The organism is Micromonospora sp. DT41, from assembly GCF_049841715.1.
Classification (GTDB): domain Bacteria; phylum Actinomycetota; class Actinomycetes; order Mycobacteriales; family Micromonosporaceae; genus Micromonospora; species Micromonospora profundi.
In genome coordinates, this window is record NZ_JBNCKU010000010.1 from 57,672 (window position 1) to 113,197 (window position 55,526).

Annotated in this window: 54 protein-coding genes and 1 riboswitch (2 of these 55 cut by a window edge); of the genes, 23 read left to right on the plus strand and 31 right to left on the minus strand. The window is 71.9% G+C overall.

Annotated elements, in window-relative coordinates; all coding sequences use genetic code 11:
- Nucleotides 1-43: the beginning of a sensor histidine kinase gene (locus ACLQ23_RS19625; RefSeq protein WP_355589342.1), read on the minus strand. Its footprint begins 683 nt before the window's first position; 43 of the gene's 726 nt are visible here — the first part of the coding sequence; the start codon lies at nt 41-43; its stop codon lies off the left edge, out of view.
- A gap of 98 nt (nt 44-141) precedes the next feature.
- On the opposite strand from ACLQ23_RS19625, the gene ACLQ23_RS19630 reads away from it, so the two are divergent.
- On the plus strand, nt 142-750 hold the full coding sequence (locus tag ACLQ23_RS19630) for a response regulator transcription factor (RefSeq protein ID WP_355589340.1): 609 nt from the start codon (nt 142-144) through the stop codon (nt 748-750).
- 156 nt (nt 751-906) lie between these two features.
- Nucleotides 907-1,254 (plus strand): histone-like nucleoid-structuring protein Lsr2, encoded by a 348-nt coding sequence (locus ACLQ23_RS19635; protein ID WP_355589338.1) that lies wholly within the window; start codon nt 907-909, stop codon nt 1,252-1,254.
- A gap of 116 nt (nt 1,255-1,370) precedes the next feature.
- Here the strand turns inward: ACLQ23_RS19635 and ACLQ23_RS19640 are convergent, their stop codons facing one another.
- Both ACLQ23_RS19640 and ACLQ23_RS19645 read right to left on the minus strand, forming a co-directional pair.
- Nucleotides 1,371-2,732: a hypothetical protein gene (locus ACLQ23_RS19640; RefSeq protein WP_425880905.1), complete on the minus strand. Its 1,362-nt coding sequence runs from the start codon at nt 2,730-2,732 to the stop codon at nt 1,371-1,373.
- Between the two features lie 289 nt (nt 2,733-3,021).
- Nucleotides 3,022-3,900: a hypothetical protein gene (locus ACLQ23_RS19645; RefSeq protein WP_425735173.1), complete on the minus strand. Its 879-nt coding sequence runs from the start codon at nt 3,898-3,900 to the stop codon at nt 3,022-3,024.
- A gap of 156 nt (nt 3,901-4,056) precedes the next feature.
- On the opposite strand from ACLQ23_RS19645, the gene ACLQ23_RS19650 reads away from it, so the two are divergent.
- The 4 genes from ACLQ23_RS19650 to ACLQ23_RS19665 are packed head-to-tail and all read left to right on the plus strand — an operon-like array spanning nt 4,057 to nt 5,633.
- Complete coding sequence (locus tag ACLQ23_RS19650; RefSeq protein WP_425735174.1) at nt 4,057-4,245, plus strand: hypothetical protein; 189 nt, start codon at nt 4,057-4,059, stop codon at nt 4,243-4,245.
- Nucleotides 4,242-4,565, plus strand: coding sequence for an Asp23/Gls24 family envelope stress response protein (locus ACLQ23_RS19655; protein WP_355589330.1), 324 nt, complete (start codon nt 4,242-4,244; stop codon nt 4,563-4,565). Before ACLQ23_RS19650 ends, ACLQ23_RS19655 begins: the two co-directional genes overlap by 4 nt.
- Nucleotide 4,566: 1 nt before the next feature.
- Nucleotides 4,567-5,091: a DUF6286 domain-containing protein gene (locus tag ACLQ23_RS19660; RefSeq protein WP_355632812.1), complete on the plus strand. Its 525-nt coding sequence runs from the start codon at nt 4,567-4,569 to the stop codon at nt 5,089-5,091.
- Nucleotides 5,088-5,633 carry a hypothetical protein gene (locus ACLQ23_RS19665; protein WP_355589326.1) on the plus strand — a complete coding sequence of 182 codons (546 nt, stop codon included), beginning with the start codon at nt 5,088-5,090 and terminating at the stop codon, nt 5,631-5,633. The genes ACLQ23_RS19660 and ACLQ23_RS19665 overlap by 4 nt, the downstream gene beginning before the upstream one ends.
- A 13-nt stretch (nt 5,634-5,646) precedes the next feature.
- Here the strand turns inward: ACLQ23_RS19665 and ACLQ23_RS19670 are convergent, their stop codons facing one another.
- Together ACLQ23_RS19670 and ACLQ23_RS19675 are read right to left on the minus strand one after the other, a co-directional pair.
- Nucleotides 5,647-6,573 carry a TerC/Alx family metal homeostasis membrane protein gene (locus ACLQ23_RS19670; protein WP_355589452.1) on the minus strand — a complete coding sequence of 309 codons (927 nt, stop codon included), beginning with the start codon at nt 6,571-6,573 and terminating at the stop codon, nt 5,647-5,649.
- Nucleotides 6,574-6,749: 176 nt separating this feature from the next.
- Nucleotides 6,750-7,439 carry a CBS domain-containing protein gene (locus ACLQ23_RS19675; protein WP_355589324.1) on the minus strand — a complete coding sequence of 230 codons (690 nt, stop codon included), beginning with the start codon at nt 7,437-7,439 and terminating at the stop codon, nt 6,750-6,752.
- A gap of 191 nt (nt 7,440-7,630) precedes the next feature.
- Here ACLQ23_RS19675 and ACLQ23_RS19680 point away from each other — a divergent pair, with 191 nt between their 5' ends.
- Both ACLQ23_RS19680 and ACLQ23_RS19685 read left to right on the plus strand, forming a co-directional pair.
- The gene (locus ACLQ23_RS19680; protein WP_355589322.1) at nt 7,631-8,188 is read left to right on the plus strand and encodes a hypothetical protein; all 558 of its coding nucleotides are present in this window, start codon (nt 7,631-7,633) and stop codon (nt 8,186-8,188) included.
- Nucleotides 8,189-8,426: 238 nt separating this feature from the next.
- Nucleotides 8,427-8,819 carry an FKBP-type peptidyl-prolyl cis-trans isomerase gene (locus ACLQ23_RS19685; RefSeq protein ID WP_355589320.1) on the plus strand — a complete coding sequence of 131 codons (393 nt, stop codon included), beginning with the start codon at nt 8,427-8,429 and terminating at the stop codon, nt 8,817-8,819.
- A gap of 121 nt (nt 8,820-8,940) precedes the next feature.
- Here ACLQ23_RS19685 and ACLQ23_RS19690 read toward each other — a convergent pair whose 3' ends face one another.
- A complete protein-coding gene (locus tag ACLQ23_RS19690; RefSeq protein ID WP_355589318.1) occupies nt 8,941-9,393 on the minus strand; it encodes an STAS domain-containing protein in 453 nt (150 codons plus the stop codon).
- A gap of 160 nt (nt 9,394-9,553) precedes the next feature.
- On the opposite strand from ACLQ23_RS19690, the gene ACLQ23_RS19695 reads away from it, so the two are divergent.
- Nucleotides 9,554-10,570, plus strand: coding sequence for an SMP-30/gluconolactonase/LRE family protein (locus ACLQ23_RS19695; RefSeq protein WP_355589316.1), 1,017 nt, complete (start codon nt 9,554-9,556; stop codon nt 10,568-10,570).
- A 95-nt stretch (nt 10,571-10,665) separates the two neighbouring features.
- Here the strand turns inward: ACLQ23_RS19695 and ACLQ23_RS19700 are convergent, their stop codons facing one another.
- Complete coding sequence (locus tag ACLQ23_RS19700; protein ID WP_355589314.1) at nt 10,666-11,934, minus strand: L,D-transpeptidase; 1,269 nt, start codon at nt 11,932-11,934, stop codon at nt 10,666-10,668.
- A 662-nt stretch (nt 11,935-12,596) separates the two neighbouring features.
- On the opposite strand from ACLQ23_RS19700, the gene ACLQ23_RS19705 reads away from it, so the two are divergent.
- Nucleotides 12,597-13,553, plus strand: coding sequence for a sugar phosphate isomerase/epimerase family protein (locus ACLQ23_RS19705; RefSeq protein WP_355589312.1), 957 nt, complete (start codon nt 12,597-12,599; stop codon nt 13,551-13,553).
- A 24-nt stretch (nt 13,554-13,577) separates the two neighbouring features.
- Nucleotides 13,578-15,674 carry a PQQ-dependent sugar dehydrogenase gene (locus ACLQ23_RS19710; protein ID WP_355589310.1) on the plus strand — a complete coding sequence of 699 codons (2,097 nt, stop codon included), beginning with the start codon at nt 13,578-13,580 and terminating at the stop codon, nt 15,672-15,674.
- Between the two features lie 139 nt (nt 15,675-15,813).
- Here ACLQ23_RS19710 and ACLQ23_RS19715 read toward each other — a convergent pair whose 3' ends face one another.
- The 4 genes from ACLQ23_RS19715 to pdhA all read right to left on the minus strand — a co-directional run bounded on the left by ACLQ23_RS19715 (nt 15,814) and on the right by pdhA (nt 21,248).
- Complete coding sequence (locus ACLQ23_RS19715) at nt 15,814-17,493, minus strand: right-handed parallel beta-helix repeat-containing protein (protein ID WP_355589308.1); 1,680 nt, start codon at nt 17,491-17,493, stop codon at nt 15,814-15,816.
- A gap of 130 nt (nt 17,494-17,623) precedes the next feature.
- Nucleotides 17,624-19,063: a dihydrolipoamide acetyltransferase family protein gene (locus ACLQ23_RS19720; RefSeq protein WP_355589450.1), complete on the minus strand. Its 1,440-nt coding sequence runs from the start codon at nt 19,061-19,063 to the stop codon at nt 17,624-17,626.
- Entirely contained in the window at nt 19,048-20,052 is a 1,005-nt protein-coding gene (locus tag ACLQ23_RS19725; protein ID WP_355589448.1) for an alpha-ketoacid dehydrogenase subunit beta, read from the minus strand. The genes ACLQ23_RS19720 and ACLQ23_RS19725 overlap by 16 nt, the downstream gene beginning before the upstream one ends.
- Nucleotides 20,049-21,248: a pyruvate dehydrogenase (acetyl-transferring) E1 component subunit alpha gene (gene pdhA, locus ACLQ23_RS19730; protein WP_425735293.1), complete on the minus strand. Its 1,200-nt coding sequence runs from the start codon at nt 21,246-21,248 to the stop codon at nt 20,049-20,051. The genes ACLQ23_RS19725 and pdhA overlap by 4 nt, the downstream gene beginning before the upstream one ends.
- Nucleotides 21,249-21,393: 145 nt before the next feature.
- Here pdhA and ACLQ23_RS19735 point away from each other — a divergent pair, with 145 nt between their 5' ends.
- Nucleotides 21,394-21,828 (plus strand): Lrp/AsnC family transcriptional regulator, encoded by a 435-nt coding sequence (locus ACLQ23_RS19735; RefSeq protein WP_425735294.1) that lies wholly within the window; start codon nt 21,394-21,396, stop codon nt 21,826-21,828.
- Nucleotides 21,829-21,881: 53 nt separating this feature from the next.
- Here ACLQ23_RS19735 and ACLQ23_RS19740 read toward each other — a convergent pair whose 3' ends face one another.
- Genes ACLQ23_RS19740 through ACLQ23_RS19755 form a run of 4 tightly spaced genes read right to left on the minus strand, consistent with a single transcriptional unit; the run spans nt 21,882 to nt 26,105 of the window.
- Nucleotides 21,882-22,853, minus strand: a complete 972-nt coding sequence (locus ACLQ23_RS19740) for a DNA polymerase domain-containing protein (protein WP_355589302.1) — start codon at nt 22,851-22,853, stop codon at nt 21,882-21,884.
- A gap of 36 nt (nt 22,854-22,889) precedes the next feature.
- Nucleotides 22,890-24,194 carry an acyltransferase family protein gene (locus tag ACLQ23_RS19745; protein WP_355589300.1) on the minus strand — a complete coding sequence of 435 codons (1,305 nt, stop codon included), beginning with the start codon at nt 24,192-24,194 and terminating at the stop codon, nt 22,890-22,892.
- A 22-nt stretch (nt 24,195-24,216) separates the two neighbouring features.
- The gene (locus ACLQ23_RS19750; protein ID WP_355589298.1) at nt 24,217-25,218 is read right to left on the minus strand and encodes an NAD-dependent epimerase/dehydratase family protein; all 1,002 of its coding nucleotides are present in this window, start codon (nt 25,216-25,218) and stop codon (nt 24,217-24,219) included.
- On the minus strand, nt 25,215-26,105 hold the full coding sequence (locus tag ACLQ23_RS19755) for a glycosyltransferase family 2 protein (RefSeq protein WP_355589296.1): 891 nt from the start codon (nt 26,103-26,105) through the stop codon (nt 25,215-25,217). The genes ACLQ23_RS19750 and ACLQ23_RS19755 overlap by 4 nt, the downstream gene beginning before the upstream one ends.
- 207 nt (nt 26,106-26,312) lie before the next feature.
- Here ACLQ23_RS19755 and ACLQ23_RS19760 point away from each other — a divergent pair, with 207 nt between their 5' ends.
- The 4 genes from ACLQ23_RS19760 (at nt 26,313) to ACLQ23_RS19775 (ending at nt 30,117) form a co-directional block, all read left to right on the plus strand.
- On the plus strand, nt 26,313-27,866 hold the full coding sequence (locus tag ACLQ23_RS19760; protein WP_355589294.1) for a glycosyltransferase family 39 protein: 1,554 nt from the start codon (nt 26,313-26,315) through the stop codon (nt 27,864-27,866).
- Nucleotides 27,867-27,938: 72 nt separating this feature from the next.
- Nucleotides 27,939-28,670 (plus strand): histidine phosphatase family protein, encoded by a 732-nt coding sequence (locus ACLQ23_RS19765; protein WP_355589292.1) that lies wholly within the window; start codon nt 27,939-27,941, stop codon nt 28,668-28,670.
- Nucleotides 28,654-29,526 (plus strand): NAD(P)H-hydrate dehydratase, encoded by an 873-nt coding sequence (locus ACLQ23_RS19770; protein WP_355589290.1) that lies wholly within the window; start codon nt 28,654-28,656, stop codon nt 29,524-29,526. The genes ACLQ23_RS19765 and ACLQ23_RS19770 overlap by 17 nt, the downstream gene beginning before the upstream one ends.
- 90 nt (nt 29,527-29,616) lie before the next feature.
- A complete protein-coding gene (locus ACLQ23_RS19775) occupies nt 29,617-30,117 on the plus strand; it encodes a hemerythrin domain-containing protein (RefSeq protein WP_355632024.1) in 501 nt (166 codons plus the stop codon).
- A 66-nt stretch (nt 30,118-30,183) separates the two neighbouring features.
- On the opposite strand, the gene ACLQ23_RS19780 is transcribed toward ACLQ23_RS19775, so the two are convergent.
- A complete protein-coding gene (locus tag ACLQ23_RS19780) occupies nt 30,184-30,990 on the minus strand; it encodes an SDR family NAD(P)-dependent oxidoreductase (RefSeq protein WP_355589286.1) in 807 nt (268 codons plus the stop codon).
- A gap of 148 nt (nt 30,991-31,138) precedes the next feature.
- Nucleotides 31,139-31,230: riboswitch (ZMP/ZTP riboswitch) on the plus strand.
- An 18-nt stretch (nt 31,231-31,248) separates the two neighbouring features.
- Between ACLQ23_RS19780 and ACLQ23_RS19785 the strand changes: the two genes are divergently transcribed.
- Nucleotides 31,249-32,685, plus strand: coding sequence for a glycine hydroxymethyltransferase (locus ACLQ23_RS19785; RefSeq protein ID WP_355632021.1), 1,437 nt, complete (start codon nt 31,249-31,251; stop codon nt 32,683-32,685).
- A gap of 109 nt (nt 32,686-32,794) precedes the next feature.
- Here the strand turns inward: ACLQ23_RS19785 and ACLQ23_RS19790 are convergent, their stop codons facing one another.
- From ACLQ23_RS19790 to ACLQ23_RS19835, 10 genes are all read right to left on the minus strand, one after another.
- Nucleotides 32,795-33,055, minus strand: coding sequence for a hypothetical protein (locus tag ACLQ23_RS19790; RefSeq protein WP_355589282.1), 261 nt, complete (start codon nt 33,053-33,055; stop codon nt 32,795-32,797).
- 183 nt (nt 33,056-33,238) lie between these two features.
- Nucleotides 33,239-33,562 (minus strand): antibiotic biosynthesis monooxygenase family protein, encoded by a 324-nt coding sequence (locus ACLQ23_RS19795; protein WP_355589280.1) that lies wholly within the window; start codon nt 33,560-33,562, stop codon nt 33,239-33,241.
- Nucleotides 33,559-34,806: a beta-ketoacyl synthase N-terminal-like domain-containing protein gene (locus ACLQ23_RS19800; protein WP_355589278.1), complete on the minus strand. Its 1,248-nt coding sequence runs from the start codon at nt 34,804-34,806 to the stop codon at nt 33,559-33,561. The genes ACLQ23_RS19795 and ACLQ23_RS19800 overlap by 4 nt, the downstream gene beginning before the upstream one ends.
- Nucleotides 34,803-36,074, minus strand: coding sequence for a beta-ketoacyl-[acyl-carrier-protein] synthase family protein (locus tag ACLQ23_RS19805; protein ID WP_355589277.1), 1,272 nt, complete (start codon nt 36,072-36,074; stop codon nt 34,803-34,805). The genes ACLQ23_RS19800 and ACLQ23_RS19805 overlap by 4 nt, the downstream gene beginning before the upstream one ends.
- On the minus strand, nt 36,071-36,466 hold the full coding sequence (locus ACLQ23_RS19810; RefSeq protein ID WP_355632019.1) for a cupin domain-containing protein: 396 nt from the start codon (nt 36,464-36,466) through the stop codon (nt 36,071-36,073). The genes ACLQ23_RS19805 and ACLQ23_RS19810 overlap by 4 nt, the downstream gene beginning before the upstream one ends.
- The gene (locus tag ACLQ23_RS19815) at nt 36,459-37,211 is read right to left on the minus strand and encodes an SRPBCC family protein (protein ID WP_355632017.1); all 753 of its coding nucleotides are present in this window, start codon (nt 37,209-37,211) and stop codon (nt 36,459-36,461) included. The genes ACLQ23_RS19810 and ACLQ23_RS19815 overlap by 8 nt, the downstream gene beginning before the upstream one ends.
- The gene (locus ACLQ23_RS19820; RefSeq protein WP_355589271.1) at nt 37,208-38,650 is read right to left on the minus strand and encodes an acetyl-CoA carboxylase biotin carboxylase subunit; all 1,443 of its coding nucleotides are present in this window, start codon (nt 38,648-38,650) and stop codon (nt 37,208-37,210) included. Before ACLQ23_RS19820 ends, ACLQ23_RS19815 begins: the two co-directional genes overlap by 4 nt.
- Nucleotides 38,651-38,669: 19 nt before the next feature.
- Nucleotides 38,670-39,251, minus strand: a complete 582-nt coding sequence (gene accB, locus ACLQ23_RS19825; protein ID WP_425735295.1) for an acetyl-CoA carboxylase biotin carboxyl carrier protein — start codon at nt 39,249-39,251, stop codon at nt 38,670-38,672.
- A 26-nt stretch (nt 39,252-39,277) separates the two neighbouring features.
- Nucleotides 39,278-41,026, minus strand: a complete 1,749-nt coding sequence (locus ACLQ23_RS19830) for an acetyl-CoA carboxylase carboxyltransferase subunit alpha (RefSeq protein WP_355632014.1) — start codon at nt 41,024-41,026, stop codon at nt 39,278-39,280.
- Nucleotides 41,023-41,361, minus strand: coding sequence for a TcmI family type II polyketide cyclase (locus ACLQ23_RS19835; protein ID WP_355589267.1), 339 nt, complete (start codon nt 41,359-41,361; stop codon nt 41,023-41,025). The genes ACLQ23_RS19830 and ACLQ23_RS19835 overlap by 4 nt, the downstream gene beginning before the upstream one ends.
- 427 nt (nt 41,362-41,788) lie before the next feature.
- On the opposite strand from ACLQ23_RS19835, the gene ACLQ23_RS19840 reads away from it, so the two are divergent.
- The 5 genes from ACLQ23_RS19840 (at nt 41,789) to ACLQ23_RS19860 (ending at nt 47,177) form a co-directional block, all read left to right on the plus strand.
- Nucleotides 41,789-42,604 carry an AfsR/SARP family transcriptional regulator gene (locus tag ACLQ23_RS19840; RefSeq protein ID WP_355589265.1) on the plus strand — a complete coding sequence of 272 codons (816 nt, stop codon included), beginning with the start codon at nt 41,789-41,791 and terminating at the stop codon, nt 42,602-42,604.
- Between the two features lie 93 nt (nt 42,605-42,697).
- Nucleotides 42,698-43,045, plus strand: a complete 348-nt coding sequence (locus ACLQ23_RS19845; RefSeq protein ID WP_355589263.1) for a TcmI family type II polyketide cyclase — start codon at nt 42,698-42,700, stop codon at nt 43,043-43,045.
- Between the two features lies 1 nt (nt 43,046).
- The gene (locus tag ACLQ23_RS19850; RefSeq protein WP_355589261.1) at nt 43,047-44,396 is read left to right on the plus strand and encodes an FAD-dependent oxidoreductase; all 1,350 of its coding nucleotides are present in this window, start codon (nt 43,047-43,049) and stop codon (nt 44,394-44,396) included.
- Nucleotides 44,397-44,652: 256 nt separating this feature from the next.
- Nucleotides 44,653-45,720, plus strand: a complete 1,068-nt coding sequence (locus tag ACLQ23_RS19855; protein WP_355589259.1) for a hypothetical protein — start codon at nt 44,653-44,655, stop codon at nt 45,718-45,720.
- 209 nt (nt 45,721-45,929) lie between these two features.
- Nucleotides 45,930-47,177, plus strand: coding sequence for a low temperature requirement protein A (locus tag ACLQ23_RS19860; RefSeq protein WP_355589257.1), 1,248 nt, complete (start codon nt 45,930-45,932; stop codon nt 47,175-47,177).
- A gap of 36 nt (nt 47,178-47,213) precedes the next feature.
- Here the strand turns inward: ACLQ23_RS19860 and ACLQ23_RS19865 are convergent, their stop codons facing one another.
- Entirely contained in the window at nt 47,214-48,041 is an 828-nt protein-coding gene (locus tag ACLQ23_RS19865; RefSeq protein ID WP_355589255.1) for a hypothetical protein, read from the minus strand.
- A gap of 251 nt (nt 48,042-48,292) precedes the next feature.
- On the opposite strand from ACLQ23_RS19865, the gene ACLQ23_RS19870 reads away from it, so the two are divergent.
- Entirely contained in the window at nt 48,293-48,499 is a 207-nt protein-coding gene (locus ACLQ23_RS19870) for a hypothetical protein (protein ID WP_053660102.1), read from the plus strand.
- A gap of 123 nt (nt 48,500-48,622) precedes the next feature.
- Here the strand turns inward: ACLQ23_RS19870 and ACLQ23_RS19875 are convergent, their stop codons facing one another.
- The 4 genes from ACLQ23_RS19875 to ACLQ23_RS19890 all read right to left on the minus strand — a co-directional run.
- The gene (locus ACLQ23_RS19875) at nt 48,623-50,128 is read right to left on the minus strand and encodes a hypothetical protein (protein WP_355589253.1); all 1,506 of its coding nucleotides are present in this window, start codon (nt 50,126-50,128) and stop codon (nt 48,623-48,625) included.
- A gap of 173 nt (nt 50,129-50,301) precedes the next feature.
- Nucleotides 50,302-52,398: an amino acid transporter gene (locus ACLQ23_RS19880; protein WP_355589251.1), complete on the minus strand. Its 2,097-nt coding sequence runs from the start codon at nt 52,396-52,398 to the stop codon at nt 50,302-50,304.
- 536 nt (nt 52,399-52,934) lie between these two features.
- Complete coding sequence (locus tag ACLQ23_RS19885; protein ID WP_053659900.1) at nt 52,935-53,705, minus strand: DUF5995 family protein; 771 nt, start codon at nt 53,703-53,705, stop codon at nt 52,935-52,937.
- Nucleotides 53,706-53,835: 130 nt separating this feature from the next.
- Nucleotides 53,836-55,526, minus strand: the 3' portion of a protein-coding gene (locus ACLQ23_RS19890; RefSeq protein ID WP_355589249.1) for a helix-turn-helix transcriptional regulator. The gene runs 1,207 nt beyond the window's last position; 1,691 of the gene's 2,898 nt are visible here — the last part of the coding sequence; its start codon lies beyond the right edge, outside the window — the gene reads right to left on this strand; its stop codon occupies nt 53,836-53,838.

Below are 55,526 nucleotides of genomic sequence, written 5' to 3' on the forward strand. Positions count from 1 at the left end.
GCAACTCTCGCAGCAGGCCCCGCAAGCCGTGCCGTGCGTGCATCCACCCGACTCCCCTCTTTTGGTGCATACCCGCATGATTGGTACCCGCTGGGGAACGGCGCAGACATGCCGGACGCACCCACCCTCAGACTCGCCGTCGTGGACGACCACTCCCTCTTCGTCCGTGGCCTTGAGCTGCTGCTCCCGGCGACGACCGACGGCCGCGCCGAGGTGATCGCGTCGACCGGTGACGCCGCCGGTGCCGCCGCCCTGGTCCGCTGCTGCCGCCCCGACCTGGCGCTCGTCGACCTGCACATGCCGCCGCCCGGCGGCATCCGGGCGATCGCCGCGATCCGCCGGACCACCCCCCGGGTACGGGTGGTCGCGATGTCCGGTTCCACCGACCCCGCGCCCGCGCTGGAGGCGCTGCGGGCCGGCGCCGAGGGGTTCCTGCCGAAGACCAGCGAGCCGGAGGAACTACTGCCCCCGCTGCTGGCCATCCTCGACGGATGGGCGGTGCTACCGGCCGAACTGCTGCGCACGCTGCTGCGCCCCAACCGGCCCGCGCCCGTCGACCTGGACAGCGAGGAATGCCGACTGCTGCGGGCGATCGCCGCCGGCCGCAACACCCTCGACGTCGCCGAGGAACTGCACGTGTCGGAGCGGACGGTGAAACGGATGACCGCCGCGCTGCTGCGTAAGCTGCGGGTGTCCAACCGCGCGGAGGCCGCTGCCGTCGCCGGTCAGAGCGGTCTCCTCACCGAATGACATTGCGCCAGCGCCGCTGATTCAGCAGCTGTTCCCGGTTTTGCTCGTCACCCAATCGCGACCCGCCGAAATGAATGGGACGCATATTGTTGCGGTTTCCCCGGATGATAGGTCAGACTTTGGGCACATCCCGCCACACACAGGGAGTAATTGGCAATGGCGAGAAAAGTAATCACGGTGCTGACGGACGACCTCGACGGCGGGAAGGCCGACCGGACCGTCGAGTTCAGCCTCGACGGCGCGGCCTACACGATCGACGTCTCGGACGAGAATGCCGGCGTGCTGCGCAAGGCTCTGGATCCGTACATCAATGCCGGCCGGCGCATCGGTCGGGGCCCGGCGGAGAGCACGCGGACCGTTCGGCGCCCTGGACGGCCCAGCGGCGCGGGAATGGACCGGGAGCAGAACCGGGCCATCCGGGAATGGGCCGTCAAGAACGGCTACAAGATTTCCGAGCGGGGTCGGATCCCGGTCGAGGTCGTCGAGGCGTACAAGAACCGCTGATCGGGCGACACAACGACGGGGTCCCGCCGGCAACGGCGTGACCCCGTCAGTTTGTGTGCGGCCGGCCACCCGGGGCTACCACCCCGGGTGGCCGGCCGCCGCCGGTCCACTCCGAATCAGTTGACCTCGATACGCACCGCGTCGAACGCCGGGGTCTGGTTGGCCCGCTCCATCATCGGCAGACGGTGCGACCCGTCGCCGGCCCAGACGGAGCACTGCGCCGTACCCGATTCCGGCAGGCCAGGGACCTGGATGGTCACCTCGTCGGGCTGTGCACCGCCGCGACCGTCCTCGGTGGCGACGAAGAACGCCGGCACCTCCTGCGGCTCGGGCGGCGCGGTCAGGCTGTCCAGCATCCGGCAGGCGGTGTGGAAGTGACCCCGCACCAGGCCCTGGGCGTTGAGCAGCGAACTCTCCACGTAGTACCCGCCCTGACCGGCCGCGAGGAAGCGGTCCCGGACCAGGTTGCGGGTGCTGATCCGCAGGGTGAAGGTCTGGTTGCGGTCGACCTGCTGCGGGAACTGGGTGATCAGCAGCGACGGGTTGTTGGCGGCGGCGCCGACCTCACCGAACGCGGTGCTCACGCAGCGGTTGCCGTTCTGGAAGCCGTCGTGCGCCTGCAACTGGCTCTCGTCGCAGTTGTTGGCCAGCACGCCGAGGCCGGCACCCGGGGCGTTACCGCCACCGTTGTTGCCGCCACCGTTGTTCCCGCCGCCATTGTTGCCGCCACCGTTGTTGCCACCGCCATTGTTGCCGCCACCGGTGTTCCCACCGCCGGTGTTCCCACCGCCGTTGTTTCCGCCACCGTTGTTCCCACCGCCGGTGTTCCCACCGCCGGTGTTCCCACCGCCGGTGTTGCCGCCCGTGTTGCCGGTCGGCTGCACCTGGCAATCGGCGAGCTGCGCCAGACCCTGCGGGCGCGGCCCCACCCGGTCGATGGCGAGCGTGATCCGGTCCAACACCGCCTTCCGCTTGGCGGCCAACGGCTGCAGGATCGCGTTGCGGATGAACGTCTCGCCCTTGTTGCCCTCGGCGGCCAGCCGGCGGTCGGCATCCGCGATCTGGGTCTGCAACTGCGCCAGATTGCGGTCGACCTCTGCGCGCGCCCGGTCCGGCACCTGCGGCAGCCGCGCCGCCACATCCGGGCAGGCGATTGCCGAACCGGTGCCGACAGTGCCGTCCTTACCGTCCTCGCATTCCGCGACCGACTGCTGACCGTCACCCCAGTGATTGCGTACCCACCGGCCGTTCTGCCAGGTTCGGCTTGTCGAGTTGCCGCTCGGCGCGGTCGATCCGGGGCTCGGCTCCACGCATTGTCCGGCGGCCGGCCGGGGCTTGTTCGTCCGCCGGTCCTGGGCCGACGAAATCTGGGTGACGGCGACTACTCCGCCGAAGACCACGAGCGTGCCGACAACGGCCAGCAGACGCTTGCTCCGCGCGATGCCGGATGGCCGGCGCGCCCGAGTGGACCTGCGCATCGAATTGCTCTCCTTCTCGATCCGGTAGTGGATTCCTGCCCTCGGCGGACCGACGGATGTGAGATGGCACGCCACGGCGGCGACCACCGCGACCTACCCGGTAACGTGTCGATGGCCGACGATGCCCTTTCCGCACCGTCTCCCGCGTCCGGTCGACGCGGATGGGGAGATCCTCTTCATTCGCGCAGGAGTACGGGACCGCGTCCGGGAAGGTTCAACCCGGCGCACAAAAAATTGCTCCGACCCGGCACTGACCGAAGGCGCAGCAGGTCAGAGGGGAAACGGCCGATCAGTCGACGCAGAGATGGTCGAACGCGAAACCGCCGACCAACTCGTGGCGGCGCCGGCTCAACGCGACGATCTCCGCGGTGAGATCGGCCCGCGCCCGCAGTGCCGGGTCGTCCGGCTCCAGCCCTCGCAGCCGCACACCGACGGCGACCGCCGCGAGATCCTCGGCCAGCCGGGCCGCGTCGACTCCACAGGAGAACCTCTGCTCGGTCACCGAGACCCGCTCCACCAGACACACGTCCGGGCGGACCTGCACCCAGCTCCACCCCTGCGCCGGGCCGTCCGCCCAGCGCACGTGCAGCGCGCGCACGATCGGGTCGGCCAGCCGCCCCGCCACGTACGCGTCGACCGCCGCCGCGCGACTCAACGCGCCGAGGTCGTTGACCGGGCCGGTACGCCCGTCCGGGAGCCGCCCGAGGATGTCCCGGAAACCCACCGGGGCCGGCTCGTCCTCGGCACCGCCCATCCCGGCGTCTGACGCGTAGGCGCGCGCGTCGATGACGTACTCGACCAGGCGCCGGCCGGAGTCGACGGCCCGCAGCGTCGGCGAGCCGACCCGCAGCACGGGCAGCCCGACGGCCGCGCTGACGGCGTCCTTCAGTCGCTCGGCGCGCTGCTCGGCCGAACCGGGAAGCGCGACGGGGCCGATCTCCACCGCGACGACCGGCCGGCCGGAGTCGGCGGCGCAGACCACGAGGTCGAAGGCCGCCCGGCTGGCCGAACTCCACTGGCTGCCGGTGACGCCCGGCGGACGCCCCGGGACCAGCTCACTGAGCCGGCAGTCGGCGTACACCCGGTGACCGGCGCGGGTGAACAGCGCGTCGCGCCCACCGTCGGCGGACAGGGGCCGCAGCCAGCCGCGCTCGTCGCTGCTCGTCATCTGCCATCCCCCGGTCGCTCGAACCGGGCCGAGTCTAGGTGGTCGATCATGGCGAGCCGAGGCACCGTGTGATGCAGATCACATCTCGCTGACGTTCCAGGGATGGCCTCCCTGTGTATCCAGCGGGATCGCCGGTACCGCCGGTCGGGAGGTGACATGTCGCGTCAGCAGTTCGGCTTCCTCGCCGGCTTCCTCGGGGTGGCGGTCTGGGCGCTCGCCGGCGTCGAGGTGACCGTCGGCGCCGTGCTGGCCGGCCTGCTCGGCTGGCTCGTGGTCCGGGTGCTCGACGGCGACCTCGCGGTCACCGGACTGGGCGACCGCGCCGACTCCCGGCGTCGCCGATGACCGCGCACCCGCCCACCGCGCCCGGCGTCGCCCTGCCCGAGCCGATCATCGACGCGGCGACAGTCGCGCGGATCGCGACGGAGGCCGCCCGGCAGGTGGACGGCGTCTGCGCGGTCAACCCGGCCTCCGTACGCCTGCACGACCAATCCGTGGGCCTCGACCTGCACCTCATCACCTGGTACGGGCACAACGTGGCCGCCGTCGCCGAGACGGTACGGGCAGCGGTGGCCGACCGGATCACCACGAGCACCGGCCTGACCGTGGCGACAGTGACCGTCACCGTTGACGACCTGCTCGTCCCCGGCGTGGACGGCAGCTGACGTGCGTACGGTCAACCGGGTCGCCTCGCTGCTGCTGGCCGCCGCCCTGCTGCTCGGTGGCGCCCTGCTGGCCGTGCAGGCGCTGCTTGTCAGCCTGCACCGGCCGGCGTCGGTGCTGGACCGTACCGGCTGGTACGACACGCTGACCGCCACCCGGTTGCGGGACCCGACGGTCCGGGCGGTAGCCGGTGCGGCAGTACTCCTGGGCCTGGCCATCCTCGTCGCCCAACTACGCCGGTGGACGCCGGTACGGCTGCGCCTCGACGACGCCGACAGCTGGCACCTGCACCGCCGCAGCGTGGAGCGGCGACTCGCCGACGTGGCCGGCGCCGTTCCGGGCGTACGCCGGGCCCGCGTCCAGGTCCGGCGGCGCGACGGCCGGTGGCGTCCCCGAGTACGCGCCACCGGCGATCCCGCAGCCCGCACGGAGGTCGAGTACGCCGTGCGTCAGGAACTACGCCGGCTGGCCGCGCCACCCACAGACCGGATCGAGGTCCGGTTGCCACCCCGTGGACGGCCCGCATGACGAACGCCGCGCACCGGCTGCTCTGGACCATCGTCGCGCTGCTGCTGGTGGCCGTCGGTACGGCGACGCTCGCCCTCACGTACGGCGGAAACCCGGACGCGACGGTGCTCAGTACCGCGCTGCTGGACCGGTGGCGGCTGGCTACCCCGTGGAGCACCCTGGCCGCGGCGGTCGCGGGCGTGCTGCTCGCCCTGGCCGGGCAACGACTGCTCGCCCGGGAGCTGCGGCAGCCCGGCACCGCACTGCGCGGAACGCTCAGCCACCCCGGTCGACGCCCGGGCCGGACCCGACTGGCCGCCGACGTGCTCGCCCACGCGCTGGAACGCGACCTCACCGGCGGCCCCGGCGTACGCCGGGCACGGGTCGTGCTGACCGGCGCGCCGCCGCACCCCGACGTGTGGATCAGCGTGGACCTGGCCGCCGACACCTGCGGCGGCGCCCGCGAACACGTCGACGCCGCGGTCCGCCGCTTCGCAGTGACCGCCGGCTGCCAACCGGCGCACCTCGACGTGACAGCCCGCATCGAACCGGGTCGTCCCTGATCCGCGCACGCCCTCAGCGGGCGGTTCGGTCGCTGTGGACGATGCTCGCCCCGACGGCGACCGTCAGGGTCACCACCACCACTGCGAGCGTCAACCAGATCGGCAGCTCGCCCACCGGTGTCCCGGCGAGGATCAGCTTCGCTCCGGCGAACGCGAGCAGCAGCGCCAGCCCGTAACGCAGGTAGCCGAAGTGCCGCAGCAGGCCGGCGAGGCAGAAGTAGAGGCTGCGAAGTCCCAGCACGGCGAACGCGGTCGCCGTCCAGACCAGGAAGATGTTCGTGGTGATGGCCAGGATCGCCGCCACCGAGTCGATCGCGAAGACCACGTCGGTGGCCTCGATGGCCACAAGCGCCACCAGCAGCAGCGTCGCCACCCGGCGACCCCCGACCCGGGCGGTGAAACGGTCGCCGTGATAGCGGGCGTCGGTGGGCACCACCCGGCGGAACACCCGGACCACCACGTTGCGGTCCGGGTCGACGTCGGGCTTCCCGCGTACGGCAAGCCGCCAGCCGGTCCAGACCAGGAAGGCGCCCAGCACGTACCCGGCCCAGGCCAGCCGCTCCAGCAGTTGCGCGCCCGCCACGACGAACAGCAGGCGGAAGGCGAGCGCCCCGACAACCCCCCAGAACAGCACCTTGTGCTGGTAGCCCGCCGGCACCCGGAAGTAGCCGAAGAGCAGGGCGAAGACGAACACGTTGTCCACCGAGAGCGCCTTTTCCAGCAGGTAGCCGGAGAAGTAGGCGATGGCCGCGTCGCCGCCGAGGCCCCACCAGACGCCCACCCCGAACAGCAGGCCCGCGGCGATCCAGGCGGCGCTCCACAGCAGCGCCTCACGTAGCTCGATGACGTGGCTGTCGCGGTGCGACACGAGGTCGACCGCGAGCAGCGCGGTGATCACCACACCGACCACCAGCCACGCCCACAGCGGCACCGCGACCACATCAGTCACCAGTGCTCCACCGCCTCGCCCACGGCGAACCGCCCCGCTGCCTCGCTCGTACGCCGCCGCTGACAGGTGAACCGGCCCGCCGGCCCGGCCGTTACCGAGCCTAGGCGAAACGGCCCGCCTGTCGTCGGTGCTCCGGCCGAAGCTCACGGCCGGAGCACCGGCGACACTCAGGCGACAGGCATCACCTGAGCGGGGTCGGCGACAGTGTCGTCGGCGTCGTAGGCGATGGCGTTGACCACCCGCACGACACCACTGACCTGGCCCGCGAGTCGCCCGGCGAGGTCAACTGCGGAACGGCGGTCCAGACGACCGGCCAGGGTCACCTCACCGTGGCGTACGGTGACCGTCACCAGGCCGTCCCGCACTGCCAGCACCCGGCGCAGCACCTCCTGGACCACGTCCTCGCGGATCTCGGCGTCCGAACGCAGGTGCACCCGCAGCAGGTCCGCGCGACTGACGATGCCTACCAGCCGGCCCAGGTCGTCCAGGACCGGCAGCCGCTTGACCTGCTCGCGGTCCATCAGCCGTGCGGCTGCCGACAACGGCGCCTCCGGGTGGGTGCTCACCGCCGGCGCTGTCATCAGGCCGCCCGCCAGCAACGCCTCGCTCTTGCCGCGCGCGCCGCGCCGACGGCGGCTCTCGAAGACCCGCCGCTGCGCCGGCTCACCGGCGCGCTCGACCCGGTGCAACAGGTCCGCCTCGGACACCACGCCCAACACCCGGCGGGACCCGTCGACCACCGGCACCGCGCTGACCCCGCGGCGCAACACCACATCGACGATCTCCCGGTACGGCGTCGCGGCCTCCACGGTCACGACCTCCCGGGTCATCACATCGCCCACCTGCCAGGTCCTCATCACGGCCTCCCTCCTACGCCTGCACCTCGCACGTTAGTGACAGACAGTGACGGCGGTCAGTGCCGACGGACCGGGTCGGGAGGGGTCGAAGGTCCCGGGCCATCGCGGTCCGGTCGGCCCTGCCAGGGGCGACGCCGCAAGTGTCCAATAGAGATGCCACCGGGAAGCGCGGTGCGAGGCAGAGAAGGGACGTGGACATCATGACCGCGACGATCGAGCGGAACACCGCGAAGACCACCGCTCCGGCGGCCGACACCACCCGGGAGAGGGCCACCCGCTACATCCTGGCCGGCACCCGGATGGCACTCGGCTGGATCTTCCTCTGGGCGTTCATCGACAAACTGTTCGGCCTCGGGTTCGCCACCGAGTCGAAGAACGCCTGGATCAACGGGGGCAGCCCCACCAAGGGTTTCCTCACCTTCGGCGTGAGCGGGCCGTTCAAGGACCTCTACACCGGGATCGCCGGCGCCGCCTGGGCGGACTGGCTCTTCATGATCGGCCTGGCGGGTATCGGCGTCGCTCTCCTGCTCGGCATCGGAATGCGTATCGCCGCCGTCGCCGGTGGGCTGCTGCTGGTTCTCATGTGGACCGCCGTCCTGCCTCCGGAGAACAACCCCTTCATGGACGACCACCTGATCTACGCCGCGGTGCTCGCAGTCCTGGCGCTTGTCAACGCCGGCGACACCTGGGGCCTCGGCCGGATCTGGGCGAAGCTGCCGATCGTCCGACAGCTGCCCTGGCTGCGATGACCGAACACCGCACCACCCCCACAGCGGGCGTCACCATCGGTGACGCCCGCCAGCTCGTGCGCCCAAACTTCATCCCCGCCGGGCGTGTTTCGAGGGCTTCACACCGCCGGTTGGGACCGGCTCCCCTGCGGCCCCGGGGCGGGACCCGCAGGTGACGGGTCCGCCGGACATTCGCCACGGACGATCCGGCAGGATCGACGGTGACCGGACACATCACCCAAACGGCAGGAGTTCCCGCATGAACCAGGCAGCAGACGCCCGTTCGGGCAAGCCCGAGGTGGGGCCGATCGAAGGTGCGCCGCCGGCCGACCTCGTGATCGAGGACATCACCGTGGGCGAGGGCCCGCAGGCCGAGCCGGGTCAGTTGGCCAGCGTGCACTACGTCGGAGTGGCCCACTCCACCGGCGGCGAGTTCGACTCGTCCTGGAACCGGGGCGAGGCGTTCGAGTTCCCGCTCGGCGGCGGTCAGGTCATCGCCGGCTGGGACCAGGGCGTGGTCGGCATGCGCGTCGGCGGTCGCCGCCGGCTCACCATCCCGCCGCACCTGGGGTACGGCGACCGTGGCGCGGCCGGCGTCATCAAGCCGGGCGAGACGCTCGTCTTCGTCGTCGACCTGCTCGGCGTGCGCTGACCGATCGTCGGTGGGGTCGCCGGCTCGTACCGGCGGCCCCGCGCCCGACGTCTCCACGGGCGCGAGCAGTCAGGCCCGGGCCGGCAGAAGCCGGGTGATCAGGACCGACGAGCTCCGGCAGTCAGGCCGCGCACGGCAGACAGTGCGCGGTCGCGGCCTGCGGGCGGTGCGCGGCGGCGACGGGGACCGCCCGACGCGTCGCACCGACCACGCCGGCGGAAACCGGACGACGCGCTGCCTCGACCACCCGGGCCGGCTCCAGAATCACCATCACCCGGTGCAGGCCCGTGGCGCGCAGCACCCGGGCCACCATCGGCGTCGGGTCGACCAGGACGAGCTCGCCGCCCCGGGCCCGGATCCGCAGATGTGCGGCGAGCAACGTGCGCACCCCGGCGGCGGACAACAGTCGCAGCTCGGACATCTCCAGCTGGACGACCGGCCGGGCTGGCGCGGACCACAGCGCGGATCGGAACGCGGCCACCGTCGCGATGTCGACCTCGCCGGCCACCCGCACCTGGACCACCCGGTCACCCACGTTGAGCTGCACGTCGAGCCGGTCGCTGCGATCTTCCATGCCATGAAATCTAGCCGCCACCTCCGACAGTTTCGTCCCTCCACGGGGTGATTCCGGGTACGTCCAGGGTCAACCCCCGGGGTACCCCTGATCCCCCTCAGGGGTACGCCGTGGGGATCCGTCAGCCGGAGCGCCACCGGCCCGGGTGGAGAATGGCCGGATGGTGATTCCCCGGCCCCGGCCGCCCCGGCTGATCCGACCCGTCCGCGAGCCGGCCACCGTCGCGCCTCCGCTTACCGGAGCGTGGGCCGCCACCGACCGCAGGCTCGACCACGTCGACCTGCTGCCCCTGCCCGAGGGCGCGGTCGGCCCCGAGGACGTCCTTGTCGACGCGGCCGGCCGAGTGATCAGCGGCGACGAGGACGGCAACCTCTGGTGGTGGCCGACGGACGCTCCGGCCGGCACCCGGCCCCGGCTGCTCGCCGAGACCGGTGGCCGGCCGCTGGGCATCGAGGTGGACACGTCCGGTGAGGCGCTTGTCGTCTGCGACGCGTACCGCGGGTTGCTGCGGGTGACGCCCGACGGGACGGTCCGCGAGATGACCGGGACGGCGCCCCCGGTGCACCTCGCCAACAACGCGACGGTGGCCCGCGACGGCACCGTCTACTTCACCGACAGCTCGGACCGGTTCCCCGTCTCGCACTGGAAACGGGACCTGCTGGAGCACCGCCCCAACGGCCGCGTGCTGGCCCATCACCCGGGCAGCGGGCACACCGAGGTGGTGGCCGACGGGCTGTACTTCCCCAACGGGATCGCGCTGACCCCGGACGAGTCGGCGTTGATGCTTGTGGAGACCTCCACCCACCGGCTGGTCCGCGTCGAGCTGGGCGGTGGCGTCCGGGTGCTGGCCGACCTGCCCGCGTATCCGGACAATCTCTCGGCGGTGGGCGACGGGACGTACTGGATCGCGCTGCCCAGCCCTCGCGTGCCGATCGCCGAGCGACTGCTGCCGCATCCCCGGCTGCGCCAGATCGCCGCGCTGCTGCCCGACGCGATGCAGCCGCAGCCGCGGCGCTACGGACTGGTCGCCCTGGTCGACGAGCAGGGCGCGGTCCGCCGGACGCTGCACGGCCCGACCGGACACTACCCCATGATCACCGGGGTACGCCAGCATGGCGACCAACTCTGGCTGGGCAGCCTGACCGGGTCCGGGGTGGCGCGGGTACCGCTTGATTGACAAGGCCTCGACGCTCGTGCCGGGCCGGCGGGCGGTGCACGCGGCGACCGGGCCGGGCCCACCTCGCTGGCGGGCCCGGCCCGGTCGATTGTGTGTCAGCGACCGCTTACCGAAGGTGCCGGAGCGGGCGAGCCACCGGCCACCGCGCCCGGGTGGGCGGGCGCGGCCGGTGCGGGCCCGAGCCCGGCCGGCACCGGCAGGGCGCTGCCCTTGGCGAACTCGTCCCAGCTCACGTTCCACGCCGTCCAGCCGTTGCCCGGCTGCAACTCGACCTCGGTGCCCTTGACGGTGACGAGGTCGCCGACCTGGGTCACCCCCATCAGCCAGTCGGCGGCAGCTGCGGAGACGTTCGCGCAGCCGTGCGAGACGTTGGTGTTGCCCTGGTCCCCCTCCGACCACGGGGCGGAGTGGATGAACTCGCCGCCCCAGGTGTAGCGCTGGGCGTCGTCCACGTCGACAACGTAGCCACCGTTGGGCTCGCCACGGGTGTCGAAGGTGGTCCGCTCATGCTTCTCCATGATCACCATCTTGCCGCTGGAACTGGGCGTACTCGGCTTGCCGAGGCTGACCGGGATCCGGCGGATCTGCTTGCCGTCGCGCAGCACCGTCATCTGCTTGGTGGCGTTGTCGATCTCCAGCGCGACCTGCCGTCCGATCTTGGAGGTCGCGGTCCGCTCCGCGTCGCCGACGAGCTTCTTGCCGATGGGCAGCCCTTCCAGCCCGGCCCGCACGCTGATCGTGGTCCCCGGCCGCCAGAAATCGGGTGCCCGGTAATAGACCTGACTTCCGTCCTCCAGCCACGACCACGTGCCTGGCTGCGGCGGATTCGTCTTTACGAACAACCGACGCTGCACATCCGCCCTGGCCTCTTTCGGAATTGCCGGGTCGAACGCGACGGTTACCGGCATCGCCGTGCCGTACGTCCGGTTACCGACGAAATAGAGGGTGCTTGTGATCTGCGGCTTCGTGGACTTGGGCATCGTGGTGAAGGTCGTGGTCCGGGTGGTGGTCGCGCCCGAGTCGCCGGTAGCTGTCACCTCCGCCGTGTACGTACGGCGGGGTTGCAGCGGTTTGCTGGGCACCCACCCCGAGCCGTCCTCCCGTGGCTCCGCCTCGACCTGCTTGCCCTTGTCGTCGGTGAGCCGGACGGCGGTGACCCGTCCCCCCTTGACCACCGTGCCGACCTCGGCACTGACCGGAACGTCCCGGGTCTTGTCCCCCGGCGTCACAGTGAGCTCGGGCGCCGGGGCGTGTTCCTTGGCCGATTCGGCCGCCGGCTTCCGGTCGGCGGTGCACCCACCCAGCACGAGCGGTGCGGCTGCGATGGTTACCGCCAACAGCGTCAATCGCCGCCTAGGCGTCATGTTCAGTCCCCCCGTTTTCGACTTCCCTCCGCCATATTCTCGCGGCCTGACCAGGGTCGTCCGGGCCATTCGGAAATAATCGGCGGCGCATTTATCGGCACATTTTCCGGCGCTGTGCCGTTGACGAATAAAGCGCACAACTGCCGCCTGTGGCCCCGCCCGACCGACCCCGACCCACCCGGCCCGCAACGTCCCGTCCCGCCCTCGCACGCCGAACCCGCACCTATCACCACGGATGTGCGACTTTCCGGCCGCAGCACAGCGCCCGCCCCGGCGTTCGCACGCGCGGCCAGCCGCGGACACCGCGCAGGCGCGCAGACGGCCCGGCAGGCGTACGTGCCGAGGTGCGGGCGACCGCCGCACCTGGTGGGCGCACTTTTGTCGGGTGGAGCGAAACTTCTGCCAATCGAGACGAAGCTTTGCCTTCGTCCGGAGGCAAGGGTAAGGTCGCGATTCAGATAGAGGGTTGCCCATCCGTCGATCAGCCTGCCGCCGCCCGCACCGGGTCGCCGCGTTCCGGCCCACACGGGCCCGGGCCGCACCCGCGCACCGTCCCTCACCGTCCAGCCGGAGTCCGCCTCCGGCCGGTTCGGCGCGCCCGGACGGCGGCAGTCGGTCGACGCCGCAGACGGCACAACAGCCGTCAGGAAGGGACCACCACCATGGATCACCAGACCAACGAGCCGGTGCCGCCAGTGGCGTCCGAGCCGCTCAGCAGGCGCGGAGTGCTCCGCGCCGCGACCGTCTCCGCCGCCGCCGTCGGCACCGCCGGCCTGCTCGCCGGCCCGGCCAGCGCCGCACCGGCAGGGCACTCCCCCGGCCGCCGCCGGGTGCCGGTGGACCGGATCAGCATCCAGCTCTACACGCTTCGCGACCAGCTCGCCGCCGACCTGCCCGGCACCCTCACCGCCCTTCGGCGGATCGGCTACCGCCGCGTGGAGCACGCCGGCTTCGTCGGGCGTACGGCCACGCAGTTCCGCGCCGCACTCGACGCGGCCGGGCTGCGCTCCACCTCCGGGCACGTCGGCATCCCGCAGCCGTTCGACGCCGCCACCTGGGAACGCGCCCTCGCCGAGGCGAACGTGGTGGGCTGCAAGAAGATCGTCCACCCGTACTTCGGGCGCGACGAGCAGGGCCGCCCGATCCGGGACCCCGCCGTCTACCGTGCGCTGGCCCGGGACCTCAACCAGGCCGGCCGGCTGGCCGAACGCGCCGGGTTGGACTTCGGCTACCACAACCACCAGCTGGAGTTCGTACCGCTTACCAACGGGTCGACGGGCTTCGAGATCCTCGCCGGGCAGACCGACCCCCGGCTGGTCCACTTCGAGCTCGACCTCTACTGGACCTGGCGGGGCGCGCACGACCCAGTCGACGTGATCCGGGCCAACCGCGGCCGGGTCCGCCAGGTGCACGTCAAGGACCTCGACGTCGAAGGTGGCTTCGCCGACCTCGGCGACGGTGTCATCGACTTCGGCCGGATCTTCGCGCACGAGCGCGAAGCAGGCATCGAGGAGTACATCGTGGAGCGCGACGACGCGGGCACCCCGCCGCGCGCCCCCGCCGACGCCCTGGACACCGCCCGGGTCGGCTTCGACTATCTCGCCTCACTCCGGTACTGACCACCACCTCGGGGGAACTACCTGATGAACAGGACCGCTTTCGTGTCCGCCCTGCTCCTGGTGACGGCCGGCCTGGCCGCACCGACGGCAGCGGCGGCAGCTCCCGCCGCGCCGCCGGACAGCAGCTTCCAGAAGGTGACGCTCAACGACTTTCCCGGCGAGCCGATGAGCCTCGCCGTCCTGCCCGACCTGCGCGTGCTGCACACCTCCCGCACCGGTGAGGTCCGCATCCACGACCCGCGTACCGGGCTGAACACCCTCGCCGCTGACATCCCCGTGTACGAGCACGACGAGGAGGGGTTGCAGGGGGTCGCCATCGACCCGAACTTCGCCAAGAACAAGTGGGTCTACCTCTACTACTCGCCGCCGATGAACACCCCTGTGGACGACCCGGCCACCCCCGACGTCAACGAGGGTGACGCGCCGCTTGTCGGCACCGAGGCCGACTGGCAGCGGTTCCGAGGCGCGCTGCGGCTGTCCCGGTTCAAGCTCGAGGGGATGAAGCTCAACCTCAGCACCGAGCAGCAGATCATCGACGTGCCCACCGACCGTGGCATCTGTTGCCACGTCGGCGGTCAGATCGACTTCGACAGCAAGGGCAACCTGTACCTGTCGACAGGTGACGACACGAACCCGTTCTTCTCCGACGGTTACATCCCGATCGACGAACGGGCCGACCGCAACCCGGCGTTCGACGCCCAGCGCACCTCGGCGAACACCAACGACCTGCGCGGCAAGCTGCTGCGCATCAAGGTGAAGGCCGGCGGGGGTTACACGGTGCCGGCCGGCAACCTCTTCAAGCCGGGTACGGCGAAGACCCGCCCCGAGATCTACGCGATGGGTCTGCGCAACGCGTTCCGGTTCGCCGTGGACCGGCGCACCGACAACGTCTACCTGGCCGACTACTCCCCGGACGCGTCCTCGTCGAACCCGGAGCGCGGACCCGCCGGGCACGGCCGGTGGATGCTCATCGACAAGCCGGCGAACTACGGCTGGCCGTACTGCGTGACGCCGACGATCGCGTACCGCGACTACGACTTCGCGACCGGCCAGTCCGGCCCGAAGTTCAACTGCAAGCGCCCGGTCAACGACTCGCCCCACAACACGGGCAAGCGGCAACTGCCGCCGGTGGAGCAGCCGGAGGTCTGGTACCCGTCCGCCGCGTCGGGTGAGTTCCCGCAACTGGGCACCGGTGGCATCGGCCCGATGGGCGGCCCGGCGTACGACTACGACGGGACCAGCACGTCACGGACCCGCTGGCCGGCCTACTACGACGGGGTGCCGCTGTTCTACGAGTGGACCCGGGACTACATCAAGGAGTTCCGACTCGACTCCCGCGGCGACGTCACCGACATCCGGTCGGTGGTGCCGTCGATAGTGGTGGACAACCCGATGGACATGGAGTTCGGCCCGGACGGCGCGCTCTACGTGCTGGAGTACGGCGACGGCTACTTCGCCGAGAACCCGGACGCCCAGCTGTCCCGGATCGACTTCGTCCGCGGCAACCGCACGCCGATCCCGAAGATCAGCGCGACCCCGACCGCCGGACAGGCGCCGTTGACCGTGGCGTTCTCCAGCGCCGGCACCACGGACCCGGACGGCGACCGGCTCAGCTACGCGTGGGACTTCAACGCGGACGGCTCGGTGGACAGCACCGAGGCGAACCCGACGTGGACGTTCCAGGAGAACGGCTCGTACACCCCGACGGTGAAGGTCACCGACCGCACCGGCCGGTCGGCCGCTGCCACGCTGCCGCTGCTGGTCGGGCCGCGGGCGCCGGTAGTGGAGTTCGTCGCCCCGGTGGCCGGGCAGCCCTTCCAGTTCGGGCAGACTGTCGCGTACGAGGTGCGGGTCACCGACGACCTGCCGGTGGACTGCTCGCGGGTGAAGGTCACCTACGTGCTCGGCCACGACGAGCACGGGCATCCGCTCTCCTCGGCGACCGGATGCTCCGGGACCATCGCCACATTCGTCGACGGTGGGCACGGTGGGGCCGACAACCTGACAGCGGTATTCGTCGCGGAGTACACCGACGCGCCGACCGATCCCGGTGTGCCGGCGCAGACCGGTACGGCGACGGTCGTGCTGGATCCCGACCCGGTCGCCGGCCTGGCCGGCTGACCGACGCGGATTGACGGTGGCGGCGGCCCGGAGCACTCCGGCCGCCGCCACCGAGCGTCACGCAACCTCAGCCGCCCGCCCCTCCACCTCGCCGACGGACAGCCCGCCCCCGGTCGAGTCACCCGGGGCCGGCGCCCGCTCAGCCCCAGCCGCTGTCGACGTGGTTGTCCCGCCAGCGCCCGCCCACCGGCGGCGTGTCCAGCAGCATCCCGTCGTCGGCGTTGCCGGCGAGGTCGTTGTCCTCGACCCGGCAGTCCACGCAACTGCCCCGCTCGGTGATCCACAACCCGTGGGTCTGGGTTTTGTCCTCGTGGTTGTCCCAGATCCGGTTGCCGCGGATGGTGGCCGAGTCGAACGCCGCGTCGATGGCGATGCCGGCCCGCCGCTCGGGCGCCGTGGACAGTTCGTACCGGCAGCCCGGCGGCGGGACGTCCCCGCTCCACGCGCTGATGGCGTCGGGTCGCACCGGCGCGAGGACGAGTTCCTCGCCGGTGTTCGAGGCGACCACTGCGACAGACCGTCCGACCCGCAGGACCTTGCCCCGGTGCCCGTCAAGGGGCCAGTTCGCGGTCCGGTCCACCACGGACCGCTCGGCGTAGCGCACTGCCTCGCCGGCGCCGGTGGTACCTGCCGCCCGCTGCTGACCGTTGTTACGGATCCGGTTGTTCAGCACCATCGCGTCGGTCATCGGATGGTCGATCCGGATGGCGTCCAGCCCGTTGTTCCAGAAGTCGTTGCTCTCGATCACCACGTCCCGGACCGGCCCCTGGTAGCCGCGTTCGAGGCCGAACCCGTGGTAGCCGTGCCGTCCGTTACCGCTGATCCGGTTACCCCGGATGGTGTACGGGCCGGGACTGTTGCCGATGCTGACCCCGTCGCGGATGTTGCCGTCGACGACGCAGTCGCTGAGCAGCCCGCCCCGCCCGGCCACGCCCGCCGTGCCCTGCGCCGAGACGTCGAAGCCGGCCTCCAGGTTGCCGGCCATCGTGCAGGCGGAGACGATGAGACCGTCGGCGCCCCAGTCGGAGATGCCGAACCTGTTGCCCTGGCTGTGGCAGCCGACGATGCGGTAGCCGCGCGGCGGCGTCCAGTAGTCCTTCTGCAACTCCAGGAAGATGCCGTTGGTGCCGTTGGCCAACGTGGTGCAGTTGGCGATGGTCAGACGCTCCATGTCGCCCCACCCGCCGATGCCCACGCCGATGCCGGCACCGCCCATCTGCTCGCCGTTGTCCAGCCGGCCGCAGCCGACCACCACGCAGCCGTCGATCAGGCTGTCCTGGAGGAAGTCGCAGCCCAGGCCGGTGGCCGCGGTGTGGTGGATGAACAGGTTGCGGAACACGCCGCGCACCATGTACTGGAGGCCCAGGCCCTTGGCGAGGTAGTTGTACTCGGCCATCGCCACGCCGGACCCGTCGATCTCGAAGTCCGCGAAGGTGCAGTCGGCGATGTGCCGGTCGCGGTCGGCGCCGTGTTGCAGGGCGGTCCAGAACGCCAGCGGGGTGGGGTCGGTCCGGTTGCCCTCGTTGCTGAGCAGGAACCGTGTCGCCGCCGGGCCCGCCCCGATCAGCGAGACGCCGCTGCGCCACGCCGTGCCGGCGTCCCGGATCGAGTAGATGCCCGGCGGGCAGTAGATGACCCGTGCGCGGCCGTCCGCCGCGTAGCCGGCGCCCAGGCGGTCCACGAGCGCGGCCAGCGCCGGCTGGTCGTTCGTCTCGCCGTCGCCGCGCAACCCGTACTCCCGCGCGTCGCAGTACAGGGGCGCCCCGGCCGAGGCGGGTCGTCTCTCCCGGACGACGTTGGACAGCACCTGGTACGTCACGGACGGGCTCCCTCCGACGCTCTGGTGCATTCCGGCGGGGTCGACTTCCCGAATCGAGGTCCGGAAAACCCCTGGCACGCGGCGGCCCCGGCGCCCGCACAGGGCGGCGCCGGGGCCGGGGTACGTCGTATCAGGTGGCGGCGATCAGCAGGGCCGGGCGCTCCACGCAGTCCGCGACGTGCCGCAGGAAGCCACCCGCCACCCCGCCGTCGCAGACGCGGTGGTCGAAGGTGAGGCTCAACTGGGTCACCTTGCGGACTGCCAGTTGCCCGTCGAGGACCCACGGCTTGTCCACGATCCGGCCCACGCCGAGCAGGGCCGCCTCGGGGTGGTTGATGATCGGTGTGGAGCCGTCCACGCCGAACACCCCGTAGTTGTTGAGCGTGAACGTACCCCCGGTCAGCCGGGCCGGCGGAAGCGTTCCCGCCCGCGCGGCGGCCGTGGTGGCCGACAGTTCGGCGGCCAACTCGGCGGTGGTGAGCCGTTGGGCGTCGCGCAGCACCGGCACGAGCAGGCCCCTGTCGGTCTGCGCGGCGATACCCAGGTGCACCCCGGCGGACTGGATGATCCGCTGCCCTTCGGTGTCGACCCGGGCGTTGAGCTGCGGGAACCTGCGCAGCCCGCTGAGGCAGATCCGGGCCAGCAGGGCCAGGATGCTCACCGGCGCGTCCGGCGTCGCCGCGTTTATCGCGGCCCGGGTCTCCAGCAGGCCGGTGGCGTCCACGTCGACCCAGATGGTCACCTCGGGGATCTCCCGCCGACTGCGGGACAGCTTGTCCGCGATCACCTTGCGCACGCCGGTGAGCGGGACGACCACGTCGCCGTCCCCGGCCGGGGCCAGGGCGACGTGCGGGTCCGGCGCTGCGGCGAGCCGGGCCGCCGGAGTGGTGAGCGCCGCCTCGACGTCGGCGCGACGGATCACACCGCCCGGTCCGCTGCCGCGTACCGTGCTCAGGTCGACGCCACTGTCGCGGGCCAGCCGCCGGACGATCGGCGAGATGACCAGCGCGGCGCCCGCCGCAGAGCCGGCGGCCGGCGAGGCCGATGCGCCGACGATGACCGGGGCGGCCGACGCGCCGGCCGTGACCGGGGCGGCGCCACCCGGCGAGCCGCTGGCGGCGGCCGAGGTGGGCTCCGCGCCCGCCGGGACGTCGGTCGGCTCCGGTGCCAACGCCAGCCGGGGCCGGCGACGACGGCGGGTCGCGCCGCCGTGCCCGGTGCCGTACCCGATCAGCACGTTGCCGGAGCCGGCCCGCTCCTCCTCACGGTAGGTGGCGTGCCCGGCCGGCTCGTCGCCGTCGCCGTCCAGCGGCGCGATGGTGATCAGCGGCTGGCCGACCGGACGGACCTCACCGGCCGCGCCGTGCAGGGTCACCACCCGCCCGGCGTACGGGCAGGGCACGTCGACGACCGCCTTGGCGGTCTCCACCTCCACGACGCTCTGGTCCACCGTGACCACGTCGCCCACGGCGACCCGCCACTCGACGATCTCCGCTTCGCTCAGCCCTTCGCCCAGGTCGGGCAGGAGGAAGACCTGCGTGCGCTCGACGGTGGTCATGCCGCCGCCCAGCGCGCGTCCGGCTGGTCGTCCCACTGGAGACGGGCCACCGCGTCGAGCACCCGGTCCACGCCGGGCAGGTGGGTGTGCTCAAGCATCGGCGCCGGGTACGGGATGTCCAGCCCGGCCACCCGCAGCACCGGCGCGTGCAGCGCGTGGAAGCAGCGCTCCTGCACCCGGGCCGCGATCTCCGCGCCGACACCCGCGAACCCGGGTGCCTCCTGGATCACCACACACCGCCCCGTACGGCGTACCGATGCGGTGATTGTGGCGTCGTCGAACGGCACGATGGTGCGCACGTCGACCACCTCGAGGTCCCAGCCCTCCTCGCGGGCGGCCTCGGCGGCCTCCAACGCCACGGGCACCGCCGGCCCGTACGCCACGAGTGTGGCGTCGCGCCCCGGCCGGCGTACGACGGCCCGGCCGAACGGCTCGGCACGCGTCGGCAACTCCGCGTCGGCGCTGGCGAAGTAGAGCTTCTTGGGCTCCATGAAGACCACCGGGTCGGGGTCGTCGATCGCCTCGCGCAGCAGCGAGTACGCGTCGGCCACGGTCGCCGGGGTGACGACCTTCAGCCCGGGGGTGTGCGCGTAGTACGCCTCGGACGAGTCACAGTGGTGCTCCACCCCGCCGATGCCACCGGCGTACGGCACCCGGATGACGATGGGCACGCTGAGCGCGCCACGGGTCCTGTTGCGCAGCTTCGCCACGTGCGAGGCGATCTGCTCGAACGCCGGGTACGCGAACGCGTCGAACTGCATCTCGACGACCGGCCGGAGCCCGGACATGGCGAGGCCCACGGCGAAGCCGACGATGCCGGCCTCGGCGAGCGGCGTGTCGAAGCAGCGCTTCTCGCCGAAACGGGCCTGGAGGCCGTCGGTGATCCGGAAGACGCCGCCGAGTTGGCCGACGTCCTCGCCGAAGACGACGACCCGCTCGTCGGCCGCGAGGGCGTCGGCGAGAGCGGTGTTGAGCGCCTTCGCCATCGTGGTGGCCATCAGGCGGCACCATCCTCGTCGTTCGCGGCGGCCAGTTCGGCGCGCACCTGCTCACGCTGCTCCACCAGTTGCGGGGTGGGTTGGGCGTAGACGTGGTCGAAGAGGCTCAGCGGGTCGACTGTGGGCTTGGTGTTCATCCGCGTCCGCAGGTCCGCCGCGTACGCCTCGGCCTGCTCGGCGATCTCGGCGACGGCCGCGTCGTCGAGCACCCCGCGCGAGCGCAGGTAGGTCTCCAGGCGGGCGACCGGGTCGCGGTCGCGCCAGGCGTCGACCTCGGCGCCGTCGCGGTAGCGGGTGGCGTCGTCGGCGTTGGTGTGCGGCTCCATCCGGTACGTGTGCGCCTCCACCAGGAACGGCCCGTTGCCGGCGCGGGCGTGCGCTACCGCGCGGGTCAGCACGGCGAGGACCGCCACCGGGTCGTTGCCGTCGACCTGCTCGCTGGGCACGCCGTAGCCGACGCCCTTGTACGCCAGCGACGGCGCGGCGGTCTGCCGGGACAGCGGGACGCTGATGGCGTACCTGTTGTTCTGGACGAAGTAGACGACCGGCGCCTTGAACACGGCGGCGAAGTTGATGCCCTCGTGGAAGTCGCCCTCGCTTGTCGCGCCGTCACCGATGAAGGCCAGCGCCACGGTGTCGCGCCCCTGGTACGCCTCACCGTGCGCCAGCCCGGCGGCGTGCACGCACTGGGTGGCGAGCGGGGTGCACTGCGGTGCGGTCCGTACCTCGGTCGGGTCGTAGCCGCAGTGCCAGTCGCCGCGCAGCAGCGTGAGCACCTCGACCGGGTCGATGCCCCGGGCGACGAGCGCCATGGACTCCCGGTAGGTGGGGAAGACCCAGTCGGTGTCGCGGACGGCGAGCACGGCGGCGACCTGGCAGGCCTCCTGGCCCCGGGAGGACGGGTAGACGGCCAGCCGGCCCTGCTTGGTCAGTGCTGTGGCCTGGGTGTCGAACCGGCGACCGAGGACCATCCGGCGGTACAGCTCACGCAGCGCCTCGACGGGTGGCTCCGGATAGTCGGTGCGGGCGGGCAGCGGTGTGCCGCGCTGGTCGAGCAGGCGGACCGGCTCGGCGTCCGGCAGCAGCGGGCGGGCCGGGTCGGGCGGGGTGACCGTCCGGCGGGTGCGCGGGGATGCCCTGCGGACCGCCTGGGGTGTGGTCGTCACGGCGGGACCTCCTGGGACGTGTGGTGGGCCTATGCTTCCGCCTAACGGATGATTGACTCAAGATCCACGCAGAAGGCGGGACGATTGGCATGACAGGGGCGCAACAGTGAGCCAGGAGGCCACCGAGGACGCCGGCCGGGCGTCGGGATCGGGACGATCGGTTCGCCCACTCGACGACGTGGATCGGCGGATCCTCGACGAGTTGGTCCGCGACGGCCGTACGTCGATCCGCACCCTCGCCGAGCGCATCCACATCTCCCGCACCAACGCGTACTCCCGGGTGGAGCGCCTGCTACGCGACGGGGTCATCACCGGGTTCCGGGCCCAGGTGGCGCCCGAGGCTGCCGGGTTGGGCACCTCGGCGTACATCGCGTTGACGATCCAGCAGAACACCTGGCGGGAGGTCTCCGCCGAGCTGGCCCAGGTGCGCTACATCGAGCACGCCGCCCTGCTCGGCGGCGACCACGACGTGCTCGCGCTTGTCCGCGCGCCGGACAACGCCGCGTTGCGGGACCTGGTGCTGGGCCGGGTGCAGAGCATCGCCGGGGTGCTGTCCACCCGCACCTGGCTGGTCTACGAGGAGTTCGACGGAGCCAGCAGCCCCTGGGCCTGAGGTGCAAGGAAGGGCCCCTTATTAGCGCCCAGGCGTTAACAAGGGGCCCTTCCTTACCGCTCGGGTGGGGCTTCCAGCCCTTCGCGGTCGGCCAGTTCCAGCAGCGGCTCCAGCGAGTGCCGGTCGCCGTCGAGACCGGCGTGCGGGTCGCCCCGCTCGGCGAACCGGGCCGGCATCGACAGCACGTCGAAGTCCTCCGGCCGGGCGTCGTCCAGCTCCTCCCAGGCCAGCGGCGCCGACACCAGCGCCTGCGGCGTCGGCCGGATCGAGTACGCCGAGGTAACAGTGTGGTCGCGGGCCATCTGGTTGTAGTCGACGAAGACCGGGCGGTCCCGTTTGTCGCGCCACCAGGTGGTGGTGACAAGCTCCGGCAGCCGGCGTTGCATCTCCCGACCCAGGGCGAGCACCGCGCGGCGGCACTCGCCGAAGGTCCACCGCGGCTCGATCGACAGGTAGACGTGCAGGCCGCGCCCTCCGGTGGTCTTCGGATAGCCGGTGAGGCCCAGCTCGGCGAGGAACGCCCGTACCTCCCGGGCCACCGGCACCACCTGCTCGAAGCCGACCCCCGGCATCGGGTCCAGGTCGATGCGCAGCTGGTCGGGGCGCTCCACGTCGGCGGCGGTCACCGGCCACGGGTGGAACCGCAGGGTGCCCAGGTTGACCGCCCAGATCACCACCGCCAGCTCGCTGGGCGCGACCTCGTCGGCGGTGCGGCCACTGGGGAAGGTGATGTGCGCGGTGCGCACCCAGTCGGGCGCGCCCGCCGGCAGCCGCTTCTGGTAGAAGGCGTCCCCCCGGTTGGTCTGCCGGGTGGCGATCGTCGCGCCCTCGAAGACGCCGCGCGGCCAGCGTTCCAGCATCGTCGGCCGGTCCCGCAACGCGCGCAGGATGCCGTCACCCACCGACAGGAAGTAGCGGACCACGTCCAGCTTGGTCAGCCCACGCTCCGGAAAGTACGGCTTGTCGGGGCTGGAGACGCGGACCAGCCGCTCCCCCACCTGGATCTCCTGCGCCGCCGTGGCCACGCCCCGAGGGTACGACGCCGACGGCGGGCCCGGGTGCTACCGGCCGGGGACCAGCGTGGCGCGCTGCTGCGGCAGCTCCTGCGTCGGGCCGCCCACCGACACCTGTGGCGTCGACGGTGGTTCCTCGGCCACGGCGGTCTGCTGCTCGACCGGCACCTTCTGCGACGACCGTCGTGCCACGAAGCCCGGCGTCCAGTCCTTCAACCGCAACGCAGGCCGCTCGACAAGCTTCCAGGACAGGAACGCGGCGGCGAAGGCGGCAGCCACCGACATCGCGGCGAACGGCACGTACCCCCAGCGGCTCCAGCCGAGGCTCGCCATCACCTGCTGGAAGATGAACCCGTAGATGTAGATGCCGTACGAGTAGTCGTTCTTGCGGCCCACCCAGTGCACCTGGCGCGGCATCCGCACCGACAGCCAGACCAGCAGGTACGCGAACGCGGGCAACCCGATGACGAAGAAGCCGCCGAAGAGCAGCGACAGCCCGAGCGCCAGCGCCGACCCGATGCCGAGCGCGTCGTTGATCGGCACCCGCTCCCGGTAGAGATCGAGGGTCGCGCCGAAGGCGAACAGGAAGCCCAGGTAGACGATGTAGTGGAAGTTCATGACGCCCACCAGGGGCGAGTCGAACGTCCAGGCCGCCGTCGAGGCCGGGCCGCTGACCCGCCCCGAGCTCACCCAGTCCTGGAGGATGCTCAGGTAGAGCGCGACGGTCAGGAAGAGCACGAACCGGCGGGCGTTGCGCAGCACCGCCGTCACGGCCAGCACGCCCACCACGACGTAGCAGAACATCTCGTACTTGAGCGACCACAGGGCGCCGTTGAAGACGCTGGAATTGCTCTTCTCACCCCACGGGGTGGTCTCCTTGAGCAGGTCCTGGATGCCGTACTGGCGAACGCCGGTCCACCAGTTGGCCTGCAGGTACGCCAGCGGGCCGCCCCGGTCCCAGGCGTTGTCGAAGAAGCCGCTCGTGGTGCCGTGCTCGCGCAACGCCACTAGCGGGGCGACCACCAGCGCGGTGATCAGCAGGCAGACCCAGAGGCCGGGGAAGATGCGCAGGGCCCGGTGCCACGAGTAACGGATGATGCCGGTACGCCGCGCGCTGCGGGTGATCAGCAGGCCGGAGAGCACGAAGAAGCCGTACACGGCCATCGTGCCGACGTTGGTCTGCCGACCGGTCAGGTGGTAGCCGAGGTCGTTAGCGCCGAAGCCGAGCGGCTTGGAGTGCGACAGCACGACGCCCACCGCGAGACAGAGCCGGATCAACCCGATGCCGTTGCTGCGACCGGAGAGCAGGTCGGCGAGCGTGCCACGGGAGCGGAGGAGGGCGGGGGTAGTCATGCGGCCAGGAACCTCTCGACCATCAGGCGGGCACCTCGGCGCCGGCGTGCTCCCACAACTGCTTCATCTCGGTGTGCAGATCATCGCTCGGCGACCAGCCGAGCAGCTCGGCGGCCAACCCGACGTCCATCCGCTGCCAGGTCGTCTCGGCAGGACCGGTGCGCTCGCCCTCGACCAGGTCGGCCGGAACCTCACTGACGTCGATGAGGAGCTGGACCATATCACGCGCGCTGGCCGCAACCCCCCGCCCGATGTTGATCACGTGACCGGCGGCCTGCGGGCGGGTTGTGGCCAGCAGCACGGCGGCGACGACGTCACTGAGCCCGACGAAGTCACGGCGGGAGCCCAGCGGGGCAAGCTCCAGCCGGGCCCGCTGCCCGGCCCGTTCGGCGTCGCGCAGCTTCCCCACGACCACGCCGAGCAGGCTGTGCCCGGGCTGGCCCGCGCCGATCACGTTGCCGACCCGCAGCGTGACGCCCTCGATGAGGCCACGCCGATCGGCCTCGGCGAGCGCCGTGGTGCAGCGCAGCTTGAACTCGCCGTACGGCATCACCGGCGCGGCGGGCAGATCCTCGGGCATCGAGGTGTCCACCGGTACCAGTCCGTACTCGTGCACGCTGCCGAGCTGGACCACCCGGACCCGGCGGGGCAGCCGGCCGGCGGCCTCGATGAGCCGCTCGACAAGCGTGACGTTCACCGCGAGCATCTGCGCGTCGGTGAGCCCCCACATCCCACCCGCGGCGTTGATCACCACGTCGGGGTCGAGCTCACGCAGCACGTCGGCGATCTCGTCGACGCTGGCGGCGGCCAGGTCGAGTGCGCGGACCACCACCCCTGGACCGAGGTCCCTCGGCTGGCGCGCGACGGCCACCACGGCGTGCCCCTGGTCGGCGAGCGCACGGCAGATCGGACGACCGAGGAAGCCCGTACCGCCGAGCACCGTCACCCGCAGGGACGAGCCGGCATTCTCGGACGGGCCTGCGGAAGTGGCTGGCACGGCGTACCCCTGGGTGTCGTCGCTCATCGACCCGGCCCGAACGCGTGCCGGGACAGGCTGCGCACGCCGGCCATCTTGCCCGACCGGACCGCTGCCGGCAGCAGCGTGATGGCGTGCAGTCGGGACGAGGTGTAGCGGCGGGCGGCCCGGGCCGCCCGGGGCCACCCCTGCTCGTCCATCCGCCGGGCGACGTCGACGAAGAACGCCCGCGCCTCGGTGAACCGGGAGCCGGTGACCGCGTCGGCGGCGGACTTGCTGACCGCGTGCCGCCGGTACTGGAAGCACAGGGTGTTGTCGACAGCCATCTGCTCCCCCCGCTCGATCAGGTCGATCACCAGGGCGAGGTCCTGGATGACCTGGAACTCGTCGCGGAAGTCGACGGCCTTCAGCGCGTCCGTCCGCCAGCAGATCGACGGGAAGTAGAACCAGCAGCCGCGCAGCAGGCTGGCCGCGAGGTCTTCGCCGCCCATCAGCTGCCGGGATTCGATCTTGGGGGCGTAGAGCCGCCGCTTGGCCTCGTCGACGATCGTGTTGACCACGGCGCCGTCGGCGTCGATGATCTCGACCCCCGGTTGGATCATGCAGACGCCCGGGTACTCCTCGATCACCGATCGCACCGTGGCCACGTAGTTGGGGTGCATGATGTCGTCGGTGCCCATCATCACCAGGTACTCGTGCTCGGCGAGGCCGACGCACTTGCGGTAGTTACCGGTGACCCCGAGGTTGCGCTCGTTGCGCTGGTAGCGGACCCGCTCGTCGGCGATGCCGGCGAACCACTCCGGCACCCCCGGCTCCTGGCCGTCGTCGACGACGGTGAGGCGCCAGCCACTGTCACTCTGTGCCATCACGCTGCGGACGGCCGCCTGCATGAGGGGCACACTCCCGTAGTACGGCAGCATGATGTCGACAATCATCGGTGGGCGGGCCTAACTGTGCGTGGTGGAAGTGCGCGACAGGCGCGGGCCACATTATCAGGCATCGCGCTCGGATCGATTACCGGCGAACCGGCCGCGCGACGCGTCGCGCCACCGCCCGGACCACCCCGTCGACGGGTCCGACGACGACCTCGGCGACGGCTATCATCGTCGCGCCCGCACCGCACGCCCCCCGATCGGATGCCGATGTCAGATCGCGCCGTCACCACGGACGCGCCCCCAGCGAAGACCGCGGCGGGTCCACCTCCGCCGAGCCCCGGGGAGCACCGTCGGCCATTCGTCAAGCGGGTGGCGCTGAGCGTCTGGTTCTGGCCGACGGCGTTCGCCGCCCTCGCGGTCGGCTGGGGCATCGGCAGCCCGGAGATGTGGCACGACGAGCTGGTGACCGTCGACGTGGCGACCCGCTCCACAGGGCAGATCATCGGCATGCTGGCGAACGTCGACGCCGTACACGGGACGTACTACCTGTTCATGCACGGCTGGACCACCCTTTTCGGCACCGGGCCGGCCGCGGTACGCCTGCCGTCGGCGCTGGCAATGATCCTGGCGACCGCGTGCGTGGCGCTTGTCGGGCGGCGGGTCTTCGGCCAGACGGCGGGGGTCGCCGCCGGTTTCGCCTTCGCCCTGGTGCCCACCGTCACCCGGTTCGGCCAGGAGACCCGCTCGTACGCCTTCGTCGTCCTCGCCGCGGCCGCGGCCACCCTGTTCCTGCTCCGGGCGTTGGAGCGGCCCGGATGGCTGCGGTGGGCGGCGTACGTGCTCGCCGTGGCCGGCATCGGCCTGGTGAACGTGGTGGCGCTCACGCTGCTGCTCGGGCACGGTGTGGCCGTCCTCGTGCACTGCTGGCGGCAGCGCCGCTGGTGGTCGGTGCTCTGGTTCACACTCGCCGCCGCCGGCGGGGTGGGCATCGCCGCGCCGGTGATCCTGCGGGGCATGAAACAGGCGGGCCGGCAGATCAGCTGGATCCCCGACAGCGCGCCCTGGATCGTCTGGGAGCAGGCCCTCGGCTCGACGCTGCTCGCCGTCGCGGTGACCGCGCTGGCCGTTGTGGGCGTCGTGACCCACCTGCGGCGCGACGTCGCGGCCCGGACCGTCATGGCGACGGTGATCGCCGTCCTGCCGCTGCCGGTGATCCTGCTGGCCTCCACCGGCGACATCAACTACTTCTTCTCCAAGTACCTGCTCTTCCTGCTGCCCGCCTGGGCGGTGCTCGCCGGTGCGGGAGTCGCCGCGCTGCGCCGCCCGCCGCTGGTGGCGGCCGCGCTTGTGGTGCTCGCCGCCCTGTCCGTGCCCGGTCAGCTCGCACTGCGCGACGAGTTCTCGCACGGCTGGTACACGTACCCGCAGGCGCGGGCGTTCGAGCCGCTGTCCTACTCCGAGGCGGCGCGGGTCATCGAGGCGGGCTACCAGCCCGGCGACGGACTGGTGGCGGGCGGCCCCTGGTGGTGGATGCACGAGCCGGGAGTGCGCTACTACCTCCCGTCGGACGTGTCCCCCCGCAACGTCTTCCAGCAGCGGTCGGCGGCCCAGCGCGACGAGCTGTTCGGCGCTGACTGCGCCGACCCGGCCCCCTGTCTGCGTGACGAGGCCCGCCTCTGGGTGCTCTTGCCGACCGTCACCGACGCGCCGCTGACCGGGCTGCCCAAGAAGCAGGCAGCCGCGCTGACCAGCCGCTACGACGTGGTCCGCGTCACCCACGTGACCGGGCTGACAGTGGCGCTGCTGCAACGACGCGGCTGAGCGGTGTCACGGCCGGCACCGCGCCGGCCGTGACACGGTTACCTCCGGCGACGCCCGGGTAGGGGGTCCGGCATGGCGGAACTGGCGACCCTCTGGATCATCCGACACGGCGAGAGCACCGCGAACGTGGCGGCCACCCGGGCCGAGACCACCGGTGCGGAGCTGATCGAGCTAAGCCACCGCGACGCCGACGTGCCGCTCTCCCCCACCGGCGAGGAGCAGGCCCGGGCGACCGGTCGCTGGCTCGCCGGGCTGCCCGAGGACCGCCGCCCCGACGTCGCGGTGGTCTCGCCGTACCTGCGGGCGGTGTCCACCGCCGAGCTGGCACTGCACGACACGGGGGTGCCGGTCAGCCGGGACGAGCGGCTGCGTGACCGGGAACTGGGCATTCTCGACGGCCTTACCGCGCACGGCGTTCGCCAGCGGTTCCCCGACGAGGCCGAACGTCGCGCCCGGCTGGGCAAGTTCTACTACCGGCCGCCCGGCGGTGAGGCCTGGACCGACGTGGCGCTGCGCCTGCGGGCCCTTCTCGGTGACCTGCGCCGGGACCACGCCGGTCAGCGGGTGCTGCTCTTCGGCCACGACGCGCTTGTCTTCCTGCTTCGTTACCTGGTCGAAGGGCTGACCGAACCGGAGCTTATGGAGTTGACCCGCGACCACGTCATCGCCAACTGCTCGATCACCGACTGGTCCGCCGACGCCGACGGCCGGCTGGTGCTGGGCGGGTTCAACGAGATCGGTCACCTGCAGCGGCAGGGCGCCGAGCCGACCAGGGAGGACGAGGTCCATGCCGAACCGGTCTGAGGTGCAGGTGATCACGCCGGGCCTGCTGCGGGACTGGGCGCTGCCGGTGCCGACCGGCGGCAAGGAGAGCCGCGGCACCGTGCTCGTGATCGGCGGCTCCCGCTTCACCCCCGGCGCGGTGCTGCTCGCCGGTGTGGCCGCGCTGCGCGCCGGCGCCGGAGTGCTCCAGTTGGCCGCCGCCGAGTCCACCGCCGCCACGCTGAGCATCCAGGTGCCCGAGGCGCTCGTGGTCGGGCTGCCGGAAACCTCCGACGGCGCTGTCGTCGCCGACCGTGGCGGCCAGCTCGACGACCTGATCGCTGAGGCGGACGTGGTGACCCTCGGCCCCGGCCTCAAGGGCATCGACGAGACCGTCCGGCTGCTCAACCTGGTCCTGGAGGCGGCCGGACCGCGCACCCCGCTTGTGCTCGACGCGTACGCCCTCGGTGCGCTCAGCCACGAGCCGAAGCTGCTCGTCGGCTCGGGCCGGCCGGTGGTGCTCACCCCCAACGTCACCGAGGCCGGGCACCTGCTCGGCCGGGAGCCTGGCGACGACCTGGACGCCGAGGCCGCCGAGCTGGCCGCCCGGTACGAGGCTGTCGTGTCGCTCTACGGGCACGTGGCGGCCCCGGACGGGCGTCGGTGGCGCGAGGAGAGCGGGGACGCCGGGCTCGGCACCTCCGGCAGCGGGGACGTGCTCGCCGGCCTGCTGGCGGGACTGCTGTCGCGGGGAACCGACCCGGCGCAGGCCGCCTGCTGGGGTGCCTTCGCGCACGCGGTGAGCGGTCAGCGGCTGATCCCCCGGTACGGCCGGATCGGCTTCCTCGCCCGGGAACTGCTCGACGAGATCCCCCGCACCCTCGCCACCGTCGTCTGACCAGACACTTCGACCGATTCCGCCCGTTTCCGCAGTTCAGCAACGGGGTACCGGATCGACACCACACGAGCCACCAAAGGGGGTCAGCCGGTGTCGACCGATGCCATCGTCCTGCTCAAAGAGGACCACAAGGAGATGCGCCGCCTGTTCAAGGCGTTCCAGGACGCCGAGGAGGACCCAGCCAGCAAGCGGCAGAAGCTTGTGGACCAGATCCTGGAGGCCCTTACCGTGCACACCTACCTGGAGAACGAGGTGATGTACCCGGAGGTCCGCCGGCTCCTGCCCGACCTGGAGGACGACATCCTGGAGTCGTACGAGGAGCACCACGTGGCCGACGTGCTCTGCCTCGAACTGGCAAGCATGGACGCCGACGACGAGCGCTTCAACGCCAAGACCACGGTGCTCATCGAAAGCGTCACGCACCACGTCGAGGAGGAGGAAGAAGAGTGGTTCCCGAAGGTCCGCGAGGCCCTGGGGCGTAAGCAGCTCCAGGAGATCGGGGAGAAGATGATCGCGCTGCGCGCGGACGCGCCCCGCACCCCCACCGCACCCAAGGCGATCAAGAAGGCACGCGACGCGGTGACCGCCTGAGCCGACACCGTACGACGAGGGGCCCGGCGCTGCCGGGCCCCTCGTCGTGGACGCCGTTCGGCGGGGTCAGTCGCCGGAGCCGGGCTCGGCCATCCGACGGTGCTGCGCGGCCTTGAGCTTGTCCGGGACGAGCTTTCCGGCGGCCGTCTGCACCTTGTTCACGAACGCTCCCGCGGTGACGGTCTGGTCGCCCCTCATCAGCGCGGCGAAACCCTGCGCCGCGACCTGCGCCGGGTCGTCCTTCTTCCCGGAACCCACACGGGTGTCCTCCATGTCGGCGCGCTCGAAGAACGCCGTGTCGGTCGGCCCGGGCAACAGGGCGGTCACCGTGACCCCGGTGTCCTTCAGCTCGTTGCGCAGCGCCTCCGCGAAGGACTGCACGAACGACTTCGACGCGTTGTAGACGGCCTGGAACGGTCCCGGCATGGTGGCGGCGATCGACGACGTGAACAGCACCCCGCCGGTGCCGCGCCGGACCATTGCGGGCAGCAGCAGCTTGGCCAGGTGCACTGTCGAGCGCACGTTCAGATCCACGATCTCCAGCTCGTCGCGCAGGTCGGTGCCCCCGACGAACGCCCCGCCGGCGCCGCGGCCGGCGTTGAGCGCCAGCGCCTCCAGTGGGCGTCCGGTCGCCTCGACCGCCGCCACCAGCTCTCGCACGTCCTGCTCGCGGGCCAGGTCGACGCGGATCGACCAGACCTGCGGCCCGCCGTCGCGGCGCAGCTTCTCGGCCGCCGCCGCGATGCTCTCGTCATCGGCGGCGACGATCAGGTCGAACCCGTGCTCGGCGAACTGGACTGCCAACTCGTACCCGATCCCGCTGGACGCGCCGGTCACCAGGGCCAGCGGCCGGTCGGTGGTCGGTGTGGTCATGGTCAACTCCTCTCGTGCGGCACGGCCGCCACGGTCCGCACCCGGTGCGGCAGCCGTCCACCCAATGCCCCGCCACGGAGCGCCCAATCACCTCGGCGGGTCGGGTCCGGAGGTCGGCCGGGTCTTTCCCGGCCGGCCCGGTAGGATCGGCGCGGGCCGTTACTGGCGCGTGGGGATGGACAACCATCAGGGAGCGGTCCCGTCACGAGGACGTTTTTGCCGAGCGCCTGGGCCTTCCGCACGTCTGTAGGAGGTCGTATGTCGCAAAACGCCGAGTCCACCGCGTTCCGGAGTGCCCTTGAGGTGATCCGGGCTGTCGAGCCACGGGTGGCCGACGCCATCGGCGCCGAGCTGACCGACCAACGGGAGTCGCTCAAGCTCATCGCCAGTGAGAACTACGCCTCCCCGGCGACGCTGCTGGCGATGGGCAACTGGTTCAGCGACAAGTACGCCGAGGGCACCGTCGGACGCCGCTTCTACGCCGGCTGCCAGAACGTCGACACCGTCGAGGCGCTCGCCGCCGAGCACGCCCGGGAGCTGTTCGGCGCCGCGCACGCGTACGTCCAGCCGCACTCGGGTATCGACGCCAACCTGGTGGCCTTCTGGGCGATCCTCGCCGACCGGGTGGAGTCCCCCGCCCTGAAGAAGGCCCAGGTACGCCAGGTCAACGACCTCACCGAGGCGGACTGGTTCGCGCTGCGGCGTGAGCTGGGCAACCAGCGGATGCTCGGCATGTCGCTGGACGCCGGCGGTCACCTCACCCACGGCTTCCGGCCGAACATCTCCGGCAAGATGTTCGACCAGCGCAGCTACGGCACCGACCCGGTTACCGGCCTGATCGACTACGACCGGGTGGCCGAGGCCGCCCGCGAGTTCAAGCCGCTGATCCTGGTGGGCGGCTACTCGGCGTACCCCCGGAAGGTGAACTTCCGGATCCTGCGGGAGATCGCCGACTCGGTCGGCGCGACCTTCATGGTCGACATGGCGCACTTCGCCGGCCTGGTGGCGGGCAAGGTCTTCACCGGCGACTTCGACCCGGTGCCGCACGCGCACATCGTCACCACCACCACCCACAAGTCGTTGCGCGGCCCGCGCGGCGGCATGGTTCTCTGCGGGCCGGAGCTTGCCGACCAGGTCGACCGGGGCTGCCCGATGGTGCTCGGCGGGCCGCTGCCGCACGTGATGGCCGCCAAGGCGGTCGCCCTCGCCGAGGCCCGTCGCCCCGACTTCGCCGACTACGCGTCGCGGATCGTGGCGAACGCGCAGGCCCTCGCCGACGGTCTGCTGCGGCGCGGCGCGAAGCTCGTCACCGGCGGCACCGACAATCACCTGGTGCTGATCGACGTGTCCGGCTACGGGCTCACCGGCCGCCAGGCCGAGCAGGCGCTGCTGGACTCGGGCATCGTCACCAACCGCAACTCCGTCCCGCAGGACCCGAACGGCGCCTGGTACACGTCGGGCATCCGGATCGGCACCCCGGCGCTCACCACCCGGGGGCTCGGCACCGCCGAGATGGACCAGACCGCTGAGCTGATCCACACCGTGCTGGCCCAGACCACCGCCGGCGCCAACGCTGACGGCACTCCGTCGAAGGCGAAGTACACCCTCGACCCGGCGCTCGCCGACAAGGTGTCCCGCCAGGCCACCGACCTGCTGGCCCCGCACCCCCTCTACCCGGGCATCAACCTGGCCTGACGCGCCCCATAGCGGTCGATCATGGAGTTGTGGTGCCCGATACGGGCTGGTAGACGGCTTTCGTCCACCACCACAACTCCATGATCGACCCGCGTGGGAGGGGTCAGGCCTAATTCAGGGGGCGCTTCAGGTGGTAGCGGTGGACTTCTGTGCTGCCCTGGACGTTGTTTACGTCTTCGGCGGCGGCTACCAGCTCCCAGCCCTCGCGGCCGGCACGGTTGAGGTGCGCGATCGCGGTGTCGCCGAAGGCCGTGATGTCCTTGCGTGACCCATCGGGGCCGTACCAGACGAACGAGACGTGGAAATTGCGGCCCTGACCCTGATAGCGGCGGACGAGCAAGGCGTACTCCCAGGCAACCATGCGCTCCATTATGACTGTCCAACCTGGACGCCAACACACCAGAGGTCGCACATTGCCATGGGGTGAACGCGCTGTGTCACCACAGAAACCAACCCACCCCGCCGATCTTGCACTTTCGGTCGTAGAAATGCGGGAAATATCCTCTATGCCGCGGCAGGAAGTGCAAGATCGCGGAGGGCGGGGCCCGCACCCTCAGGCCGGCGCGAACGTGGGCGTCTGGGCGTGGATGTGGAAGCGCAGCGAGCGGGCGTCGGTGAAGCACTCCCGCATCGGTCGCACCAGATCGCGGTGCTCGGGGCTGCGTTCCCAGGTCTCGAAATCGGCTAGGCTCGCCCACTCGCTGGTGATCAACCACTGCTCCGGGTCGGTCGACGAGCGGCACACCTGGTCGACCAGGTGCCCCGGCACTCCGCCGGCCACCAGATGCCGCACCTGCTCGTACGCGGCCAGGAACGCCTCGGTACGCGGCTCCGGCACCCGTACCAGGAAGACCACCCGGGCTCGCTGCTCGCTCATGACGTTCCTCCCGTCGTCGGCGCGGCCCCCCGCAGGACCAGCGCGCTGTTGAACCCGTCGAAGCCCCGCGCGCAGACAAGCGCCAACCGGCGGTTCGGCCGGCGATGCTCCCGCAGGAAGTCCAGTTCGCACCCGTCGGCCACCTGGTCCGGGCCTGCGGACGCGGGCAGTGTGTCGTGCGCGAAGGCGAGCAGCGCGGTGGCCACGTCCAACGCCGACCCACCCTGGTGCGCGCGCCCGGTCAACGACTTGTGCGTCGTCACCGGAGGCGGCCGGTCGGCGAACACCGCGCGTAGCGCCTCGGCCTCGCTGCGGTCGTAGCGGGGCACGCCGAGCGCGTCGGGCACCACCACGTCGATCCCGGCGGCCGATACACCGGCCCGGTCCAGGGCCAGTCGCATGGCGCGGGCGTACTGGATCGGATCGCCCGCGCTGTCCGTCGTGGTGTGCGCGGCGTCGTGGGTGGAGCCCCAGCCGCTGACCTCGCCGTAGACCCGGGCGCCACGCGCCAGGGCGTGCCCCAGCTCCTCGACCACGAACACCGCGCCACCCTCGGCCGGCAGGTAGCCGCTGGCCGTGGCGTCGAACGGCCGGTACGCCCGCTCCGGGTCGGAGACGTCGCTGAGCAGCCCCGAGCGCAGTTGGCAGGCCAGCGCGTACGGGCTCAGCGGACACTCGGTAGCCCCGGCGATCACCACAGGCGTGCCCCGGCGCACCGCGCGGGCCGCGTGCGCGAGACTGTCCAGCCCACCGGCCGCCTCCGCGACAAGCACCCCACTCGGGCCCTTGAACTGGTGGTGGATGGAGAGCTGCCCGACGCTCGCCGCATAGAACCAGGCGATCGACTGGTACGCGCCGACGGTGCGCGACGTGCCACCCCAGAGGCGTTGCAGCTCCCGCTGGCCGAACAGGTTGCCGCCGGACGAGCTCGCCAGGGTCATCGCGTAGCCGTACGGGTCGGGCGCCCGTTCGGGCAGGCCGGCATCTGCCAACGCCAGTCGGGTGGCGGCGAACCCGAGGTGTGTCCACCTGTCGGTCTGCACCAGTTGCCGGCTGCCGGCGTACGCGTCGGCGGCGAAGCCGGGCACCTCCCCGCCGTAGCGGGTCGGGTAGTCCGACGGGTCGAACAGCGTGATCGGTCCGGTGCGGCGGGTGCCGGCGAGGACCGTACGCCAGTGCGCGTCCACACCGATGCCGCTGGGCGCGACCACGCCGATACCGGTCACCACGGCTCGGGCTGTCACGCGACCGCTCCGGTCAGACGGCGGAACACCATCGCCGACTGGAAGCCACCGAAGCCGCTGCCCACCGACAGGGCCACGTCCACCGGGACCTCGCGTGCCTCGTTCGGCACGTAGTCCAGGTCGCACTCGGGGTCGCGGGTGCTCCAGTTGGCGGTGGGCGGCACCACGCCGAACTCGATGGCGAGCGCACACGCGGCCATCTCGATGGACCCGATCGCGCCGAGCGAGTGCCCCACCATCGACTTGATCGAACTGATCGGCACCCGGTACGCGGCCTGGCCCAGCGCCCGCTTGAACGCTGCCGTCTCGTGCCTGTCGTTCTGCCGCGTGCCGGAGCCGTGGGCGCTGATGTAGGAGACCTGCTCGGGGGCGATCCGGCCCTGCTTGAGCGCGTCGGTGACCGCCAGGCCCATCTCCAGCCCGTCCGGGCGCAGCCCCGTCATGTGGTAGCCGTTGCTGCGGCTGGCGTACCCGGCGACCTCGCAGTAGACGTGCGCGCCCCGCCGACGGGCGTGCCCGGCCTCCTCCAGCACCAGCACCGCCGCGCCCTCGGCAAGCACGAACCCGTGCCGGTCTGCGTCGAACGGGCGGGAGGCGTGTGCCGGGTCGTCGTTGTCCGGGCTTGTCGCCTTGATGGCGTCGAACGAGGCGACGGTGACCGGGGAGATCGGCGAGTCTGCGGCGCCGGCCAGCACCACGTCGGCCTCGCCGTCGACGATCATCTGGTGGGCGTAGCCGATGGCGTCGATGCCGGAGGTGCAGCCGGTGGAGACGACCTGCGCCGGGCCGTGCAGGCCGTGCCGGCAGGCCACGTCGGCGGCCAGGCTGCTGGGCACCAACGCCTGATAGAGGTACGGGCCACCGCGCGCCGCGTCGACAAGCCAGCGTCGACCGTGCTCGCTGACCCGGACGTACTCCTGCTCCAGGGCCATCGTGCCGCCGACCGCCGTACCGAGCACCACCCCGGCCCGCTCCCGCTGCGCGTCGGTCAACTCCAGGCCGGCGTCGGCGACCGCCTCGGCCGCGCAGGCCAGCGCGAACTGCACGTACCGGTCGGCGCGGCGCCGCTCGGCGTGGCTGAGCCCGGCCGCGATCGGGTCGAAGTCGCACTCGGCGGCGATCTGCGAGCGGAACGCCGACGGGTCGAAGAAGCTGATCCGCCGGGTGGCCGTACGCCCCTCGGTGATGGTCTTCCAGAAGCGGTCCCGGCTCGCGCCGCCGGGTGCGACCACTCCGACACCTGTCACCACAGTGCGCCGCCCGGTCACGATGACTCGACAAGCTCGGTGTCGACGTGCCCCAGCTCGGGGCGGGGGGCGAGCGGGCCCAGGTGGAAGACCACCTCGGCCGGTTCGACACCGGTGTTGCGCAGCCGGTGCCGCACGTTCACCGGCACGAACAGCGCCTCACCCGCCGCCAGCGACGTCGGCTCGCCGTCCAGGTCCACGATGATCGCGCCGCGGGTCAGATACAGGAACTCCTCGCTGTACGGGTGGTAGTGCTCGGCGATCCGCTCCCCCGGCGCGAGCGTCGCCACACCGAGGAAACCCGACGTGCTGCCGACGGTGCGCGGGCCGAGCAGGACCCGCAGCTCGCCACCGCGCCGACGGTCGGCAGGTACGTCCCCGACGGCGATCGGTCGTGTGCTCAGGTCACTCATCGCCGGCTCCCGTCGGCTCGTCGCGGCCGGTGTCGCAGTGCTCGGCGCGTTGCCGGGCGATCCGCTCCACCCGGTCCTTGATCACGGTGAGTTGGACGACGCTGTTGGTGTTGATCCGCTCGGTCATGGCGGCGTTGTCGACCGGGGCGGTCGGCTTCATCGCGAAGTCCTGCGTCCAGGTCATCCGGGTGCCGCCGGCCTCCTCGGCGTAGCGCCAGTGGATCCGCATGTACTCGAACGGTCCGGTCTCCACCCGGTGCGCGCGCACCTGCCGGCTCACCGGGTCGGCGGTACGTTCGCTCACCCAACTCCAGGACACACCGTTCTCGTCGGGGTACATGGTGAGCCGGAACCGCACTGTGTGCCCGTCACGGTGCAGGATCTCCACCACCGCGTACTCGGTGAACAGTTCGGTCCAGTTCGCCACGTCGTTGGTGATCTCCCAGACCAGTGGCAGCGGCGCGTCGATGACGATGCCGTTCTCGGTGTGGCCGGGCGGGTCGGCGCGGCGGGCCACCAGGTCCGCGACCGCCGGGATGCTCAGCTGCCCGGCCTGCTCGGGAATGCTCACCTGCCACCTGTCGGCGACGACGGCGGAGAGTTCCAGCAGGGCGAGCGAGTCCATGCCCAGTTCCTCAAGCGAGGCGGCGGGGGCGCGGGCCGCGGCGTCGGCGTCCAGTCCGCAGTGGGCCACCAGGATGTCGGTGATCTCGGCGGTCAGCGGGCGACCATGGGTGACGGTCATCGGGTCCTCCTGTGGGGAACGTCGGGCTCCGCGGCGGGCGCGGTGCGTACTGCGGTGGTGGCCGTCGACCGCTGCGCGGGCGTCGGAGGTGGTGTGGCGAGCAGACGGTCGACGATGCCTGTGGTGTAGCGACCCTTGCGGAAGGAGGCGTCGTCGAGCACCCGTCGGACGAACGGGATTGTGGTGTGCACGCCCGGCCCGGCGACGTCGAACTCCTCCAGGGCGCGCTCCAGGCGGTTGAGCGCCAACTCCCGGTCGGGCGCCCAGACCACCACCTTGGCCAGCAGGGAGTCGTACCAGGGGCCGACGAGGTAGCCGGCGCGGGCGTGGGTGTCCACACGGGTGAAGGGGCCGCCGGGTGGGGTGAACCGTTCCAGCCGGCCGGGGGTGGGTGCGAAGTCGCGGTCGGGGTCCTCGGTGTTGACCCGGCACTCCACGGCGACGCCGTGCAGTCGGATCTCCTCCTGCCGCCAGCGCAGCGGCACCCCGGCGGCGATGTGCAACTGCTCGTGCACAAGGTCGATCCCGGTGATCATCTCGGTCACGGGATGCTCCACCTGGATCCGGCAGTTGATCTCCAGGAAGTGGAACTGCTCCTCGGCGTCGACGAGGAACTCAAGGGTGCCGGCGCCCACGAAGCCGACCTCCAGCGCCCCCCGCAGCGCGGTCCGGGCGATGGTGTCGAGGGTGGTGGCGGGCAGTGCCGGTGCGGGCGCCTCCTCGACGAGTTTCTGGTGCCGGCGCTGCACCGAGCAGTCCCGGGTGCCCAGGTGTACACCGTTGCCGTGCGCGTCGCAGAGCACCTGCACCTCGACGTGCCGGGCAGTGGTGAGGTACCGCTCGACGTACACCCGGTCGTCGCCGAAGGCGGCCTGGGCGGCGGCCCTCGTGCGCGCGTACGCCCGGGCCAGCTCGCCCGGGGCGTGCACCACTGTCATCCCCCGGCCGCCGCCCCCGGCGGCGGCCTTCACGATCACCGGATAGCCGATGGCGTCGGCAACCTCGGCCGCCGCGGCAGCGGTGGGCACCGGTGCGACGCTGCCCGGCGACAGCGGCAGGCCGGCCTGGCTCATGAGCGCCCGCGCCGACGACTTGTCGGCGAGCGCCGCCATCACCGCTGGCGGTGGGCCGATGAAGACCAGCCCGTTGTCGGCGCAGATCTCGGCGAAGTCGGCGTCCTCGGACAGGAAGCCGTAGCCGGGGTGCACTGCCTGCGCGCCCACCTGCCGGGCGGCTTCGACGATGGCGGCGGCGTTGAGGTAGCTGCGCCGGCTCGACGCCGGGCCGATCCGGACAGCCTGGTCGGCGAGGCGGACGGCCGCCGAGTCGGCGTCGGCGGCGGAGTAGACGACAGCCGTCCGGACGCCGAGTTCCCGGCAGGCCCGCAGCACCCGCAGCGCGATCTCGCCCCGATTGGCGATCAGCACGGTCTCGAACATGGCCACCCCACCCGCGCCGTCAGGCCGGATCCAGCTCGACCAGCGGCTGGTCGTACTCCACCGGCTGGCCGTCCTGGACGAGGATCGCGGCCACCCGACCGGCGCGGTCGGCGGTCACCTCGTTCATCAGTTTCATCGCCTCGACGATGGCCACCGGCTGTCCCGGACGGACCAGGTCGCCCACGGCGACGAACGGTCCGGCGCCGGGTTCCGGCGCCCGGTAGAAGGTGCCGACGACCGGCGCCCGGACCGCCGTGCGCCCCGGGACCGGTGGCCGGATCAGCGACGCCGTCGCCCCGGAGGCCGTAGCGGTCGGCTGCGGCGACACGGCGGGCGCGGCGGGCGGCAGACCCGCTGGTACGTCCGGCAGCGCCGCCGCCTCGCCGGGGTGCCACTCCACCTCCAGCACCGTCGACCCGCTGTGCAGCCGGATGCGGCGCACCGGCCCGGCCAGCTCGGCGATCAGCTGCCGTACCTGTCGGCGCAGCCCGGCCAGCACCTCCTCGTCGGGCACCGCGACATCAAGCGGCGCGGCGGCGAGCGGCGCGACATCGGGCACCGCGACATTGAGCGGTGCGGTGGCGAACGGCGCGGCGGTCAGCGGCGCGGCGGCGTCGGGTCCGGCGGTCACCGGGCACCCGCCCGGGTGCCGACACGGGCCGCACCGAAGCGGCGGAACCGTTGCCTGCGGCGGCGTACCAGGGTCGCGGGCGGCACGTCCAGCAACGGCAGCAGGTTGGCGAGCAACGCGGCACGCAGCCGGTCGGCAGTCTCGGCCGGGTCGTCGTGCGCGGCCGATGCCGGCTCCGGCACGATCTCGTCGACCACGCCGAGGCGGCACAGCTCGGGCGCGGTCAGCCGCAGCGCGCGGGCGGCCTGCGGCGCCGCGCGCCGGTCCGGCCAGAGGATCGCCGCGCAGCCCTCCGGGCTGATCACCGAGTAGACGGCGTGCTGGAGCATCAGCACCCGGTCGGCGACAGCGAGGGCCAGCGCGCCACCGCTGCCGCCCTCACCGGTGATGACCGCGAGCACGGGGGTCGGCAGCATCGTGAGGGTCAGGATGTTCTCCGCGATCGCCGCCGCCTGGCCGTGCTCCTCGGCGCTGACCCCCGGGTCGGCGCCCGGGGTGTCGACGAGGGTGACCACCGGCAGGCCCAGCCGGGCGGCGAGGCGCATCAGCCGCAGCGCCTTGCGGTGCCCTGCCGGGCTGGCCATGCCGAAGTTGCGGGCCACCAGTTCGGCTGTGGTGTGGCCCTTCTGGTGGCCGATCACCATGAGGTGTCGACCGGCCAGCTTGGCCAGACCCCCGACGACGGCCGGGCAGTCCCCGCCGAGACGGTCGCCGTGCAACTCGACGAACCCGTCGAAGACGGAGTCCAGATAGTCCAGTGTGGTCGGTCGGCCCGGGTGCCGGGCGATCCGCACGGTGTCCCACGCGTCGCGTACCCCCGGCTGCGGCTCTCCGACGGCCGGCACACCGACAGCGCCTGCGGCCGGCGCCGGGCCGTCACCGGCGCCGCGCTCGCGGTACGGCAACGGCTCCTGCCGAGGTACGGGCGGACGGCTCGGACGGCAGTGGTCGGCGGCGGCGAGCAGCGCCGACAGTCGCCCCCGCAGCGACCGGCGCTGCACCACCATGTCCACCTGGCCGTGGCGCAGCAGAAAGTCGGCGGTCTGGAAGCCCTCGGGCAGTTCCCGGCCGGTGACCTGGCGGATCACCCGGGGGCCGGCGAAGCCCATCCGTGCGCCGCTCTCGGCGAGCACCAGGTCGGTGTTGGTGGCGAACGACGCCGCCACCCCGCCGTAGGTCGGGTCGGTGAGCACGCTGATCGTGAGCAGGCCCGCCTCGCGCAGTCCGGCGATGGCCTGGCTGACGGTGGCCATCTGCATGAGAGACAGAGCGCCCTCCTGCATGCGCGCACCGCCGGACGCGGTGACGAGGACGAGCGGGATCCGGTCGTCAAGCGCTCGTTCGGCGGTCCGGGTGATCAGCTCACCCACCGCGCTGCCCAGGCTGCCGCCGAGGAAGCGGAAGTCCATCACGGCCAGGGCAGCCGGGTGTCCACCGATGGTGGCGGTGCCGCAGACCACCGCCTCGGGCAGACCGGTGCCGGCCCGCGCGGCGGTGAGTCGGTGCGGGTACGGCAGCACGTCGACGAAGTCGATCGGGTCGGTCGCGGGCAGCAGGTCGGGCAGGAGGCACAGTGACCCCGGGTCGACGAGTTGCCGGAGCCGTTCCGGAGCGGCGAGCCGGGCGTGCGAACCACATTCCGGGCAGACGTCGAGGTTGCGCCGCAGCCGCTTGCGGTAGAGCAGGCTGGAGCAGCCGGCGCAGCGGGACCACAGCCGCTCCTCCCGCGGCGCGGTGGCGGTCACGAGCGCCGCCCGGCGTCGGTGGCGTCGAACCGGTAGAAGCACTGCGCCATCGCGTCGCGCGGCGAGCGCCAGGTCGGCAGGTACGGCGAGACGTACGGCCGGAGCCTGTCGCTGACCCGTACGAACTCGGGGTGTTCCCGCACGGCCTCCACGGCGCCCTGCGCCGGTCGCTCGGTTTCGAGCAGGTGCACGTAGAGGTCGTGCAGTCGGTACAGCGAGCGGTGCCGGACACCGACCAGGCGCGGTAGCTCCGTCGCGTCCGACTCGGCGAAGATCTCGGCCACCTGTTCCTCGGCGGTCGGGACGACCTTCGCGACGATCAACGATCGGTCCATGGCTGGGCCTCCCCCACGGCGTCCGGTCGGCGGGGAACTCCCGGACGCTGGACGACTGCCGACACGATGCGGCAGCCTTCGTCACCACGGCGTCACGGTGACGGGCCGGCCAGCGACGCTGAGCGGTGACGCTGCGTCGATTCAAGCTGTGTGTCAGCTATGCGTCCGCCGACACCTCGACCAGAGGGTTTCAGCAGTTCAGAACCGATCTCACGGTAGACGACATTGACAGAAGCGCGCCCTATCGTTGACTCACCGTGATCGCGATTGATAATCTTCACCGTGGTCAGCCCGGCGGCTCCGGCGGGCGGCGCCGCGCCCGGACGGCAGTGTTGGCGCCCCACCGACGGGGTCGACAGCGGCGTCACGGGCAACCATCCGGACACAGCAGACAGTCGGGACCCAGCGTTCCGCAGGGGGTGCCGCCGTGACCGCTGACCCGTCCAGGCCGACCGACGGAGGTTCCCAGGCATCCGCCGACATCTCGCTGCACCTGCTCGGCGGCTTCCGACTCCTGCGGGGCACCGCGCCGGTAGTGGTGCCACGCGGCCTGCAACGCGTGATGGCGCTCATCGGGCTGCGCCCCGGCGCCCCCCGCAGTCAGTTGGCCGGGCTGCTCTGGCCCGACGCGTCGGAGGAGAGGGCACTGTCGGCGCTGCGGACCGCGCTGTGGCGGCTGCGGCAGGACCCGTGCTGCCCGATGACCGTCGCCGGCGACACGGTCCGGCTGCACCCGACGGTCCGACTGGACGTCGACGAACTGGTCGGCACGGCCGCCCGGGTACGCGACGGCGCCGACGTACGGACCACAGCCGGGGCGCTCGCCGCAGGCCGGCACGACCTGCTGCCCGGCTGGTACGACGACTGGGTGCTCCTGGAACGCGAACGGCTGCGTCAACTGCGCCTGCACATGTTGGAGCAGGTGGCCACGCAGCACCTCACCGCGGGCCGGCACGGCGAGGCGTTGCAGGCCGCGCTGGAGGCGATGGCCGCCGAGCCGCTACGCGAGACACCGCACCGGCTGGTGGTCCGCATCCATCTCGCCGAGGGCAACGCCTTCGAGGCCGTGCACGCCTTCTACGTGTACCGCGACCTGCTGCGCCGGGAGCTGCGGCTGGAGCCCAGCCCGGCGATGAGCGCGCTGCTCGACGACACACTCGGCCCGATCCGCGCGGCCACCCGCCCGACCACCACCGGCCCGGAGGTCGGCGGATGGCCGTCACCGGCCGGCCGGCGCACGTGACGGCGACGTGACACACAGTGCGCCACGGTGGGCGAAACGAGCACGTGGCCACTGACCCGAGGGTCGGAAACGGTCACCGGGGGAAGGGGTTCCATGAGTCGTCTGCTGATCGTCAGCCGGATCGTCCCGGGCGAGGAGGGGCGCGTCGCGCAGATCTTCGCCGAGTCCGACGCCACCGAGTTGCCAGGTCTCACCGGTGTCGTCCACCGGTCCCTCTACAGCCTGCACGACCTGTACGTGCATCTGATCGAGACCTCGGACGTCGACCCGGACGCGCTCGCCGCCGCCCGCAACCATCCGCTGTTCCGGCAGGTGAACGAGCGGCTCGCCGCGCACACCTCGCCGTACCTGTCGACCTGGCGCTCCCCCAAGGACGCGATAGCCGACTGTTTCTACCGATGGGACGCGGCCGACGCGACCGCCGCCCACCCGGCCGGCTGACGTGCCCACCGCGCCGCCGCATGTTCTGATCATCGGAGCTGGTACCGGCGGATTGTGCCTGGCGCACGGGTTGCGTCGCGCCGGAATCAGCGTCGCCGTCTACGAACGGCACGAGCACAGCTCCGGAGGGCTGCTCGGCTACCGGGTGGGGATCGGTCCGACCGGCACGCGGGCGCTGCGCGACTGCCTGCCACCGGATGTGTTCGCCACCTTCCTGGCCACCTGCGCCCGACCACCGCGCTACTTCAACGTGCTCACGCAGAAGCTGACCGAGACCGCCTCGTTCGAGCTGCGACCCGCCGTCGACCCGGTGCACACCGAACACTCGGTGAATCGCATGACGATGCGCCAGGTGCTGCTGACCGGCCTGACCGACGTGGTGCACTTCGACAAGACCTTCATCCGGTACGAGCAGCACGACGACGGCGCCGTCACCGCGCACTTCGCCGACGGCACCACCGCCACCGGTGACCTGCTGGTGGCCGCCGACGGCACACACTCGGCGGTACGCCGGCAGTATCTGCCGCACGCGGTCATCCGCGACGCCGGCACCATCAACATCGCCACGCGGATCCCCCTGACCCCGCACACCCGTGACCTCCTGGCCGAGCGCATCCGTACGGGCATCTCGCTCATCTTCGGCGCCGGCGGCACCATGGGCGTGCTGCACGTCATGGAGTTTCCCTGGCACGCCGACCGGACGATCAAGAACGGTGTCAGCGCCGACCGCGCCGCCCTGTTGCGGGCCTGGCCCGGCCTGTCACAGGGCACCAGCGCCGACCACATCAACCTGATCATCTGGAGTACGGCCCGCCGCTTTCCCGCCGATGTCATGCGACTGCGCGGCGACGACCTGATCGCGCTCGCCCTGGACCTCACCCCGAACTGGCATCCGCACCTGCGGGAGCTGCTCAGTCGCGCCGATCCGGGCAGCGCCCTGCCGATCAGGGTGAGCACGTCCGAGCCGACGCCGCCCTGGAAGAGCACCAATGTCACGCTGCTCGGCGACGCCATCCACACCATGACACCGGGGCGTGGGGTGGGGGCGAACACCGCGCTGCGCGACGCCCGTCTGCTCTGCGAGCAGCTCGCCCGCGTCGTCGACGGCGACAAGACGCTGGTGCAGGCGGTGGCCGACTACGAGGCGGCGATGGTGCCGTACGGCTTCGCGCGGGTCGCCGAGTCGCTCAACCGCAGCGGCACCAACGGCGACGACCGGATGTACCGGCCGGTGGTGGGTCGGCTCGCTCTTCTCGGGGCGCGCGGCTACTTCGGGGTGACCAGCCGGGTGCCGCGACTGCGCCGCCGGTTCGTGAACGACTTCCATACCTACGAGGGCGACCAGGACTGAACTTCCGCCGTCACCGACCCGGGCACGCGCCCCCGCGCGGGTCCGGGTCGACTGCTGCGCGAGGCGGTCCGTCGCAACGCTGCGTCACCCGTCACGCACCCCGCGAGGTGTCCGTCCCACCCACACCCTCCCCGACCGATCCTGCCTGTCGTCGCCGCAGCGCATGTGCGAAGCTGCGGCGAGTTTTTCTCGTGACTTTTCCGACGACGTGAGAGGGAGGTTCGCCGTGGAGTGGTCTATCGGACACTCACTGATAGTGATTCTGGCACTGTTGCTGGGCTTGGCCGCCGGATGGTTGCTGCGCGGCCGGCAGGGCGCGCAGTCCAACGGGCAGAGTCCGTCGATGGTGGACGGTGACCCCGTCGCCGGCCTGGCCGTGGTGGCCCCTGCGGCGACACCGGCGACCATCGACGAGGATCGGCCGGCGGCGGCCGTCGACCCCGCTCCGGTCGCTGTCGTCGACGGGCCGGCCCCCGTGGACACGGTCAGCGCACCGGCTGCGGTGACCACGTCGGACGAACCCGCCCCGGCGGACACCCCGAACACCGTCGACCTGGGCGACATGGCCCTCACCGAAGCCCCGCCGCCGGTCCCCGCCGCCGAGCCCGCCGACGCGGCGGACGTCCGCCCGGAGCCCACTGCGGAGCCGATCGCGCCCGACGAGCAGCCCGCCCCGGCGTCCGTCATCGCTCCCCGCAAGCCGGCGGACGACCTCCCGCCCACCGACGCCCCGCAGGCCGAGGTGCCGCAGGCTGACGCCGCACAGACCGACATCTCGCAGGTTGACGTCCCACAGGCCGAGGTCCCGCAGGCCGACGCCCCGTCGGCGGAGACCGTCCTCGCCGACATCCCGCCGGTCGAGACCAACACCACCGACGCGCCTCCGGTCGAGACCACGGCCGCCGACAGCGCGTACACCGAGGACACCTCTGCTGGGACGGCGGCTGCCGTCGCCGCGGGCGTGTCGTCGGCGGACGCCCAGGCCGCCGAGCCGGCGCGGGCCACGCCGCCGGTCCGACCGGCCGCCGCCCCGCTGGCGCAGCCGGCAGACGACAGCGCGCCGGACGCCACGGACGCCGGCCCGGCCGACGACTTCCGCCGGATCCAGGGCGTCGGGCCCAAGATGGCGGCGGCGTTGCAGGCCGCCGGGGTACGCACCTACGGCCAGCTCGCCGAACTGGACGAGGCGGCGTTGCGGGACCTGATCCGGGCCGCCGGCCTGCGTGCCGCGCCCAGCCTGGCGACCTGGCCCCAGCAGGCGCGGGTGCTGGCCGGTGCCACCGACGAGGCGGTCGCGGTGCTGCCCGGCGGCGACCAGGGCTGACGTTTCGACATCGAGCCCCTGGCCGGTGTTCCCACGGGGACGCCGGCCGGGGGCTCGATCCGTTTCGGGCCGCCGTCCACGATCGGCTCGATGGCCCTGAGCCGCCAGACAACGAAAGTGCCCTGAAGTCCGGGCAGGTCACCCCCGGTCGGGGGACGACCCGGACGAGTCCGGGCGGCGCGGCCGGCTGCTCGCTAGCGTCGGTCGAGGTGGACCGCACGGTCCGCCGCGTCGGCACCGCAGGAGCGACCGTGTCCCTCTCCGCGTCGGAGCCCGGGCCACGCGGGGCCCGAACGCCGGTACGCGACCCGGAGGCCTCGCGCCGGGTGACGCTGCTCGAACTCTTCTTCGACCTGGTGTACGTGGTAGCGCTCGCCCTCATCTCCCGTGGGCTCGTGCAGCAGCTCGACTGGCACCAGGCCGCCCAGGCGCTGGTCCTGCTTGCCGCTGTCTGGTGGACGTGGGCCATCACCACACTTGTCACCGACCTGTACGACCCGGAACGCACCGAGATCAAGATGCTGATCAGCGCGGTGATGTTCGGCGCGCTGCTGATGACGACAGCGATCCCGGAGGCGTTCGGCGCCCGCGGGATCGTCTTCGCCGGCGCCTACGTGGCGATCCACCTCGGGCGCGGGCTGTTCCTGATGCCCGCCGTACGGCACGAGCCGGAGTTCCAGCGCCGGGCGGCACGGATCTTCACCTGGTTCGCGGTGTCGGCCATACCCTGGATCGTCGGCGCGTTCGTCAGCGGTGACGCCCGGTTGGCCTGCTGGGCCCTCGCGCTCGCGATCGACTACGTCGGCTTCCGGCTCGCGTACCCGGTGCCCGGCCTCGGTGTGGTGCCGGAGGAGCAGCGCAACGTCACCGCAGAGCACCTGTCCGAGCGGTACCAGCAGTTCTTCATCATCGCTCTCGGCGACGCCATCCTGACCATCGGCACCATGTTCAGCCTGGCGCACTCCGAGTTGCTGAACATCAGCGGGTTCGCTGTGGCGTTCGCGACCACCCTGCTGCTGTGGCGGATCTACGTCCACAAGTCCGGTCAACTCCTGCCGCTTGCGATCCAGGCGGCCAGGTCACCGAGCAGGTTCCTGGTCAGCGCGCCGTACACCCATCTGGTGATGATCGCCGGAGTGGTGACCACCGCTTCCGGGTTCGACCTGCTGCTGCACGAACATCCCGGCCGCGTACCACCGGCGTCGGTGGCGGTGATCCTCGGCGGTCCGGCGCTGTTCCTGGTCGGTCGGGCCGCCTTCGAGTACGAGGTGTTCAGCCGGGTGTCGTGGTCCCGGCCGGGCGGTGTGCTGGCGCTGCTGACCATCGCGTCAGGGGCGCTGTTCCTGCCGTCGTTCTTCGCCTCCCTCGGCGCGATGCTGGTCCTGGCCGGCGTCGCCTACGCCGACTACCGCCGCAGTCTGGGCAAACCTCCCGAGGCGCCTGTCCCACCACACTGATGCGGGATCCGCGCCCCCGACCGGGCCGATCACCGCTCACACAAGCGCAGCCGCGTACTCCCGGACCCGCAGCCGTTGCCCGGCCGCGTCGCCGAGGCGGACCTGAAGGCCGAGCGGCGCTGCTGCCCGCCGTACGTCGTCCAGGTGCAGCGAGCCGTGCCGGTCCACGGTGAGCACCGGAGGTTCCTCCAGTTCGCCTTCCGGCGCGTGGAAGGAGAGCAGGGTCACCGAGGTGGTGCGATAGCCGGGGTAGGCGGCGCGGGCCGCAGCCTCGTCGCGGTGCACGAGCACCACCAGGTCGGCCAGGTGGGCGAAGTCGGCGGCGAGCGCCCCGGATTTCCAGTGCGCCGGCTCGTCGGGCAGCCCGGTGCGGTGGTGGGACCGGTTCGCCGAGGTGATGTAGAGGTGATCCGATCCGGTCTCGGCTAGTGCCCGCTCGAAGAAGGCGTTCGACGGGCAGGTCAGCCCCGGCGCGATGACCTGGGTGGTGCGCAGGCCACGGTCGACCTGGGTCAGATGCTCGGGCAGCCGGTCGGCGGCCGGGCCCCGGAAGCCGAACGGCCCGGCGCCGTAGAGCGCGTCCATCAGGGCCAGCACCCGCCCGGCCGGCAACCGGGGCGAGATCTGCGACCAGTCGAACATCGCCGGTATCCGGCAGACGCCTGTGGTGATGCTGCCGACCTGGTCGACCGGACGGCCTTTGGCCAGGTTGACCAGGCGCACAGTGGCGGCGTCCGGGCGGCTCACGATGGCGTAGAAGTTGGCGAACGCCACCGCGACGACCGCGCCACCTGCCAACGCGCGGGCGGCGACCGCAACGTCCTCGGGGCGGTCGATGTAGAGGGGCGGTGTCCGGGCGTCCATGAGTCCTCCTCGGCGGGGCCTCACGCAGTTCTACGTCCGGCGGCCCGCGCGGCGGCGGGATCGGTCGGCGATCCGATAGCCGCCGGCCGGTACGTGGTGCGGGTGGCCGATGCCGGTGCGGTACCGACGGGCCACGGGTATCGGCCGGACGGACGACCCACCGGGGTCGTGGGCGAGCGCCGTTAGCCGCGCGACCCGATTGGGTACAACCGGTGCACCTCAGATCCACCACATTCCTTCAGGAGGCAGCGATGCGCGGCACCTCGATACTCGGAGTTCTCGTCGTGATCTGGTTGGTGATCGGCGCTGTCGCCGCGGGCCAGCGGGGTTACTACAGCGGAGACGACACCAACTGCGCCGAGGCCGGCACCATCCTGGTCACCATCGTGGCCGGGCCCTTGAACTACATCGGCGCCAACCCCAAGGTCGACTGCAAGCTGCCCGAGCCGTCCAAGTAGGACACCGAGCGCCGCCGGCCCGCACCCCCTGCGAAGGGCGCGGGCCGTTTGCTGCCGCCCGGACGAGCGAGGGCTCGTCCGGGCGGCAGGCGGTGTTCGCGGGATGGTCGTCTGGTTCGACGCTCAGCGGAAGCAGCGTGCGATCGGCACCGCGCTGCCGTCGCAGTTTGTCGGCTCGTTCTCGACGACAACGCTCTCGTCGTCGATCTTGACCTGGGCGTGCTGGGCGAAGATGCCGCCCGGCTTCACCGTGGCGGCGTTGTGCGTGACCTTGCTGGTGTAGAGCGCCAGCGAGCCCGCTGTGGCGTAGATGCCGCCGCCCTTCGACGCCGCGCCGACAGCCTCGTTGCCGGTGACGTCGCTGCCGCGTACCAGCAGGTTGGACTTCTCGGCGTAGATGCCGGCGCCGAGACCGTGGGTGGTGTTGCCGTCGACCACGCTGTCGTCGAGCGGCAGCAGGCCCTTGACCGTGGAGATACCGCCGCCGTTGATGGTGGAGGTGTTGCCGCGGATGGTCATCTTGCGCATCACCAGCACCGCGTCGGAGTTGGCGGCGCCGCCACCGACCTGCGCTGTGTTGTTCAGCAGTTCGGTGTCGGAGACCTTGGTCCGGGCCGAGAAGCTGGCCATGCCGCCACCCTGCGCGGCGCTGTTCTGCGCGAAGCTGACGCTCTCCACCTCGGCCGCGCCCCGGTAGTTGCCGAGCCCGCCGCCGTAGCCGTTGGCGCTGTTGTTACGGAACTCGGAACGCTTCAACGTCAGCACACCGCCGTTGAGCAGGCCCCCGCCCTTGCCCGCGGCGCCGGAGGCGCTGTTGCCGATGAACGTGGAGTCGGTGACCACCATGTTGCCGTCGTTGAAGATGCCGCCACCGCCGCCCTCGGGCGACAGCGACGTGCTGTGGGTGACGGTGACCCGTTCCACGACGGCTGTCGCGCCGTGCACCACGTGCACGCTGCCGCCCTCGATGGCGGAGCGACCGTTGTGCAGCGTGACGTCGCGCAGGGTCAGCTCGCCGCCGTCGCGGACGGTGAAGAAGCGGAAGGGCGCGGCCTGGGCGTCGCGGGCGATGGTGGCGCCGACGCCGTCCACCGTGATGGGCTGGTAGATCACCGGCAGGCCGGCGGTGTCGTCGGCCGGGTTGTGCGGCGGCGCCTCGGCGTCACCGGGGGTCTCGGCGGCGTCGGCGGCCTCGCGCGCGTCGCGGATCCCGCCGTCGTACTGGTCGGTCTCGTGGAACGCCTCGCTGAGGACGTAGCGGCAGCGGGGCGCGAGCCGCAGCTCGCCGCCGCCCTGCGCGTTGGCCGTCACCAGGGCCGCCACCAGCTTCGCGGAGTCGCAGGGCACCTCGACCACACCGCGCTTGCCGGTGCCGGGGGTGGTTCGTGGGGTCCGCCCGGCGTCGTCGCGGTCCCGCTCCGGTCGGTCGCCGGGCCGTCTGTCGTCGTCGCTGGCCGCCGTGCTGAGCTGGGCCAGGCCCGGGAGCGAGAAGTTGCGGTCGGCAGCCGCGGCGACGCCCGCCACGCCGGCCGCCCCCACCACCAGGCTCCCGGCCAGGAAGCCGCCGGCTAAGAACCATCGGGATCGCCGTCTGGGTCGTGCCGGGTCTCCTCCTCGGTACGTGGACATCGTGGGTGCCTGCCTTCCTGGCTGCTCAACGTTGACCGCGCGCCGATCCGGGCGCGGGGTGCTCGACGTGCCGCCGACCACCAAAGGTCACGATAGGGCCGCAATATGGACAGGAAGGTGTGAACGTGAATAACGCTGCCATTCATCTTTTATGTCATCAGATGGTGTGCGCCTCACCCCCCGACGTGGATGCCCGGTCGCCGTAACGGATCCGGCTCGGTACGTCGGAGGATCTCCCGTACGACGGGCGGGGTGTCGCCCCGACCGAGGATCAGGTACCGCAGCAGGTGCGCGAGCGGTCTCCCCTCCGACCACTCGAAGTGCGCGTGCGGCCGGACCCCTGTGGCGTCGCGCAACGCCAGCAGGATCGCCGCTATCGCGTTCGGCGCGGCCGAACTGCTGGCCCGCAGCACCCGGAACCCGCCCACCTCGATTCCGCGCACCTCCAGCACCTGACTGAACTCCGACGGGTCCCCCACGTCGATCTCCAGGAACAGCACGTCGGCGGCCCCCGGCACCGGGTTGATCCCCCGCTGCCCGCGCTCCTTGATCGTGTACTCCTTCAGCGAGCCGGTCTGCCGCTTGTTCGCGATCAGGTGCAGCTGCCCGTCGTGCGCCAACGACTCGGCGATGAAGCGGCGGGCCGGCTCGTCGAAATCGATCCGTTCGGCGCGCAGCTCGGTGGTCCGGGTGACCCGGGAGATCAGCGACACCGCGATGATGCCGAGGATGAACAGCGCCGAGATGGTGATCCCGTCCGGCTTCTCGAAGACGTTCTCGATCAGCGCGTACAGCAGCACCAGGCTCAGCACGCTGAAGCCGACGGCGGCGCCACGCTGGCGGCGGCGGGCCGCCGAGATGCTCACCGCCACCGCGCCGGAGACCATCATCGCCAGAATGCCTGTCGCGTACGCGCCGGCCTGGGCGTTCACGTCGGCCCGGAAGGCGATGGTGATGGCGACGCTGACCACGGTGTAGACGATCACCACTGGTCGCACCGCCCGCGCCCACTCCGGGGCCATGCCGTACGAGGGCAGGTACCGCGGCACGATGTTGATCAGCCCGGCCATCGCGGAGGCGCCCGCGAACCACAGGATGAACACGCTGCTCACGTCGTAGACAGTGCCGAACGCCTCGCCCAGATAGGTGTGTCCCAGGAACGCCAGCGCCCGACCGTTCGCGCCGCCACCTGGGCGGAACTCCTCGGCCGGGATGAGCGCTGTGGTCACGAACGTCGTCGAGATCAGGTAGACCGACATGATCAGCGCGGCGGTGGTGAGCAGCCGCCGGGTGTTGCGGATCCGGGCCTCCAGGCGGGCCTGCCGGTCCGGCCCGTCGGCCGCCACCAGGGGCATCATGCTGACCCCGGTCTCGAACCCGGACAGCCCCAGCACCAGCAACGGGAACGCCAGCACGGCGGTGACGAGCACCTCCCCCGGGCCTGCGCCGCCCTCGGTCAACGCCGCGGTCCAGTTCGACACGATTGTCGGATCGGCGACGATCCGCGATACCGCGACCACCACGATCACCGCATTGAGCAGCAGGAACACCGCCACCAGCGGAATGGCCACCACAACCGCCTCGCGGAACCCGAGCAGGAAGACCCCGCCGAGGATGAGCAGCAGCACGACAGTGACAACGACCGGGACCACGGGGTCGTGCATGCTGTCCGGCAGGTACGGATTCTCCAGCAGGTGCACCGTCGCGTCGGCCGACGACAGGGTGATCGTGATGATCCACGAGGTGGCCACGAATCCCAGCAGCACCAGCACGAAGATCTTGCCCCGCCAGAACGGCAGCAACCGCTCCAGCATCGCCACCGAGCCCTGCCCGTGCGGGCTCTCCTGGGCCACCCGGCGGTACATCGGCAGCATGCCGAACAGGGTCAGCGCGACGATCAGCAAGGTCGCCAGCGGAGAGAGCGCACCGGCGGCCACCGCCGCGATGCCCGGCAGGTACGACAGGGTGGAGAAGTAGTCCACCCCGGTCAGGCACATCACCTGCCACCACGCGTGCCGACGGTTCTGGCCCTCGGCCGTCTCCGGGCCGGGCGGCTGCACCTGGTGTTGGAAGAGCCACCGGCGCAGCGGACTCGTCGGCGGCGTCGACCGGGCCGGGCTGGCGACCCGCTCGGGCACCACGACACCGCGACGGCCGCCCCGGTGCGGGCGGGCCGGGTCGCGGGCGGCGCGCAGCGACGGGTCCGGTCCGGCCGGTGTGTGGCGGCGGCCGCTCCAGCGTCGCGGTCTCGCCCGGTGCTCGTCAGCCATCGCCCGTCCCACCCTCGCAGGTTCTGATCCGACGGTAGGTGGTAGCCCACGACCCGAGCGGCGGAACCGGGGACGTGGATGACCTGCTCAGGGGTGGTCCGGTCCGCTTGGCAACCGGCTCGCGGGTGGGCCGACAGCGGTCACCGCAGTCGCCGTACGCCGGTCATCGCGCACCCGGCCGGGCGGCGGGTCGCGGTACCGGATCACCAGGCCGCAACGGGCCGGGCCGTGCGGGGCGGGGTCGGGCGGGCCGAGGTCGGGCGGCGGGCCGGCGCCGGGCCAGGACGGTCATGGCGCGGGCGTACCCCGTACCGGCCCGCCGACACCCTCGGGATTTCCCGCCCGCTCCCCCACCGCCGGCCGACACCCCCCGGGCCGGCCGACGGCGGCGGACGGTCGACACCCCCCGGAGCCGACCGGCCACCTCCCCGACGTGGTCATCAGACGACCACGCGGGGTGGGTGGAACGTGCGGGACGCGTCCCCGCGCTCCGCCGCCCCTCCACCGGGCAGAGCGCGGGGACCCCCCGTCTCCGGCTATTGCAGAAACGCCCCCAGGGGCGAGAGCAGCAGCCGGCCGAGCGCGGCGGCGTTCTTGTCCAACCGCCTGCGCTCACTCTCGTGGGCGGCCGGATCGTGCCGGCAGCGCCAGATCTTCTGTGCGTTGCGCCAGGCGACATCGCGTGTGTACTCGACCAGTTCCCCCTGGTACCAGTCGTCGATGTCGCCGTTGAGCATGTCGATGAGCAGTTGCCACTGCTCCAGGTAGCCGCGACGCAGACCGGGGATCTTGTCCGCGAAGATGTTGTTGATCTCGAGGTAGTCGTGGTGCTGGTCGCTGCCGTCGACCGGCTCCGACTCCAGGTGGTCGAACGTGGTCACCAACGCGAACGGCAGGTCGAAGTTGATGTGCGCGTTCACCCCCGCCGCCGCCGACGGCAACGGTCGGGCGTCCGGCCCGCGCATCCGCTCGAAGAGACACGACCACGCCTTCGGGGTGCCGGGGCTGGAGTCGGTCCACAACCGCAACGCGTCGAAGTACCGGGCGGCGAACTCGACGTCCAGCCGCGCCAGGAACACCGGGTCGATGAAACGGTCGTCGTACAGGCCGTCGAGCACGCTGCTCGTGATCGTCAGGTAGAGCTTGTTGAAGTCCGCCAGCGGGCAGCTCTCCTCCAACGGCGGCAGCCGCACCAGCATGTCCTGGAGTTTGGTGAGGTGATCGACCACCGCTGGCACGTCCGCGGGGTGATCGGCGAGCAGGTCGACGATGTCCCCGTGGACGGGCCCCCAGACCGGTTCGGTCATCTCTCCTCCATGCTTGTTGACGGCCGTAGCGCCGTCGACGGGGCTCAGCCTCTCAACAGGCACCCACCCTCGGAATCAGTAGAACGACGTATCCGGCGCGCACAGGCGCCACGCGGACTACGTACGTCGGTCAGGCGCGCCCAATGCGCAGCTGGATCGCGCTGGCCTGAACACGGGTGCGGACCTGGAGCTTGTCGAAGATGTGCGACACGTGCACGCCGATGGTCCGCTCGCTGATGAACAGACGCTGCCCGATCTCCTTGTTGGTCAGACCCTCGGCGACCAGGGCGAGCACCTCCCGCTCGCGCGCGGTGAGTGCGGCCAACTCGTCGTCGACAGGCTGAGCCGGTGCGGCACCCCGGCCAGCGGAATCGTCGCGTTCCTGAAGCGGCACCCGGGCCCGCCCGGCCAACTCCCGGATCTCCGAGGTCAGCGGCACCGCGCCCAACCCCTGCGCCATCTGGTGCGCCTCGCGCAGCAGCCGGCCCGCGGTGGCCAGCCGGCTGCGTCGGGCCAGCAGCGCCTCGGCCTGCCGCAGCCGCGAGTACGCCGCCGGGTAGGGATGGTTGCGGCGGTCCCACTCGGCGGCCGAAGCGGCCCACAGCTCCGGATCGCTGCCGTCCAGGCGGCTCACCTCGGCGGCGCACAGCGCCAGGAAGCCGTCCACCACCGACCGCACCGGCGGGGCCGCGGACGCGCTCTTACGCGCGACGCGTTCGGCCACACCATTCAGACGACGTACCGCAGTGGGGTCCACCGCCATGGTACGACTGGCGTGCGCCTCGGCCTCGGCGCGCAGGCCGTGCCAGACCAGCGCGGACAGGATCGTCACGTCGTCCGAGCGGCTCTCGGTCAGGCCACGCTGGACCGCCTGGCGTGCCACGTCGTGCCGGCCCTGCCACATCGCCAGCCCGGCGCGCAGAGTGAGCAGCGGGATGACGTGCCGGGCACCGCCGCCGGCGAGCACTGTCGCCACCGCGTCGAGATCCCGGTCGGCGGCCTCGATGTCGCCGTACCCCACCGACAGCCGGCAACGGGCAAGCAGCAGCTCGACGGCGTCCGCCCCGGACGGCCGGTGCCGCAGCGCGGCTGCCACCACCTTCTCCGCCTCGGCCCACTGGCCCACCCGGAACAGCCCATTCGTGGCGATGGCCAGCAGCCGCGTCTCCCAGGTACGGCCCAGACCCAGCTCGGCCACCCGCTCGGCGCCCCGCCGGGCCACCAGCACCCCCTCTTCGAGGATGTTCAGCGGCCCGGTCAGCAGCTCTGCGAGGTGCAGGTACGCGCACGCCACGTCCTCCGGCTGGCCGGCGCGCTCGGCGGTTTCGAGAGCCTGGCGCATGACCGCCAACCCGGCGTCTGGGTCCTCCAGGCAGGCGTCGCTGAAGCCCAGCGCCGAGCTGGCCAGCACCACCTCGGTGGCGGAGCCCTCCACGTCGGCGGCGAGTGCCAGCGCCTCCCGGGCACGCTGCCCGGCGTCGGCGTACCGGCCCAGGTGCAGCAGCAGCTCGGCGAGGCGTGCCGCGGCGGTGGCCCGGTCGCGCGGCGAGCAGTCCGCCGCCTCGAGCGCCCGCTGGTATTCCTCCTCGGCCAGCGCGGAGCGTCCCGCCGCCGCCAGGTAACGGGCGCGCTGGATGTGCAGTGCGCAGGTCGGCTCCCCGCCCTGCAACTCGGCAAGCTCCTCCAGCAGGGCCAACGCACGAGCGTGCTCCCCGCAGTGGTGGGCCGCCTCGGCCGCGTGGCCGAGCAGCTCGACCCGGTCCGCCGCCGGCGAGCCGGAGTCCTCGGCCAGCTGCAACGCCGCCGACCAGTGCCGGTGCG

Excerpts from the sequence above, each read along its gene's own strand:
- ACLQ23_RS19635 (WP_355589338.1), top strand. The coding sequence starts at position 907 with ATGGCGAGAAAAGTAATCACGGTGCTGACGGACGACCTCGACGGCGGG.
- ACLQ23_RS19640 (WP_425880905.1), bottom strand. The coding sequence starts at position 2,732 with ATGCGCAGGTCCACTCGGGCGCGCCGGCCATCCGGCATCGCGCGGAGC.
- ACLQ23_RS19645 (WP_425735173.1), bottom strand. The coding sequence starts at position 3,900 with ATGACGAGCAGCGACGAGCGCGGCTGGCTGCGGCCCCTGTCCGCCGAC.
- ACLQ23_RS19650 (WP_425735174.1), top strand. The coding sequence starts at position 4,057 with ATGTCGCGTCAGCAGTTCGGCTTCCTCGCCGGCTTCCTCGGGGTGGCG.
- ACLQ23_RS19655 (WP_355589330.1), top strand. The coding sequence starts at position 4,242 with ATGACCGCGCACCCGCCCACCGCGCCCGGCGTCGCCCTGCCCGAGCCG.
- ACLQ23_RS19665 (WP_355589326.1), top strand. The coding sequence starts at position 5,088 with ATGACGAACGCCGCGCACCGGCTGCTCTGGACCATCGTCGCGCTGCTG.
- ACLQ23_RS19675 (WP_355589324.1), bottom strand. The coding sequence starts at position 7,439 with ATGAGGACCTGGCAGGTGGGCGATGTGATGACCCGGGAGGTCGTGACC.
- ACLQ23_RS19685 (WP_355589320.1), top strand. The coding sequence starts at position 8,427 with ATGAACCAGGCAGCAGACGCCCGTTCGGGCAAGCCCGAGGTGGGGCCG.
- ACLQ23_RS19690 (WP_355589318.1), bottom strand. The coding sequence starts at position 9,393 with ATGGAAGATCGCAGCGACCGGCTCGACGTGCAGCTCAACGTGGGTGAC.
- ACLQ23_RS19695 (WP_355589316.1), top strand. The coding sequence starts at position 9,554 with ATGGTGATTCCCCGGCCCCGGCCGCCCCGGCTGATCCGACCCGTCCGC.
- ACLQ23_RS19700 (WP_355589314.1), bottom strand. The coding sequence starts at position 11,934 with ATGACGCCTAGGCGGCGATTGACGCTGTTGGCGGTAACCATCGCAGCC.
- ACLQ23_RS19705 (WP_355589312.1), top strand. The coding sequence starts at position 12,597 with ATGGATCACCAGACCAACGAGCCGGTGCCGCCAGTGGCGTCCGAGCCG.
- ACLQ23_RS19710 (WP_355589310.1), top strand. The coding sequence starts at position 13,578 with ATGAACAGGACCGCTTTCGTGTCCGCCCTGCTCCTGGTGACGGCCGGC.
- ACLQ23_RS19745 (WP_355589300.1), bottom strand. The coding sequence starts at position 24,194 with ATGACTACCCCCGCCCTCCTCCGCTCCCGTGGCACGCTCGCCGACCTG.
- ACLQ23_RS19750 (WP_355589298.1), bottom strand. The coding sequence starts at position 25,218 with ATGAGCGACGACACCCAGGGGTACGCCGTGCCAGCCACTTCCGCAGGC.
- ACLQ23_RS19755 (WP_355589296.1), bottom strand. The coding sequence starts at position 26,105 with ATGATTGTCGACATCATGCTGCCGTACTACGGGAGTGTGCCCCTCATG.
- ACLQ23_RS19760 (WP_355589294.1), top strand. The coding sequence starts at position 26,313 with ATGTCAGATCGCGCCGTCACCACGGACGCGCCCCCAGCGAAGACCGCG.
- ACLQ23_RS19765 (WP_355589292.1), top strand. The coding sequence starts at position 27,939 with ATGGCGGAACTGGCGACCCTCTGGATCATCCGACACGGCGAGAGCACC.
- ACLQ23_RS19770 (WP_355589290.1), top strand. The coding sequence starts at position 28,654 with ATGCCGAACCGGTCTGAGGTGCAGGTGATCACGCCGGGCCTGCTGCGG.
- ACLQ23_RS19780 (WP_355589286.1), bottom strand. The coding sequence starts at position 30,990 with ATGACCACACCGACCACCGACCGGCCGCTGGCCCTGGTGACCGGCGCG.
- ACLQ23_RS19785 (WP_355632021.1), top strand. The coding sequence starts at position 31,249 with ATGTCGCAAAACGCCGAGTCCACCGCGTTCCGGAGTGCCCTTGAGGTG.
- ACLQ23_RS19790 (WP_355589282.1), bottom strand. The coding sequence starts at position 33,055 with ATGGAGCGCATGGTTGCCTGGGAGTACGCCTTGCTCGTCCGCCGCTAT.
- ACLQ23_RS19795 (WP_355589280.1), bottom strand. The coding sequence starts at position 33,562 with ATGAGCGAGCAGCGAGCCCGGGTGGTCTTCCTGGTACGGGTGCCGGAG.
- ACLQ23_RS19810 (WP_355632019.1), bottom strand. The coding sequence starts at position 36,466 with ATGAGTGACCTGAGCACACGACCGATCGCCGTCGGGGACGTACCTGCC.
- ACLQ23_RS19815 (WP_355632017.1), bottom strand. The coding sequence starts at position 37,211 with ATGACCGTCACCCATGGTCGCCCGCTGACCGCCGAGATCACCGACATC.
- ACLQ23_RS19820 (WP_355589271.1), bottom strand. The coding sequence starts at position 38,650 with ATGTTCGAGACCGTGCTGATCGCCAATCGGGGCGAGATCGCGCTGCGG.
- ACLQ23_RS19835 (WP_355589267.1), bottom strand. The coding sequence starts at position 41,361 with ATGGACCGATCGTTGATCGTCGCGAAGGTCGTCCCGACCGCCGAGGAA.
- ACLQ23_RS19845 (WP_355589263.1), top strand. The coding sequence starts at position 42,698 with ATGAGTCGTCTGCTGATCGTCAGCCGGATCGTCCCGGGCGAGGAGGGG.
- ACLQ23_RS19865 (WP_355589255.1), bottom strand. The coding sequence starts at position 48,041 with ATGGACGCCCGGACACCGCCCCTCTACATCGACCGCCCCGAGGACGTT.
- ACLQ23_RS19870 (WP_053660102.1), top strand. The coding sequence starts at position 48,293 with ATGCGCGGCACCTCGATACTCGGAGTTCTCGTCGTGATCTGGTTGGTG.
- ACLQ23_RS19875 (WP_355589253.1), bottom strand. The coding sequence starts at position 50,128 with ATGTCCACGTACCGAGGAGGAGACCCGGCACGACCCAGACGGCGATCC.
- ACLQ23_RS19880 (WP_355589251.1), bottom strand. The coding sequence starts at position 52,398 with ATGGCTGACGAGCACCGGGCGAGACCGCGACGCTGGAGCGGCCGCCGC.
- ACLQ23_RS19885 (WP_053659900.1), bottom strand. The coding sequence starts at position 53,705 with ATGACCGAACCGGTCTGGGGGCCCGTCCACGGGGACATCGTCGACCTG.